This window comes from Mucilaginibacter sp., from assembly GCF_041663085.1.
Classification (GTDB): Bacteria; Bacteroidota; Bacteroidia; order Sphingobacteriales; family Sphingobacteriaceae; genus Mucilaginibacter.
Genome location: NZ_JBAZRC010000016.1, coordinates 1 through 43294 on the forward strand (window position 1 = coordinate 1; position 43294 = coordinate 43294).

52 protein-coding genes and 1 tRNA gene are annotated in these 43294 nt (G+C 42.0%); 36 read left to right on the forward strand and 17 right to left on the reverse strand.

Annotated elements, in window-relative coordinates:
* The first annotated feature begins 65 nt into the window (after window positions 1-65).
* The 13 genes from rplR to rplQ all read left to right on the forward strand — a co-directional run bounded on the left by rplR (window position 66) and on the right by rplQ (window position 7668).
* On the forward strand, window positions 66-419 hold the full coding sequence (gene rplR / locus WC615_RS05660) for a 50S ribosomal protein L18 (RefSeq protein ID WP_372977203.1): 354 nt from the start codon (window positions 66-68) through the stop codon (window positions 417-419).
* A gap of 12 nt (window positions 420-431) precedes the next feature.
* Window positions 432-950 (forward strand): 30S ribosomal protein S5, encoded by a 519-nt coding sequence (gene rpsE, locus WC615_RS05665; protein ID WP_067059737.1) that lies wholly within the window; start codon window positions 432-434, stop codon window positions 948-950.
* Between the two features lie 6 nt (window positions 951-956).
* The gene (rpmD, locus tag WC615_RS05670; protein WP_067059736.1) at window positions 957-1136 is read left to right on the forward strand and encodes a 50S ribosomal protein L30; all 180 of its coding nucleotides are present in this window, start codon (window positions 957-959) and stop codon (window positions 1134-1136) included.
* 4 nt (window positions 1137-1140) lie between these two features.
* A complete protein-coding gene (rplO, locus tag WC615_RS05675) occupies window positions 1141-1587 on the forward strand; it encodes a 50S ribosomal protein L15 (protein ID WP_067059735.1) in 447 nt (148 codons plus the stop codon).
* 5 nt (window positions 1588-1592) lie between these two features.
* Window positions 1593-2936: a preprotein translocase subunit SecY gene (gene secY, locus WC615_RS05680; protein ID WP_191175909.1), complete on the forward strand. Its 1344-nt coding sequence runs from the start codon at window positions 1593-1595 to the stop codon at window positions 2934-2936.
* Between the two features lie 7 nt (window positions 2937-2943).
* Window positions 2944-3735, forward strand: a complete 792-nt coding sequence (gene map / locus WC615_RS05685; protein ID WP_191175910.1) for a type I methionyl aminopeptidase — start codon at window positions 2944-2946, stop codon at window positions 3733-3735.
* 63 nt (window positions 3736-3798) lie between these two features.
* Complete coding sequence (infA, locus tag WC615_RS05690) at window positions 3799-4017, forward strand: translation initiation factor IF-1 (RefSeq protein ID WP_022833270.1); 219 nt, start codon at window positions 3799-3801, stop codon at window positions 4015-4017.
* A gap of 8 nt (window positions 4018-4025) precedes the next feature.
* On the forward strand, window positions 4026-4142 hold the full coding sequence (rpmJ, locus tag WC615_RS05695) for a 50S ribosomal protein L36 (protein WP_082855993.1): 117 nt from the start codon (window positions 4026-4028) through the stop codon (window positions 4140-4142).
* Between the two features lie 69 nt (window positions 4143-4211).
* Window positions 4212-4589 carry a 30S ribosomal protein S13 gene (gene rpsM, locus WC615_RS05700; protein ID WP_372977159.1) on the forward strand — a complete coding sequence of 126 codons (378 nt, stop codon included), beginning with the start codon at window positions 4212-4214 and terminating at the stop codon, window positions 4587-4589.
* A 130-nt stretch (window positions 4590-4719) separates the two neighbouring features.
* Window positions 4720-5109: a 30S ribosomal protein S11 gene (rpsK, locus tag WC615_RS05705; protein WP_372977160.1), complete on the forward strand. Its 390-nt coding sequence runs from the start codon at window positions 4720-4722 to the stop codon at window positions 5107-5109.
* Between the two features lie 67 nt (window positions 5110-5176).
* Complete coding sequence (gene rpsD, locus WC615_RS05710; RefSeq protein WP_121245928.1) at window positions 5177-5785, forward strand: 30S ribosomal protein S4; 609 nt, start codon at window positions 5177-5179, stop codon at window positions 5783-5785.
* 96 nt (window positions 5786-5881) lie between these two features.
* Entirely contained in the window at window positions 5882-6874 is a 993-nt protein-coding gene (locus WC615_RS05715) for a DNA-directed RNA polymerase subunit alpha (protein WP_067059729.1), read from the forward strand.
* 191 nt (window positions 6875-7065) lie between these two features.
* Window positions 7066-7668: a 50S ribosomal protein L17 gene (gene rplQ, locus WC615_RS05720; RefSeq protein WP_372977161.1), complete on the forward strand. Its 603-nt coding sequence runs from the start codon at window positions 7066-7068 to the stop codon at window positions 7666-7668.
* Between the two features lie 57 nt (window positions 7669-7725).
* Here the strand turns inward: rplQ and WC615_RS05725 are convergent, their stop codons facing one another.
* The gene (locus WC615_RS05725) at window positions 7726-8040 is read right to left on the reverse strand and encodes a hypothetical protein (RefSeq protein WP_372977162.1); all 315 of its coding nucleotides are present in this window, start codon (window positions 8038-8040) and stop codon (window positions 7726-7728) included.
* An 85-nt stretch (window positions 8041-8125) separates the two neighbouring features.
* On the opposite strand from WC615_RS05725, the gene WC615_RS05730 reads away from it, so the two are divergent.
* The 3 genes from WC615_RS05730 to WC615_RS05740 are packed head-to-tail and all read left to right on the forward strand — an operon-like array spanning window position 8126 to window position 11781.
* Complete coding sequence (locus tag WC615_RS05730; RefSeq protein ID WP_372977163.1) at window positions 8126-9862, forward strand: thiamine pyrophosphate-dependent enzyme; 1737 nt, start codon at window positions 8126-8128, stop codon at window positions 9860-9862.
* 5 nt (window positions 9863-9867) lie between these two features.
* Window positions 9868-10533: a phosphatase PAP2 family protein gene (locus WC615_RS05735; RefSeq protein ID WP_372977164.1), complete on the forward strand. Its 666-nt coding sequence runs from the start codon at window positions 9868-9870 to the stop codon at window positions 10531-10533.
* A 57-nt stretch (window positions 10534-10590) separates the two neighbouring features.
* On the forward strand, window positions 10591-11781 hold the full coding sequence (locus WC615_RS05740) for a DUF1624 domain-containing protein (protein WP_372977165.1): 1191 nt from the start codon (window positions 10591-10593) through the stop codon (window positions 11779-11781).
* 3 nt (window positions 11782-11784) lie between these two features.
* Here WC615_RS05740 and trxA read toward each other — a convergent pair whose 3' ends face one another.
* The 9 genes from trxA to WC615_RS05785 form a co-directional block, all read right to left on the reverse strand.
* Complete coding sequence (gene trxA / locus WC615_RS05745; protein WP_372977166.1) at window positions 11785-12087, reverse strand: thioredoxin; 303 nt, start codon at window positions 12085-12087, stop codon at window positions 11785-11787.
* Window positions 12088-12602: 515 nt separating this feature from the next.
* Window positions 12603-13478 carry an alpha/beta hydrolase gene (locus tag WC615_RS05750; protein WP_372977167.1) on the reverse strand — a complete coding sequence of 292 codons (876 nt, stop codon included), beginning with the start codon at window positions 13476-13478 and terminating at the stop codon, window positions 12603-12605.
* A 152-nt stretch (window positions 13479-13630) separates the two neighbouring features.
* Entirely contained in the window at window positions 13631-14644 is a 1014-nt protein-coding gene (locus tag WC615_RS05755) for an MBL fold metallo-hydrolase (RefSeq protein WP_372977168.1), read from the reverse strand.
* Between the two features lie 75 nt (window positions 14645-14719).
* On the reverse strand, window positions 14720-15550 hold the full coding sequence (locus WC615_RS05760) for an alpha/beta hydrolase (RefSeq protein WP_372977169.1): 831 nt from the start codon (window positions 15548-15550) through the stop codon (window positions 14720-14722).
* Window positions 15551-16025: 475 nt separating this feature from the next.
* Window positions 16026-17219, reverse strand: a complete 1194-nt coding sequence (locus tag WC615_RS05765) for an MFS transporter (RefSeq protein ID WP_372977170.1) — start codon at window positions 17217-17219, stop codon at window positions 16026-16028.
* A 75-nt stretch (window positions 17220-17294) separates the two neighbouring features.
* Window positions 17295-17570, reverse strand: a complete 276-nt coding sequence (locus WC615_RS05770) for an ArsR/SmtB family transcription factor (RefSeq protein ID WP_372977171.1) — start codon at window positions 17568-17570, stop codon at window positions 17295-17297.
* A gap of 118 nt (window positions 17571-17688) precedes the next feature.
* Entirely contained in the window at window positions 17689-18138 is a 450-nt protein-coding gene (locus WC615_RS05775; RefSeq protein WP_372977172.1) for an RDD family protein, read from the reverse strand.
* A gap of 35 nt (window positions 18139-18173) precedes the next feature.
* Complete coding sequence (locus WC615_RS05780; RefSeq protein WP_372977173.1) at window positions 18174-19700, reverse strand: GNAT family N-acetyltransferase; 1527 nt, start codon at window positions 19698-19700, stop codon at window positions 18174-18176.
* Window positions 19701-19814: 114 nt separating this feature from the next.
* A complete protein-coding gene (locus WC615_RS05785; RefSeq protein ID WP_372977174.1) occupies window positions 19815-20186 on the reverse strand; it encodes a MauE/DoxX family redox-associated membrane protein in 372 nt (123 codons plus the stop codon).
* Window positions 20187-20352: 166 nt separating this feature from the next.
* On the opposite strand from WC615_RS05785, the gene hemA reads away from it, so the two are divergent.
* Window positions 20353-21576: a glutamyl-tRNA reductase gene (gene hemA / locus WC615_RS05790; protein WP_372977175.1), complete on the forward strand. Its 1224-nt coding sequence runs from the start codon at window positions 20353-20355 to the stop codon at window positions 21574-21576.
* A gap of 78 nt (window positions 21577-21654) precedes the next feature.
* On the opposite strand, the gene WC615_RS05795 is transcribed toward hemA, so the two are convergent.
* A complete protein-coding gene (locus tag WC615_RS05795; protein WP_372977176.1) occupies window positions 21655-22203 on the reverse strand; it encodes a transposase in 549 nt (182 codons plus the stop codon).
* Between the two features lie 256 nt (window positions 22204-22459).
* Here WC615_RS05795 and hemC point away from each other — a divergent pair, with 256 nt between their 5' ends.
* The 14 genes from hemC (at window position 22460) to WC615_RS05865 (ending at window position 35814) form a co-directional block, all read left to right on the forward strand.
* Window positions 22460-24034: a hydroxymethylbilane synthase gene (gene hemC / locus WC615_RS05800; RefSeq protein ID WP_372977177.1), complete on the forward strand. Its 1575-nt coding sequence runs from the start codon at window positions 22460-22462 to the stop codon at window positions 24032-24034.
* Between the two features lie 82 nt (window positions 24035-24116).
* Window positions 24117-25088, forward strand: a complete 972-nt coding sequence (hemB, locus tag WC615_RS05805; RefSeq protein ID WP_372977178.1) for a porphobilinogen synthase — start codon at window positions 24117-24119, stop codon at window positions 25086-25088.
* A 119-nt stretch (window positions 25089-25207) separates the two neighbouring features.
* On the forward strand, window positions 25208-26518 hold the full coding sequence (gene hemL, locus WC615_RS05810) for a glutamate-1-semialdehyde 2,1-aminomutase (protein WP_372977179.1): 1311 nt from the start codon (window positions 25208-25210) through the stop codon (window positions 26516-26518).
* A gap of 49 nt (window positions 26519-26567) precedes the next feature.
* On the forward strand, window positions 26568-27443 hold the full coding sequence (locus tag WC615_RS05815) for a sensor histidine kinase (RefSeq protein WP_372977180.1): 876 nt from the start codon (window positions 26568-26570) through the stop codon (window positions 27441-27443).
* 13 nt (window positions 27444-27456) lie between these two features.
* On the forward strand, window positions 27457-28164 hold the full coding sequence (locus WC615_RS05820; RefSeq protein WP_067060523.1) for a response regulator transcription factor: 708 nt from the start codon (window positions 27457-27459) through the stop codon (window positions 28162-28164).
* 3 nt (window positions 28165-28167) lie between these two features.
* Window positions 28168-28695, forward strand: a complete 528-nt coding sequence (locus tag WC615_RS05825) for a tetratricopeptide repeat protein (RefSeq protein ID WP_372977181.1) — start codon at window positions 28168-28170, stop codon at window positions 28693-28695.
* A gap of 76 nt (window positions 28696-28771) precedes the next feature.
* The gene (hemE, locus tag WC615_RS05830; RefSeq protein ID WP_372977182.1) at window positions 28772-29797 is read left to right on the forward strand and encodes a uroporphyrinogen decarboxylase; all 1026 of its coding nucleotides are present in this window, start codon (window positions 28772-28774) and stop codon (window positions 29795-29797) included.
* 99 nt (window positions 29798-29896) lie between these two features.
* The gene (gene hemJ / locus WC615_RS05835; protein ID WP_372977183.1) at window positions 29897-30430 is read left to right on the forward strand and encodes a protoporphyrinogen oxidase HemJ; all 534 of its coding nucleotides are present in this window, start codon (window positions 29897-29899) and stop codon (window positions 30428-30430) included.
* Between the two features lie 321 nt (window positions 30431-30751).
* Entirely contained in the window at window positions 30752-31324 is a 573-nt protein-coding gene (locus WC615_RS05840; protein ID WP_372977184.1) for an RNA polymerase sigma factor, read from the forward strand.
* A complete protein-coding gene (locus WC615_RS05845) occupies window positions 31314-32069 on the forward strand; it encodes a hypothetical protein (protein WP_372977185.1) in 756 nt (251 codons plus the stop codon). Before WC615_RS05840 ends, WC615_RS05845 begins: the two co-directional genes overlap by 11 nt.
* A gap of 18 nt (window positions 32070-32087) precedes the next feature.
* Complete coding sequence (locus WC615_RS05850; RefSeq protein ID WP_372977186.1) at window positions 32088-32903, forward strand: outer membrane beta-barrel protein; 816 nt, start codon at window positions 32088-32090, stop codon at window positions 32901-32903.
* Between the two features lie 671 nt (window positions 32904-33574).
* On the forward strand, window positions 33575-34099 hold the full coding sequence (locus WC615_RS05855; protein ID WP_372977187.1) for a hypothetical protein: 525 nt from the start codon (window positions 33575-33577) through the stop codon (window positions 34097-34099).
* Window positions 34100-34326: 227 nt separating this feature from the next.
* Complete coding sequence (locus WC615_RS05860) at window positions 34327-34650, forward strand: hypothetical protein (RefSeq protein WP_372977188.1); 324 nt, start codon at window positions 34327-34329, stop codon at window positions 34648-34650.
* A gap of 165 nt (window positions 34651-34815) precedes the next feature.
* A complete protein-coding gene (locus WC615_RS05865; RefSeq protein WP_372977189.1) occupies window positions 34816-35814 on the forward strand; it encodes an ABC transporter ATP-binding protein in 999 nt (332 codons plus the stop codon).
* Window positions 35815-35849: 35 nt separating this feature from the next.
* Here WC615_RS05865 and WC615_RS05870 read toward each other — a convergent pair whose 3' ends face one another.
* Window positions 35850-36767 (reverse strand): PfkB family carbohydrate kinase, encoded by a 918-nt coding sequence (locus WC615_RS05870; protein WP_372977190.1) that lies wholly within the window; start codon window positions 36765-36767, stop codon window positions 35850-35852.
* An 87-nt stretch (window positions 36768-36854) separates the two neighbouring features.
* On the opposite strand from WC615_RS05870, the gene WC615_RS05875 reads away from it, so the two are divergent.
* Both WC615_RS05875 and WC615_RS05880 read left to right on the forward strand, forming a co-directional pair.
* Window positions 36855-36928, forward strand: a tRNA-Asn gene (locus tag WC615_RS05875).
* A 216-nt stretch (window positions 36929-37144) separates the two neighbouring features.
* The gene (locus WC615_RS05880; RefSeq protein WP_372977191.1) at window positions 37145-38461 is read left to right on the forward strand and encodes a phage integrase SAM-like domain-containing protein; all 1317 of its coding nucleotides are present in this window, start codon (window positions 37145-37147) and stop codon (window positions 38459-38461) included.
* Between the two features lie 231 nt (window positions 38462-38692).
* Here WC615_RS05880 and WC615_RS05885 read toward each other — a convergent pair whose 3' ends face one another.
* Both WC615_RS05885 and WC615_RS05890 read right to left on the reverse strand, forming a co-directional pair.
* Window positions 38693-39073, reverse strand: coding sequence for a molybdenum cofactor biosynthesis protein MoaE (locus WC615_RS05885; RefSeq protein WP_372977192.1), 381 nt, complete (start codon window positions 39071-39073; stop codon window positions 38693-38695).
* Window positions 39074-39120: 47 nt separating this feature from the next.
* Window positions 39121-39363: a MoaD/ThiS family protein gene (locus WC615_RS05890; protein ID WP_372977193.1), complete on the reverse strand. Its 243-nt coding sequence runs from the start codon at window positions 39361-39363 to the stop codon at window positions 39121-39123.
* A gap of 256 nt (window positions 39364-39619) precedes the next feature.
* Here WC615_RS05890 and WC615_RS05895 point away from each other — a divergent pair, with 256 nt between their 5' ends.
* From WC615_RS05895 to WC615_RS05905, 3 genes are all read left to right on the forward strand, one after another.
* Window positions 39620-40210 (forward strand): Crp/Fnr family transcriptional regulator, encoded by a 591-nt coding sequence (locus WC615_RS05895; RefSeq protein WP_372977194.1) that lies wholly within the window; start codon window positions 39620-39622, stop codon window positions 40208-40210.
* 209 nt (window positions 40211-40419) lie between these two features.
* Window positions 40420-40668, forward strand: coding sequence for a hypothetical protein (locus WC615_RS05900; protein ID WP_372977195.1), 249 nt, complete (start codon window positions 40420-40422; stop codon window positions 40666-40668).
* Window positions 40662-41087, forward strand: a complete 426-nt coding sequence (locus WC615_RS05905; RefSeq protein ID WP_372977196.1) for a carbonic anhydrase — start codon at window positions 40662-40664, stop codon at window positions 41085-41087. Before WC615_RS05900 ends, WC615_RS05905 begins: the two co-directional genes overlap by 7 nt.
* Window positions 41088-41181: 94 nt before the next feature.
* On the opposite strand, the gene WC615_RS05910 is transcribed toward WC615_RS05905, so the two are convergent.
* The 3 genes from WC615_RS05910 to WC615_RS05920 all read right to left on the reverse strand — a co-directional run bounded on the left by WC615_RS05910 (window position 41182) and on the right by WC615_RS05920 (window position 42962).
* Window positions 41182-41625: a carboxymuconolactone decarboxylase family protein gene (locus WC615_RS05910; protein ID WP_372977197.1), complete on the reverse strand. Its 444-nt coding sequence runs from the start codon at window positions 41623-41625 to the stop codon at window positions 41182-41184.
* Between the two features lie 232 nt (window positions 41626-41857).
* A complete protein-coding gene (locus WC615_RS05915) occupies window positions 41858-42274 on the reverse strand; it encodes a cupin domain-containing protein (RefSeq protein ID WP_372977198.1) in 417 nt (138 codons plus the stop codon).
* A 34-nt stretch (window positions 42275-42308) separates the two neighbouring features.
* On the reverse strand, window positions 42309-42962 hold the full coding sequence (locus tag WC615_RS05920; RefSeq protein ID WP_372977199.1) for an FMN-dependent NADH-azoreductase: 654 nt from the start codon (window positions 42960-42962) through the stop codon (window positions 42309-42311).
* Between the last annotated feature and the right edge of the window lie 332 nt (window positions 42963-43294).

Consider the following 43294-nt stretch of genomic DNA (forward strand, 5'->3'; position numbering starts at 1 on the left):
AAAGGTATCAAGTTTGTTGGCGAAGTATTGAGAAGAAAAGCAGGTAAATCAGCATCTAAAAAATAATCGTCATGAAATTATCAAGAAGAGACAGGATTAAAAAAGGCATCAGAAAACGCCTTTCAGGTTCAACAGCACGCCCTCGTCTATCTGTATTCAGAAGCAACAAAGGCATCTATGCACAAATCATTGACGATGTAACAGGAAAAACTATTGTATCTGCTTCATCATTATCAAAAGATTTCGTAGCAAGCGGTACAACAAAGTCAGATCAATCGGTAGCTGTAGGTAAATTAGTAGCTGAAAAAGCTATTGCCGCAGGTATTAAAGATGTTGTTTTTGACAGGAATGGTTACCTGTATCATGGCCGTGTTAAATCACTGGCTGAAGGTGCACGTGAAGGTGGTTTAAACTTTTAATCGAAAACGGAAATGTCAACAATCAACATAAAAAGAGTAAAAACCAGCGAGATCGAATTAAAAGATCGCCTGGTGAGCATACAACGTGTAGCCAAAGTAACCAAAGGTGGCCGTACATTCAGCTTTTCTGCCATTGTGGTAGTAGGTGATGAGAACGGTGTTGTAGGTTACGGTTTGGGTAAAGCAAAAGAGGTTACCGAAGCAATTGCAAAAGGTATTGATGATGCTAAAAAGAACTTGGTTAAAGTTCCGATTATCAACAACACTATCCCGCATGAGCAAATTGGTAAATTCTCTGGTGGTTTTGTATTCTTAAAACCAGCTGCAAACGGTACCGGTGTAATAGCTGGTGGTGCGATGCGTGCGGTATTAGAAAGTGCCGGTATACACAATGTATTGGCAAAATCAAAAGGATCATCAAACCCGCACAACGTGGTTAAAGCAACCGTATCTGCATTATCACAATTACGTGATGCGGTTACTGTAGCGCAACAACGCGGTATTAGTTTAGGTAAAGTATTTAACGGATAATCAGTCATGTCGAAAATTAAAATAACACAGATCAAAAGCGTTATCGACAGAAGCGAGCGCCAAAAGAAAACCGTTGAGGCCTTAGGCCTTAAGAAAATTAACCACAGCGTGGAAGTTGAAGCCACTGCGGCTATTATAGGTATGGTTAGAAAAGTTAACCACCTGGTAGCAGTAGAAAATATTTAATATCATGAATTTAAGTAATCTCAAACCTGCAGAAGGTTCTACTAAAAATAGAAAAAGAATTGGCCGTGGTACAGGTTCTGGCCGTGGCGGTACATCAACCCGTGGCCATAAAGGTGCCGGTTCACGTTCAGGTACATCTACCAAGGTAGGTTTTGAAGGTGGCCAGATGCCATTACAACGCCGTGTGCCTAAGGTTGGTTTTAAAAACCCTAACCGTGTTGAATATACAGGTGTAAACCTTGATGTGTTGCAACAACTGGTTGAGAAATATTCACTGGCAACAGTTGATTTCGATATCTTGAAAGAGCACGGTTTAGCGTCTCGTAACGATTTGGTAAAAATCCTTGGTCGTGGCGAATTAAAAGCTAAATTAGAGGTTAAAGCACACGCATTTACTGCTACTGCACAAAAAGCTATTGAAGCAGCTGGCGGAACTATTGTAAAGTTATAATTTCGATGAAGAAATTTTTCACCACATTATCCAATATCTGGAAAATTGAAGATCTAAGAGTGCGTATTACAAACACACTCTTATTTCTTTTGATATATCGTGTTGGTTCGTTTATTGTTTTGCCGGGTGTAAACGCGGCATCACTTAATAGTACCCAAAACAAAGAAGGCCTTGTAGGGCTGTTAAACATGTTTGCCGGAGGTTCGTTCTCACGTTCGTCTATTTTGGCATTAGGTGTTATGCCTTACATTTCTGCTTCAATTGTGGTGCAGCTGTTGGGTATTGCGGTACCTTACTTCATTAAACTGCAAAAAGAGGGCGAAAGCGGCCGTAACAAAATAAACCAGTGGACACGTTACCTAACTATAGGTATCACAGCGCTACAGGCTATTGGCTATTTAAAATCGCAGGTTACGGCTGATGCTATGCTTATTCCAAACCCATACTTTACAATACTAAATGTTTGCGTATTAACCGCGGGCACCTTATTTGTAATGTGGCTTGGCGAGAAGATCACTGATAAAGGTATCGGTAACGGTATCTCACTGATCATTATGGTGGGTATCATTGCTCAATTGCCACAGGCGTTTATTGTAGAGTTCCAGTCTCGTACAGGTGGTGCAGGTGGTTTAATTACCTTCATTGTTGAGATTGTTGCACTGCTTGGTGTGGTAATGTTTACCATATTGATAGTGCAGGGAACACGTAAAATTGCTGTACAATACGCAAAACGTATTGTGGGTAACAAACAATATGGTGGTGTGCGCCAGTATATACCTTTAAAGGTAAATGCTGCGGGTGTAATGCCAATTATATTTGCGCAGGCATTAATGTTTATACCGGCAACAGTTTCGCAGTTTTTCCCTAATGCAACCTCAAACGGTGTGTTAATAGCATTATCAAACCCTAACTCTTGGCAGCATAACTTAACGTTTGGTATATTAATTATACTATTCACTTACTTTTATACAGCTATTACAGTTAATCCTAACCAGATGGCTGATGATATGAAAAAGAACGGTGGCTTTATACCGGGTATTAAACCAGGTAAAAGCACAGCTGATTTTATTGACGGAGTAATCTCTAAAATAACTTTGCCGGGTTCTATTTTCTTAGCTATTGTTGCTATCATCCCGGCCCTGGCCAGTTTGGTAGGTGTAAGCAGCTTGTTTGCAAGATTTTTTGGTGGAACATCATTGATCATCCTAGTGGGTGTAGTTTTAGATACTTTACAGCAGATAGAGAGCCATTTGTTAATGCGTCATTACGACGGGTTGATGAAAACAGGCAGGATAAAAGGCCGTGCAAGTATCCCTACAGCATCGGGTGCTACCCCGCCAGTTATCTAATTAATACATGTCAAAGATCAATTATAAGTCTGTCGAGGAGATAGAACTCATAAGAGAAAGTTCTTTACTTGTTTCTAAAACACACGCGGAAGTAGCAAAAATTATTGCCCCGGGTGTTACTACAATGGAATTGAATAAACTTGCCGAAACCTTTATCCGTGACAACGGAGGGGTTCCGGCATTTTTAAACTATAATGGCTTCCCTTATTCATTGTGCATATCGCTTAATGACCAGGTGGTGCACGGTTTCCCAGGCAAACATGTTTTAGTTGAAGGCGACCTGGTATCGGTTGATTGCGGTGTGATCCTTAACAAATACTTTGGCGACTCGGCATTTACTTATGCTATTGGCGAAGTAGATGAAACCACCAAAACCCTAATGCGCGTTACCAGGGAATGTTTAGACCTTGGTGTTGCGAAAGCAGTAGTAGGTATGCGCATTGGCGATATCGGCTACGCAGTTCAGGAACATGCCGAGAAGCATGGCTTTGGTGTTGTTAAGGAACTGGTTGGCCACGGTGTGGGGATTCGCTTACATGAAAAACCAGAAGTACCAAACTACGGTAAACGTGGATCGGGCATTAAGTTAGAGGAAGGAATGGTAATTGCCATTGAACCTATGATAAATGCAGGCAGGGCAGGTGTTAAGTTTTGGGATGATGGATGGACAGTATCAACGGTTGATAAAAAACCATCAGCACATTATGAGCATACAGTAGCTGTTGGTAAGGGAAAACCAGACATTTTATCGACGTTTGAATACATTGATAAAGTTTTAGAAGAAAAGAATAATAATTAAATAATTTTTATTAATTTTGCATCCCGCTTTCAGGGCGGATAATTAAGTAATAATCAGTAAAATATGGCAAAACAATCCTCGATTGAGCAAGACGGTACAATTCGCGAAGCATTATCAAATGCTATGTTTAGAGTTGAACTTGAAAACGGCCACGAGATTATTGCACACATATCCGGCAAAATGCGTATGCACTATATCAAAATTTTACCTGGCGACAGAGTGAAACTGGAAATGAGCCCATACGATTTAACAAAAGGAAGAATAACCTACAGATATAAATAATAAACGAGATGAAAGTTAGAGCATCCATTAAAAAACGCAGTGTTGATTGCAAGATCATTCGCCGCAACGGGAAACTTTACGTGATAAACAAAAAGAACCCGAAGTTTAAACAACGTCAGGGATAATTAAAGAATTTGTAATAACCCGTACAACGGTGGCCCGCCGTTCGGTATTACGTAAAACAAAAAACAAATATGGCAAGGATTTCCGGTATTGATTTACCAAAAAATAAAAGAGGCGAGATAGGCTTAACCTACATTTACGGTATAGGCCGTACAACCGCTCAAAACATTTTAACTGAAGCAGGTATTGACTTTAATACTAAAGTTCAGGATTGGTCAGATGATCAGTTAACTGCTATTCGTACCATCATCAACGATAAAATTAAAGTTGAAGGTTCACTGCGTTCAGAAGTTCAGCTTAACATCAAACGTTTAATGGATATTGGTTGCTACCGTGGTACCCGTCACCGTAAAGGTTTACCTCTACGTGGCCAGCGCACCAAAAACAACTCACGTACCCGTAAAGGAAAACGTAAAACAGTTGCTAACAAAAAGAAAGCTACTAAATAGTAAGTGATTAGTGGTTAAGGGTAAAGACAAGTTCGATACCCTGTAACCATTAGGAATATATTTAAAAAGAACAGTGATACAAGTCCGGGTTATTCGGTAACCAAGTAATTTGTATACAATAAACAAGAAAATGGCTAAATCTAAAAAAGTTACCAAAAAGCGTATTGTAGTAGTTGAGTCAATCGGCGAAGCACACATCAACGCAACTTTTAACAACATCATTATCACCCTTACCAACAAAAACGGACAGGCTATATCATGGTCTTCTGCAGGTAAAATGGGTTTTAAAGGTTCTAAAAAGAACACCCCTTATGCTGCCGGTCAGGCTGCTGCCGATTGCGGTAAAGTTGCTTACGACTTAGGCTTACGTAAGGTAGAGGTGTTTGTTAAAGGCCCGGGTTCAGGCCGCGAGTCTGCTATCCGTACCCTGCAAACAACAGGTATCGAGGTAACTACTATAAAGGACATCACCCCGCTTCCGCACAACGGTTGCCGTCCATCAAAACGTAGAAGAGTTTAATTCACTAATTTTTTAAAGCTAAGATTCGGCAGCTGCGGGCTGTTTGATACTTTAAAACACACAAACAATGGCAAGATATACAGGCCCCAAATCAAAAATTGCGCGTAGGTTCCGCGAGCCGATCTTCGGTCCGGACAAAGCGTTAGAGAGAAAAAACTACGGACCAGGTATGCATGGTGCTTCTAAAAGAAGAGGAAAGCAATCTGAGTACGCAGTACAGTTAATGGAAAAACAAAAAGTTAAATACACTTACGGTGTGTTAGAGCGTCAGTTCGAAAACTTATTCCATACTGCTTCTGCTAAAGAAGGTATCACCGGTGAGAATTTGTTAAAATTCTTAGAAGCACGTTTAGATAATGCAGTTTACCGTTTAGGTATTGCTCCTACACGTTCTGGTGCACGCCAGTTAGTAGGCCACAAACACATTACTGTTAACGGTAGCGTTGTAAACATCGCTTCATACCAACTTAAAGCTGGTGACGTTATTGCAGTACGCGAAAAATCAAAATCACTTGAAAGCATCACTACATCAGTAGCTGGCCGTAAAGTAAATAAATATAGCTGGTTAGAATGGAACGCTGATGAATTATCAGGTAAGTTCTTAAACTATCCAAACCGCGACGAGATCCCTGAGAATATCAAAGAGAACTTAATCGTCGAGTTATACTCAAAATAATAACGATAATTATCCGCGGGATGGTTGGCATACTATGTCAATCATTTTCGTGGTTAAAATCTATTCAAATTAGTTAACAATAAATAAAAGATATAAATGGCAATTTTAGCATTTCAAAAACCAGACAAGGTTATCATGCAGAAATCAAATGATTTTGATGGCACGTTTGAGTTTCGTCCGTTAGAACCAGGCTTCGGTGTAACCATTGGTAATGCTCTGCGTCGTATCTTACTTTCTTCATTAGAAGGTTTTGCTATTACATCGGTTCGTTTTTCGGGTGTGATGCATGAGTTTTCGACCATCAAAGGTGTGGTTGAAGATGTAACCGAGATCATCCTTAACTTAAAACAAGTTCGTTTTAAAAAGATAGGTGAATCGGGCGATAATGAGAAAATATTTGTGATCATTAACGGCCAGGATGCTTTTAAAGCAGGCGATATTACCAAGTTTTCAAACAACTTTGAAGTATTAAACCCTGAGTTGGTTATCTGTAACATGGATTCATCAGTAACGCTTGAAGTTGAGCTTACTGTTGCTAAAGGCCGTGGTTACATCAGCAACGAGGAAAACAAAAATCCTGATGCTAACGTAGGTGTGATAGCTATCGATTCTATCTTTACGCCTATCAAAAATGTAAAATACACTTTAGAAAACTATCGTGTTGAGCAAAAAACAGATTACGAAAAACTGATCCTTGATATTTCTACAGATGGTTCAATTCATCCTGAGGATGCTTTGAAACAAGCTGCGAAAATTCTTATCCAGCACTTCATGCTGTTCTCTGACGAGAACATGATGCTTGAAGCACAGGCTAAAGAAGAAACTAAAGAAGTTGATGAGGAAATCTTACACATGCGTAAGATCCTTAAAACTGAATTGGTTGATCTTGACCTGTCAGTGCGCGCACTTAACTGCTTAAAAGCTGCAGATATCCGCAGCCTTGCAGACCTGGTTTCTTACGATGTTGCTGATATGTTAAAATTCAGGAACTTTGGTAAAAAATCATTAACTGAAATTCAGGACCTGGTTAAATCAAAAGGCTTATCTTTTGGTATGAACCTGTCTAAATTTAAGTTAGACGAAGAATAATTTTATGATTAGAGGTTAGCGATGTATAGCATCACTAACCTCTTTTTATTTAAATAGAACTTTGGTTGAAGATGATACATACGGTGACGAATCTTTGACCGCTAATTAATAAGTCACTAAATATCGCGTAATTCCGCGGGCTTGATTTATAAGTCGCCCAACGGTATGCACGTGCCACAACACAAAAACAAATGAGACACGGAAAAAAAGTTAACCACTTAGGTCGTACAGACAGCCACCGCAAAGCGATGTTGGCTAACATGGCTTCTTCGCTTATTCAACACAAGCGTATTACAACAACATTAGCAAAAGCAAAAGCTTTACGCGGTTATGTTGAGCCACTTTTAACTAAATCAAAAAACGATACTACGCACTCACGCCGTACCGTATTTAGCTATTTACAAGACAAAGACACTGTGAACATCCTGTTCCGTGAAGTTGCTGAGAAAATTGCTAACCGCCCGGGTGGTTACACTCGTATCGTTAAGTTAGAGAACCGTTTAGGCGATAACGCTGAAATGGCTATCATCGAGTTAGTTGATTACAACACTGTTTACGGTAAAGATGTTGCTGCTAAAGCTGAGAAAAAATCAACACGTCGCCGTGGTGGTTCTACAAAAGCAAAAGCTGAAACTGCTGCGCCTGTAGCAAAAGAAACTGCTGCACCTGTTGTAGCTGAAGAAACTGTAGCTGAGGCTCCGGTTGCTGAAGCAGCACCTGCTGTAGAAGAAACTCCTGCAACTGAAGCTCCTGCAGCTGATGATAAGGAAAAAAACGCTGAAAAAGGTGAGTAATTAATTGCTCCCTTAAGCATACTAAAGCCCTGGTTATTTAACCGGGGCTTTTTTGTTTTATATCGGCGTAAACTCCGCAAACATATTACCTGTTTCGCCCAGTGTATTTAGCGGCACATAGGTACAAACCGCATCAAACTCGGCCCACATTTGGTGCACCACCTTATTTTGATGCGCCTGTTGAATAGCCTCTGCCGATAGCCATTCAAATATTTCTATAACAGTGCCATTACTGGTTTCTAATAGCACCGGCTGCCTGTCGGTTACCAGGCCTTCCTGCTTTAAACGCGGTACATGTGTACGGGTCAGCGCTTTTAATTCTGCTGCTTTGCCGGGTTTGGGCTGATAAGCTACAATTACAATACGTCCCATAACTATCGTTTTTAATATTAATTATCAAATTATAAAACCCCCACTTACTTACAGGGTTAAGATAAGTATAATAACTAAACATAAAATGGCAAACGTAGCAGACCAAATGGTAGAGATGTTGGTGAACGCGGGCATCAAAAGGATATATGCCGTAACCGGCGACAGCTTAAACGAGGTAAATGATGCCGTACGGCGCGAAGGCAGCATACAATGGGTACACGTACGGCATGAAGAAGCGGGTGCCTATGCAGCAGGTGCAGAGGCCCAGATAACCGGTAACCTTGCCTGTTGCGCGGGCAGCAGCGGCCCGGGCCACGTGCACCTGATAAATGGTTTGTATGATGCTCACCGATCTGGTGCGCCTGTTATTGCCATAGCATCAACCATTGCCAGTTTTGAGTATGGTACCGAATACTTCCAGGAAACCAACACCATTAAATTATTTGATGATTGCAGTTATTACAACCAGGTGGCTACAACACCTAAACAATTCCCGAGGATGCTGCAGGCAGGCATACAGGCTGCGTTGCATCGTAAGGGTGTATCAGTAATTGGTGTGCCCGGCGACCTCACCAGTATGGATGCGGAGGATATCACTACATCTACCCAAAACTTTGACCCGGTTGCTGTAATAAGGCCATCTGATGACGATTTGGTTAAACTGGCAGCACTGCTTAATCAGCATAAAAAGATAACGCTGTTTTGCGGGATAGGTGCCGCTGATGCGCATGATGAAGTGGTTGCATTATCGCAGAAACTTAATGCGCCGGTTGCTTACTCATTCCGCTCTAAAATGGATATACAGTACGGTAACCCCAATGAAGTTGGCATGACGGGCTTGTTAGGCCTGCCATCGGCCTACCATAGCATGCATGAGAGCGACCTGCTGGTTTTACTGGGAACGGATTTTCCCTATACGCCTTTTATGCCTACCGATTGTAAAATTGTACAGATAGATATCAAGCCAGAGCGCATTGGCCGCCGCGCCAAAGTGGATGTGGGTTTAAGCGGATCTGTAAAAGATACCCTTACCGAATTACTGCCGCAGATTGAGCAGCACGATGACGACAGCTTTTTGCAGGCACAGCTAAAGTTTTATGCCCATGTTAAGGATAACATGAAAACGTATGTAAAAGATACCGGCAAAAAAGAGAATATCCACCCCGAGTATATTGCCAGCCTGATTGATGAACTGGCTACGGATGATGCTATTTTTACGGTAGATACGGGTATGTCGTGCGTTTGGGGCTCGCGCTATATTAATGCTACAGGTAAGCGTAAAATGATAGGCTCTTTTAACCACGGATCAATGGCTAATGCTATGCCGCAGGCTATTGGCGCTGCTTTGGCTTGCCCCGGCAGGCAGGTGGTGGCTTTATGTGGCGATGGCGGCCTGTCCATGCTATTGGGCGATCTGGCGACGATAACCCAATACAACCTGCCGATAAAGATCATCGTATTCAACAATCGCTCTTTAGGGATGGTGAAGCTGGAAATGGAAGTAGCCGGCCTGCCCAACTGGCAAACCGATATGCATAACCCCGATTTTGCCATGGTTGCCAAAGCAATGGGTATAAAAGGCATCACCATAAAAGATCCGGATGAAGCAAAACAAGGATTAATTGAAGGATTGATATATAAAGGCCCGGCATTAATAAATATATTTACAGACCCTAACGCTTTAGCCATGCCACCAAAAATTGAATTGGGGCAGATGAAGGGGATGGCTTTATCCATGACCAAACTTATGCTTAACAGGCGTATGGATGAGGTTGTAGATACTATAAAAGCCAACTATAAACATTTAAAAGACCTGATATAATATAAATGAATATACACAGACGGCATATTTTGCTGTTGGTACTGTCTGTAATTACACTGGGCTTTATAGTACTTTCCATCATCGTGGCTATATACCCAACGCTGGCTATCGACCTTAAATTTTCTGAAGACATACAGGAGCATCAGAACAAATTTATTGATACGGTAATGTATCTGGTAAGTACGCCGGGTTACATGCCCGAGTCGGTGATATTGATAACGGTAACCAGCCTGCTGTTTTTTCTGTTTAAATATAAAAAAGCCGCAGTTTTTGTATTGCTAACCGGCCTTTCGGGGTTGGTAAGTACTATAGTAAAAGCCCTTGTTAACCGGCCAAGGCCTTCAAAAGATTTGGTACGCATTGTTTTTGAAACTACGCAGCAAAGCTTCCCCAGCGGGCATGTGATGTTTTATGTGGTGTTTTTTGGTTTTTTGATACTGCTGATGGTTCAGTTAGAGAAAATCTCTAAAGCCTTTAAATATATCGTCATCGTAATTAGTTTCTTATTTATTTTCACCATACCATTCTCGCGCATATACCTGGGGGCGCATTGGTTTACCGATGTGCTGGGGGGCTTTTTATTAGGGTTGCTTTCGCTTTACCTGCTATCATGGTTATACCTTCGTAAGCGTGCTGGTAAAGAAGAAGCACCGGTTGCCGAAACAGAATAAGTTTTTTGAAAATAATTTTCTGTAATTTCAGGTCATAAAACCCTGAACATTACAATCATGACCACAAGCTTATCCACCAAACAGCGGGTGCAATCTATTGATATATTACGCGGCATCATTATGCTGATTATGGCGATTGACCATACACGCGAGTATTTCCATATAGGTGCCGTTACAAGCGACCCAACAAATCTTGCTACAACTACGCCGGTGCTGTTCTTTACCCGTTGGATAACCCACTTTTGCGCGCCTGCATTCGTTTTTTTAAGCGGCCTCTCGGCATACCTGGCCGGCACGCGCCGAACAAAAGGCGGGTTAAGCGGTTTTTTGATAAAACGAGGGTTATGGCTGGTGTTTGTAGAGGTTGCCCTTATTACATTAGCCTTATCCCTTAATCCGCTTTATAACGCCATAGCTTTGCAGGTAATATGGGCTATAGGTGTAAGTATGATATTGCTTGGCTTACTGGTGCGGTTACCAGCACGCGTAATAGGATTAATAGGAATATTAATAATTGTGGGCCATGATCTGCTTAATAACATAAAGCTACCGCCAAACGGCACCGAAGATGTGTTAATGAAACTGTTCTTCACCGCCAGGGGAACCCTTTTCTTTTTAGATAAAACCCATGTAGTATTTGCGCTTTACGCGGTTATACCATGGACGGGTGTAATGTTACTGGGTTATGCTTTTGGTGGTTTATACCAGGCTAAATACAAGCCTACAGACAGAAAGGTACTATTGATATATGCATCATTGTTGCTATTCCTGGTATTTATGGCATTGCGCCTGGTTAACGCTTATGGCGACCCTGCGCCATGGTCGGCACAAAAAAACGGGCTGTTTACTTTTATGTCGTTTTTGAATGTTAGCAAGTACCCGCCTTCACTAATGTATACGTGCCTTACTTTATCAGCGGCCTTATTAGTATTGGCATTAACAGAAAAATCGGCAGGGAAACTGGCGGAGTTTTTCAAGGTATATGGCAGCGTGCCTTTCTTTTATTACGTGTGCCATTTTTATTTGATCCGCATCTTAACCGTAATTGTTTTCTTTTTGCAGGCATTTAAGCCCTCGCAGATCATCACGCCAAACAGCCCTTTTTTGTTTGCGCCGCCGGGGTTTGGGTTTAGCATAGGCATAGTTTATTTAATATGGCTGGCTATTATCCTGTCACTTTATTACCCATGCAAGTGGTTCTCTAATTATAAGAAAACCCACAAACAATGGTGGCTTAGCTATTTGTAGCCATTAAGCTTTAATGTATTGCTGAATAATCTGCTGTAACTGGTTAGCTTGCATTACGCCGCTTTGTCGCCATTTGCTTTGCCCGTTTTGGAAAACCATTAGCGTGGGCACGCTTTGTACACGGTAAGCGCTGGCAGCCGCGGGGTTTTTGTCTATATCTATTTTGATGATGGTAACCTTATCACCAAGCGCGTCTTTCACTTGTTTTAAAATAGGGGGCATCATTTTACACGGCCCGCACCACTCTGCTGAAAAATCGACCAACACGGGTTTGTCTGATGCTATAATCTCCTGGAAGTTTGCCATTGGTTTATCTCCTTTTAGTTATAACGGTAAATGTGCAAATACGTTTTATGATATATAAAAAGATTCTTTTGCAAAGAGCAAGCGCTATTTGCATCCTGTAGGGATGCCTGGTTGGTAGCTATTGAATAATTTATTTTTTGTGCCGTAGGTACAATTGATATCAAGCGTACCTATGGCACGCAATCCACTTCTATGTATGTTCTCTCTCCACCAGTTGTCCCATCGGGACAACTGGTGGAGAGGCCTTGTATCCATTGCCGTAGACTTTTTCGCCGCTGTTGGTGTTGTCACCAACAGCATTTAGGACAGGTATCGAATAAGGTTTGGATGCATGGCGGCTTGTTGGTGACAACACCAACAAGGGCGGAAACTTTAATGTGTTGGCCGGCGCGATTCCCTCCCAACGGGAGGGTGCAGGGAGGGGTTTTTGCGACATGTGCTATGTATAACCCCTCCCTACCAATACACAGGCCACCGCACCCCTCTCCAAGGAGGGAATTTAAGCTGCTCAAACCTTAATGCAATATCTTCTTCCGCTCAGGCTGCAATATATTGCTGTCCTGCAGCCAATCGGCAAGGCGTTGCGGCCAGTTATTGATAGATATGAGCTTACGGTTGGCGCCCATATTAAAAGCATGGTCGCCTTTGGCATATAGATGCATCTCTACCGGTACCTTTGCTTCGCGATAGCGCTGTAAAAGCTGGATGATAGGCAACGAGCAGCAAGCATCATCGTTAGCGGCCACTAAAAAAGCAGGCGGCGCATCTGCCGGGATAGTTTCGGGCACAAAACCCGGTCCCGGATAAACCTGCACAATAAAGTTGGGTTTAGCGCTGGCGCGGTCTACCGGGTCGGCGGCTTTTGGGTCACCTTTCCAGCCGCTAAAAGCAACCATATCCACCACTTCGCCACCGGCCGAAAACCCCATCATGCCAATGCGGTTGGTATCTAAACTAAATTCGGCAGCGCGGCTGCGCACCAAACGCATGGCGCGGTAAGCATCCTGTTTGGGATGTATATCCACCTTATACGGCGATAACATATCCCTGCCTAACCGGTATTTTAGTATAAAAACGGTTACGCCTAAACTGTTATAAAATTTAGCGGGTGCCACACCTTCGGCATTATAAACCAGTAAACGGTGCCCACCACCGGGGCAAATTACCACAGCCGCGCCATTTGCCTTATCGGCAGGGGGCAGGTAAACCGTTAAAGATGGGTTATGGATGTTTTTTACCCAATAATCTTTAGCCTGTTCAGGCTCGTTTCGGCGGTTCTCAAAACCCGGTGCGCCCTTTGCCCATAGCGGTATAACTGTTTGGGCCTGCGCTGCACAGTTGCACAGCATCAGCATACATAAAATATTGTAAAACGATACCGGCTTTTTCATGTAAGTAAATTTACATATTTATGCGAATAAAGAGTCAAGAGTAAAGAATCAAGAAAAAGCTAACAATTGAATAAATTCCGGCAGCATAGCAATGTTTAAGCAAACCAAGGATAATCAAGTAGTTTTCTTCTCTTTTTTCTTGATTCCTGACTCTAAATGTCCTGACTCTCCGTTCTCATAAAACGTTTCCACCATTCCGAATTATAAGGACCGTTCACTTCGGTAGGTTTACCGGGCTCGGGCATAAATAGTTTGATGTTTTTTTCCTTTGCAAAGTTAACCAACCTTTCGCCGGGCTCATACCAGGCGTGCGGGGCAAGGCTGAATGTGGCCCAATGTAGCGGCATCATCACATCTCCTTTAAGTGCCAGGTGCGCGTTTGTGGCATGATCAGGACCCATGTGTATATCCGGCCAGTATTTGCCATAGGCGCCGATCTCCAGCATAGTCAGGTCGAAAGGCCCAAAGGCTTCACCTATCTCTGCAAAACCCGGGAACCAGCCCGAATCGGCACCAAAAAAGATATTATGCTGCGGGCCTTTTATCACAAAAGACGCCCAGAGTGTTTCGTTACGATTGATAATGCCCCTGCCCGAGAAATGTCTGGAAGGTGTAGCAGTGATATTGCAATTGCCTATCATTACACTATCGCCCCAGTCAACCTCATTGGTATAGTTTTTTAGTATGCCCCAATCCTCCAGGTATTTGCAAACCCCCATAGGAGTGATAAAAGGAATGGGCTTACCCGCGAAAAACTTAATTGTGGCCTTATCCAGGTGGTCATAATGATCGTGCGATACGATAACCGCATCCAGTGGGGGCAGGTCTTCCAATGCTATAGGCGGCTGGAAAAACCTTTTAGGGCCAAACGCCTGCGAAAATGAAACCCTTTGGCTCCAAACCGGATCTGTTAAAATACGGATACCATCAATCTCTATCAGCAGGCTGCTATGCCCAACCCAGGTAATGCGTAAACCGCTTGCAGGCGGCGTTTTGTAAATGGATGTGTCTGTTTTAAACGGGCCTAAAGGTATTTTAGGGACATTCTCAGCTTTGTTATCCATGTATTCCCTCAGGATAGGGATCATTTTGCCAAAACCGGCATCTTCAGTAGGTATAGGGTTTAAAAATTTGCGTCCTTTTTTTTGTGCTCCGGCTAAACTCATGAACAATTATAAAACTTTGTATCTAAATATATTATAATAACGGCAAAGCTTGCTTAAATATGATCAAAACAGGCTTTATTTATTAAAAAAGCTGATAGCAGCATTGCAAAAGGCTAAAAGCTGTGCAGGCAGTTCCGGTAGTTCATATGGTTGAGTTGCGTTAAATGTATGGTCGGCACCGGGGATAACTAAAAACTCAGCTCCGGGTTGCGCGGCATGCAACTGTTCGGCATGGCTTAGCGGTACACTGGTATCGGCATCGCCATGGATAATTAGCCATGGTTGTTTTATTGCAGCCGCTTTAAGCGGGATGTCTAAACGGGCAACGTTATCATCCAGATCTTTTAACAACGATGATTTATAGGGCATATTTTGGCCTGTGCGCGAGTTTTTCATGTACATTACCCCTTGTAAGCGCCATTGCTGCTCGGCCTGTTTTGGCCAAAGGTTATGAAAGCTTGATATGGCCGCCATAGTAACCAGTTTGGTAATGCGCTTATCTTCGGCAGTTTTGATGATGCCGATGCCGCCGCCCATGCTATGCCCAATAAGGTAAACGCTGTTTACCCGGGGGATGGCCGACCCGCCGCAGGCAAAATCAATAACCGATTTAAGGTCTTCCAGTTCGATGGTGAAAGTGTTATCGCTAAATGCTATCAGGTCGGCAAATTCTGTAGGGTTATCTGCCGTAGTACCGTTATGCGAAAAGTTGAATTTAAGGAAGCGGAAACCATTTTCTGCAAAATATCTGGCAACCAGGTTATGTGCGCCCCAATCTTTAAACCCCCTGATGCCATGGGCGAATATCACCAGCGGCGCATAAGGATGTAAAGTATCGTAGGTGATATCGGCTGTCATGCCCCGGCCTTTTGCCCCGGGGATGGTATAATGCTGCTTAACTATCATAGGCCGAAAATTACGGCTTTTGATGCGAAAAGCAGTAAGTATTTTCCGTCTTCTAAATCAGTCTCGGTTGTGGGCTATAATCAGACCAGAATAAATATAAAAGCGTGGGCCAGTGCGATTCCCTCCCCACGGGAGGGTGTAGGGAGGGGTTTATACGCTTGTCTCACGCAAAACCCTTCCCTGCCACTACACAGACTCTGCTACCGCAAGCGTCCCGCTTGTGGCCGCATGCCTGGTAAACGCATTGCATCATGTTATGCAAAGCGTAGCTTTGTTCATTACCGTTCTAAATCCACAAGCGGGACGCTTGCGGTAGCGAAAGGGATTCCCTCCCCACGGGAGGGTGTAGGGAGGGGTTTATACGCTTGTCTCACGAAAAACCCCTCCCTGCCACTACACAGACCATCGCACCCCTCCCAAGGGAGGGAATTAATAGTAATAATCTATCATGTACCTTTAACCAACGTAGCAGCTATTACTCGCAAACAACTGCCGGTACCGCCTCTTGTTCTATGCGTTCATTAGCTTCTTCTTTACTTGCCTTTTGTGTTTTGGTAACGATAAAGCTTAGTCCGTATGCTAATAACAATAAGGGTGTTGACATCCAGATTATTTCATGAATGCCATACCTTGCTATAACAAAGCCACCCAGGAAGGCCCCCAGTGAGATGCCGATATTATAACATGAGGTTAGCAGGCTATTTACAAATTCTAAGGCATTATGTGGTACACTTTGGGTGGTGCGTATGTTAGGTACTAAAAACCCGCCGGTATGTATCATCCCCCAAAAAGAAACAATGAGGATCATGGGTATAAAAATGCCTCCAAAATAATACGCCAATAATTGAACTCCTATCAAGAGCATAAAAAACACCCGACTGGCCAGCATTACATTTTTACCCAGGGCAATACCCATTAGCCAATTACCGGCTATGCCCATGCCGCCAAACAAAAGCAGCATAATGCTGATCTGAGCACCATTCATGTGCGATATTTTTTCGAGGTAAGCAGCCAGGTAGCTATAGCTTGAAAACATAGCGGCGAGTGTAAGAACTGTTGAAACCAGATTAAGCCATAGCTTCGGGTCCTTTAATACATAAAGCTGGCTTTCTGCAGTTTTCTCTTTATTACCCGGCATAGATGGCACGAAAAGTAGTAAACCCAAAAAGGCAACCGAGCTTATTAGACTTGTAAGGAAAAAGGATGCCTGCCAGTTGTGGAAAAAATCGGCAGCGTATGTGGTTAGCGGTACACCCAATACCGTGGCGATGCTAAGCCCCGTCATTACCACAGAAACGGCTTTGGCACCACCCTGTTTAAATGCTACGGCCAAAGAGATATTCCAGAATAAAGGGTGGAAGAATGCCGGTAATATCCTGGCTATCATCAGCACCGTAAAGTTTGGCGAAAAAGCCGATAGCAGGTTTGATAGTATAAATACACCCAATACCAGGCACAGCAAAAACTTGCGGTTTATTTTGGTGGTAAGGGCGGTTATAAACGGAGAGGATATGGCAACGGTGAGTGCAAAAGCGCTTAACAGCCAACCCGCTGTATCAATAGATACCCGGAATTCGCGGCTAATGGTGGGTAAAATACCAATTACGCCAAACTCGGTAGTGATGATGCCGAAAGCGCCGAGGGCAAGTATGTAAATTGATCTTTTCATGTGATTGTAATATTCAAATATTTAAATGTTTCGATGTGTTTAAGCAGAGATTTGTGTGATTGTTAAAAAGAGATCCTAATCTTTTAGGTCGTTCAAACAGGCGATATACTCGTTGAGTATCTGTTGATTCAGTACGTATTTAAGGTTGCGGCCTTCTTTTTTGGGTAAAAGCAGTTCGGCATCAACCAGTTGTTTTAGGTGATGCGAAACTGAAGGCTGGGTAAGATCAAGCAGATCATTCACCTCGGCACAGTAAAGGCAGTCCTTCTTTTTTTTAAACTCCTGTAAAATAGCTATCCGGCTGGTATCGCTCAGTGCACGGGATATTTTCTCTATTTTTTTGTTGTCCATTATTTAGGGCCGATCAATTTTAGTGTCTGATCAACCAACGATACAAAGGTAAAAGTTATTATTGATATATAGAAATGTATCTATATATCTTATTAAAAATAATATCGTAGCTGACGGATTAAAAAATTACTTCTTTTTCAGTGATATCACTTGCTTTCACAACTAAGGTATTTGCCCAAAGGTCGCCCAATCTTTGATGTTTGGCTGTTTTTGAAACACAAATTAATGCCGGAATGCCATACATGAAAATGTCTATAGGGTCTAATAACCGCCTTTTAAAAATGGCTGAGAATGATGGTTTGGCTGCCTCGTCTGTTACAACTTTTAGCTTAACTATATCATGCCCGGGCGTGGCGTGTGCCGATTCTAATACCACAAAATATAGGAACCAAATAATTACGATAGGTAACACCATCAAACCTGTTACAGTTGCCTCACCCGGCTCGGGGTTTTCGTCAAAAATATATAGGTAAACTCCGTAAAAAAGAAAATAGATACCGTAATCTATCAGTGTAGCTATGATCCGTAATTTAAGATGTGGTTTAGGGGAAATTGTATAAAACTTCATCAATAACAATTATACATGCAATGTATGAATTGTTATTAAATTTTCTTCCCGTTAAAAGTAATACCGTATAAATCGGTACGCCTGTCTTTTAAATTTTGAACGCTGCCGTATTCATGCAATTCGCCCAGGGTTGATAGGTCAACATCTGCGATTACGATCATCTCGCTGTTTGGCGTAGCTTCGGACTGGATGCCGTTTGTAGGGAACCCAAAATCAGAGGGCGTAAATACCGCCGATTGCGCGTAAGAGATATCCATGTTATTTACGTTTGGCAGGTTACCTACGCAACCGGCAATAGCTACGTAGCACTCGTTTTCAACCGCGCGGGCCTGGGCGCAAAACTTAACCCGGTTGTAGCCATTCTGCGTATCGGTAAGGAAAGGTACAAACAAGATCTGCATATCCTGACCTGCCAATATGCGCCCCAGTTCCGGAAACTCTACATCATAACATATCAGGATGCCTATGCGGCCGGCATCGGTCTCAAAAACCTTCAGGTCGTTGCCGCCGCGCATCCCCCATGAGTTGATCTCGGATGGGGTAGGGTGCAATTTTACGCTTTCTTCCATACTGCCGTTACGCCTGAACAGGTAGGACACATTGTAAAGTGAATCATCCTTTATCACAGGCATACTGCCCGATATAATATTTACATTGTATGATACGGCCAGTTTGGTAAACGCTTCGGTGATGGGTTCGGTAAATTTGGCCAGTTCGCGCATGGCTTTGGCGGCATCCATGTGGTTATATTCGGCCATCAGCGGGGTGTTAAACAGCTCGGGGAACAATATAAAATCCGACTGGTAATCGCTCACGGCATCCACAAAGTATTCGGCATGCTTCATTAACTCGCTGATGTTGTTGTATGGCCGCATTTGCCATTGTACCAACCCGATCCGCACTACTGTTTTTTGGTTTATTACGGTGCTTATTTCTTCGTAATAAACGTTGTTCCATTCTATCAGCGTAGCAAAACCTTTTGAGCGGGCGTCCTCAGGCAGGTAATTACGTAGTATTTTACGTACGTGGAAATCATTTGAGAGTTGAAACGAAAGCGTAGGGTCAAAGATCTCTTTATACTTTACCTTATCAATGTACTGCCTGGGCGTAAGGTCGTTTTGGAATTTTTGATAGTTGGGGATGCGGCCGCCGGCTATAATGCTTTTCAGGTTCAGTTTTTCGCAAAGGGCTTTACGGGCGTCGTATAAACGGCGGGCCAGGCGCAACCCCCTGTACTTTGGATGTATAAATACCTCAATGCCGTATAAAACATCACCTTTATCGGTATGTGTTTTAAAGCTACCATCGCCGGTAATTTGTTTGTAGGTATGGTTATCGCCATACTTGCTATAATCAACAATAATGGATAGTGCGCACCCAACAACTTCGCCATTTACGGTAACGCAAACCTGCCCATCGGGGAAAAGTTTAATCAGCTTCCTGATAGATGCGGCGTCCCAATGGTCGTCATCCATATCCAGGTAGGCCGATTTCATTGATTTTTTTAGTTCCTGGTAATCCTGTACTTCCAGGGTACGTAGTTCGATACTTTGCAGATCCATTTTTCTGTAACCCTGTTTTAAGCGGAATGTTTGCTTAGTACATAGTAGTTAGTATCAAGTATCAAGATTTATTAGGATAACAACGTCTAACTACTATATACTTGCTGCTAAAAGCTATTTCCTATGCCACCACGCCCAAAGTATCAACACCGGCTGTAACATTAACCTTATCCATGCAATAGTGGGGGTAACCAACAAGTCGCCCAGCTTTAAAGGCGCATCCATAAGCATGGTGATATGCACAGGTAAGAAAGCAATAAGCATTAATATAATGCCGTATGAAGCAACCTTGCGTGTTTTTGGCCGTATCAACAATAGCGCTAATAAGATCTCGAATAAACCGGCCAGTATATTTAGTAAAACCGGGTAAGGTAGGTAGGAGGGGATAATGCGATAATAGCCTTGTGGATGGATAAAATGATTGGCCCCGGCAAGCAGGTACCCGATCACCAAAATAGCGAGGCTGATGTTTTTTAAAATTCGCATTTTTAATTGTTCAATCGATTGATTAATAAAGAATATTGTAAAAATATGGCTTTTTATTGAAGAAAACGCATTATTTATAATCATTCTAAATCCGTCTGTTTGACATATCCTTGACATTGCATCCTTATTGGTATGTTACTTTTGTTGGGTCAAAATAGAAACTGCTTTGAAGTATTTAAAAGTTATTGCTTTTACACATAAACAGATCGAACTGAAGGAATTGGGTAAACTGGTATTATGCCAGGAAAACATTACCGAAAAACTTCATGCAGCTAAAGGGCATTTCGGTATTGACGAAATTTTTTATCTGTCAACCTGTAACCGGGTTGAATTTGTACTATCTACCCAGCATAAGGTTGACAGGGAATTTGCAGAAGCTTTTTTAACCGAGATGCAAATGGGCCTTTGCACCCATTCTACACAAACTTTTTTGGATGCCGCTTCTATTTATGAAGGGCAGGAAGCACTTAACCATTTGCTGCGTACATCATGCTCGTTAGAAAGCCTGATAGTTGGCGAGAAAGAAATTTTAGCGCAACTGCGTAAAGCTTACGACGATTGCCGCGAGGCGGGCCTTACCGCCGATAAATTGCGCCTGGTTATGGAGTGTGTTGTAAAAGGGGCCAAAGAAGTTTACACCCATACCAATATTTCAAAAAATCCAATTTCGGTAGTGTCATTGGCATACCGTAAATTAAAGGACCTGAAACTTTGCTCAAACGCCCGTGTGCTTATTATTGGCGCCGGCGAAACTAACCGCAATATTTCAAAATACCTGCAAAAGCATAAGTTCTCAAACTTCTCGGTATTTAACCGTACGCTTTCAAAAGCACAACAATTGGCCGATGATCTGGGTGGCGAAGCTTTTGAGCTGCATGAACTAAAGAACTTTAAAGGCGGTTTTGATGCCATTATCACCTGTACATCAGCAGTTGAGCCGATCATTACTACTGAAATTTATAGCTCGCTGTTAAACGGGGAGACTGGTAAGAAAACAATTGTTGATCTTGCTATCCCTAACGATACCGCCCCAGAGGTATTAGAGCAGTTTGATGTTAATTTTATTGAGGTACACAGCCTTAACGAGATCGCAAAAAAGAACCTGCAGGAACGCTACCAGGAGCTTGTACATGCTGAAGCCATTATAGAGCAAAATATTGCCGAGTTTTTAGTGATGCTGAAACAACGCAGAATTGAACTGGCTATGCGCCAGGTACCTGAAAAGATCAAAGAGATCCGCAATAACGCGGTAAATACCGTTTTTGCCGATGAGGTACAAAGCCTTGATAAAGAATCGCGAGAGATACTGGAGAAGGTGATCAACTACATGGAAAAAAAATATATCAGTGTTCCCATGATCATGGCGAAGGATATATTGATCAATAATTAAGCTTCTTTCTATCGCTGTCGCGAGTTTAGCGCAGCGTAACTCGTGATACAGCATTAGGTAAGCTTTCAGCTTACCACACTAAATTACCAACAAAATATCAATTAAGCCTTTCCCACCTGCATAATCGCGTGCGCTACTATACAGGTAATGTTCCGGTTCATCAACCCATCCTGCGGTTACAGGATTATTATGAATGTAATCCAATTTCTGGTCGATAACACTATTACTCCATAATTCACTAGGATGATTCCCTTGTTGCCAAAATTGATAGGTTTCGTTGTTTGAGTTCTGCTTGCCTTCGCGTTCAAAGAACCACAATAGCCAATCGCGCCTGCTTTCTTGCGCATTCTCGCTGATTGCTTTTAGCAGCATTTTAGAAGTGTGCCTTTTTATATCTCTCAAAATATCCTGCATGGGTTGGCCGTTAGTGCCAATTATCAAATGAACATGGTTGCTCATGATCACCCATGCATATAAATCAAGGCCTTTGTTTTGAATACAATATTTAAGGCTATCCACCACTATGTCCTTATATTCCCTTCGTGTAAAAACGTCAATCCATCTAACTACAGAAAACGTTACAAAGTACGGTCGCTCTTGATCACGAAATTTATAACCTCTGCTCATGCCGTTAAATTAATAATTTGGCGGTAAAGCTGAAAGCTTTAGCCATGCCGTGTCACGAGTTACGCTGCGCTAAACTCGCGACAGCACCCTTTGAAAACTCACTGCTACCGCGAGTTTAGCGCAGCGTAACTCGTGGTAAGCATAAGGTAAGCTTTCAGCTTACCAAACAATAATAGTCAGCCTACTTTCATATCCTTAATTAATACTATATTACTGTGCATAAAAATTTAAATTTGTGCTGTAAAAATTTATCCCCTTGGACAGAACAGTAATAATAGGAACGCGTGGCAGCGAATTAGCTTTATGGCAGGCAAACTTTGTAAAGGATAGCCTTGCCGCAATTAACATTACCGCCGAACTTAAAATTATAAAAACACAGGGCGACCGTATCCTGAACCTCAGTTTTGATAAACTGGAAGGTAAGGGCTTTTTTACCAAAGAATTGGAAGAAGAATTATTGGCAGGTACTATAGATCTGGCTGTGCATTCGCACAAGGACCTGCCAACAGAAAACCCTCCGGGACTCATCATCGCAGCAGTTTCAGAACGGGAAGATCCGGCTGAACTGTTGCTGATCTTGAAAGACTGTGTTGATGTACGCCAAAAGCTATCTGTAAAATATGGTGGCATGGTGGGTACATCATCAAACAGGCGCAAGGCACAACTGCTTGCCGTGCGCCCCGACCTGGAAATAGATGAACTGCGCGGCAACGTACCAACCCGCATAGGCAAACTGCGCGACGAAAAGTATGATGCCATTATGCTGGCCAAAGCCGGTGTTACCCGTTTAGGTATCGACCTGAGCGAATTTCATGTAGAGGAATTAACCGCTACCGAATTTATCCCTGCTCCGGCACAAGGCGCACTGGCTATTCAGATCCGCGAGAGTAATACTGAATTATTTGAGATATTACAGGCTTTGCACCACCCTCATGTAGCCGAAGAGCTTTCGTTAGAGCGCGGTGTGCTAAAAATGTTTGGCGGTGGCTGCAACCTGCCCCTTGGTGTTTATTGCCGCAGGGATGATGGTAAATTCCAGGTGTTTACCTCAAAGGCCGAAGATGGCGAAGGTTTCCCGGACAGGTATTTTATTGAAAGTGATACCCTTGATGGTGTTGCCGATAAAATAGTGGCCCGTTTTGCAAAAGACAGGAAGTTCCCAAACAAGGTGTTTATCTCCCGCGATATTTCGGAGACCAGTTATTTCCGCAAAGCGTTAGAGAAACATAAGATAGAGATAGAGGCCCGTTCGCTTATCCGTACGGTGCCTGTTATTACCAAGTTCGATTCTTACATTTTAAGGAATATTGATTGGATATTCTTCACCAGCAAAAATGCTGTAGAGTACTTTTTTAAATTATTACCCCAGTTCCCTAAAAAAGTAAAATTTGGGGTAATGGGTGCAGGCAGCGAAGATATGCTGCGCCGCAACGGTCACTTTGCCGATTTTGTTGGCGAGAGCAACGATACGGCCGATGTAGCTGCCGATTTTGCCGCACTGGCAAACGGCAGTGCAATATTATTCCCGGGTGCAGATAACCCAATGAGGAGCATACAACAAGGCTTATCTGCCGAAACAAAAATAATTGACCTGCCCGTTTACGAAACTGTGCTGGAAGAAGAAGTAGAGCCAACAGGTGCCGATGTGGTAGTATTTACCAGTCCAAGCAATGTAGAGGCTTACTTTGCCGATAACCTGCTTGAACCCGGACAAAAGGTAATAGCCATCGGTAAATCGACCGGTAAAAAGTTTGATGAAATGGGTGTAAAATACACCCTGCCTTTCTCTCCCGACGAAGTTGGGCTGGCAGAGGCAGTGTTTGGGATATAGATGTTCATTTGCTCATTGGTTTATTATATTAAACTATACCACCAATGAACTAATGAACCGGTGAACTAATGAACTAAAAGAAATGTTACAACGACCAAGAAGAAATCGTAAAAGTGAAGTTATCCGCCAGATGGTGCAGGAAACACATGTTAGCGCGGCTAACCTTATATTCCCGCTGTTTATTGTGGATGGCGAAAACCAGAAAACCGAAGTGGCATCAATGCCGGGCATTTTCAGGTATTCGATAGATAACCTGCTGCGCGAGGTAGAAAGCTGCATGAAACTGGGCCTAAACTCGTTCGACCTGTTCCCTAATATCGACGAAGCATTAAAAGATAAATTCGCTACCGAAAGTCACCGCGATGAGAGCCTTTACCTGCGTGCCATCCGTGCCGTAAAAAAAGAGTTTCCGGAGGCTTGCGTGATAACCGATGTAGCGATGGATCCCTACAGCAGCGATGCGCATGATGGAATTGTTGAGAATGGACAGATCCTGAACGACGAAACTTTAGAGGTATTAGGAAAAATGGCCTTAGCCCACGCCCGTAGCGGTGCCGATATCATTGCCCCGTCAGATATGATGGATGGGCGTGTAGGTTACATCCGCGAAGTATTGGATGATAACGGCTTTACCGGCGTTTCCATTATGTCGTACTCGGCAAAATATGCCAGCGCATTTTATGGTCCGTTTAGGGATGCGTTAAACTCCGCACCAAAATTCGGCGACAAAAAAACTTACCAAATGAACCCGGCCAACCAGCGCGAAGCTTTAATAGAAGCACGTTTGGATGAAGCTGAGGGTGCTGATTTCCTGATGGTGAAACCGGCTTTATCATACCTTGACGTTATTAAACTGATAAAAGATGATACCGAACTGCCGGTTGCAGCCTACAACGTAAGCGGCGAATACGCCATGATAAAAGCCGCCGTACAAAAAGGCTGGTTAAATGAGCAGCGCGCCACTACGGAAGTGCTTACCAGCATCCGCCGTGCTGGTGCCACCGCGATATTGACTTACCATGCTAAAGAAGTGTTGCTGAATAAGTGGTTGTAGGATAGTGACCAGAGATTAGTTATAAAGAGCGTTGTCATCCTGAGCTTGTCGAAGGATCGCGCGTAAAGGCCATGCCCGCTATGCTTCGACAGGCTCAGCATGACCCAAAAGAAAAACAAATGAGCAAACCTGATATAAGCAGAGCAAAATCTGCAGAACTTTACGAGAAAGCGAAAACCTATTTCCCGGGCGGGGTAAACTCACCGGTAAGGGCGTTTAAATCTGTTTACGGCACACCGCTTTTTATTGAAAAAGGCGATGGCAGCCATATATGGGATGCCGACGGTAACGAGTTTATAGATTTTTGCTGCTCATGGGGGCCGCTCATCCTGGGGCATAACCATGCATCGGTGCGTAATAAAGTAACCGAAGTAATGCAAAAAGGCATGTCGTTCGGCGCGCCAACCGCGTTAGAGAATGAACTGGCAGAGCTTATCCTCGGTAACAATAAATTCATCGAAAAAATACGCTTTGTAAGCTCGGGTACCGAAGCGGTGATGTCGGCCATCAGGTTGGCGAGGGGTTACACCAAACGCGATAAGATATTAAAGTTTGAAGGCTGTTATCATGGCCACTCAGATAGCTTACTGGTAAAGGCAGGCTCGGGCCTGGTAACCTTTGGTGAAACCTCATCAGCAGGCGTACCAAAGGCTTTTGCTGATGAAACGATAGTTGTGTCGCTAGATGATAAAAAAGCCCTGCAAGAGGCCTTTGAAGAGTTTAAGGGGCAAATTGCCGCAGTTATCATTGAGCCCGTTCCGGCAAACAACGGGTTGCTTTTGCAAACACAGGATTATTTGAATTTTCTGCGCCAGATCTGTACCGATAACGGCACCATGCTGATCTTTGATGAAGTGATCTCGGGTTTCCGTGTAGGTTTTGAAGGTGCTGCCGCATATTACGGCATCCAGCCGGATATTATTACTTATGGTAAAATTATAGGCGGTGGTTTGCCGGTTGGTGCTTATGGCGCATCGGCAGCGGTAATGGATCATATCTCGCCGGTTGGTTCGGTTTATCAGGCGGGTACATTATCGGGCAATCCGGTAGCTATGGCGGCTGGTATCGCGCAATTAAGCGAATTATTAAAACCCGGCTTTTATGAAGAATTACATGCCAAAACGGCGGGCTTTGTGAAAGATATACAAGACTTTGTTGCAGAGCATGGCTACCAGGTAAAAATATTTACTATTGGCTCTATTTTTTGGTTTGCCTTTACCGACCAGGAAAGTATCACCACCGCCGAACAGATTGACCCGGCAAGCATGCTGAAATTTAAGGAGATGCACCGCGAACTGATCAACAGGGGGGTTTATTTAAGCCCATCTGGCTACGAAGTAGGCTTTATATCGGCTGCTCATACAACAGCTGACTTGGAAACAACAAAAACAGCTATATTTGATAGTCTGGATATTGTATTTGGTAAATAAGTTTGCAGCAAAAGGCATGCAGTTTGCAGACAATAAAATACTATAAGAAATGAGAAAAACACTCGTAATATTCTATGCCATAATTATTTATGCGGTTGCAGAACTGGTATGGTGGGGTTATATGCTGGTGCATCTTAACCCAAGCCGTAAAGGCATGATCATGGGCGAGGGGATGATGTTTGTGATGGTATTTTTAGTGGGCGCATACTTTTTGCACCAATCGCTGAACAAAGAAGCCAAGCTGCAGGAGCAGAAAAAAAACTTCCTGCTTTCGGTAACACACGAACTGAAATCGCCCCTGGCATCTATCAAAATATTGCTTCAAACCATCCAGAAGCGCGATCTTACAAAAGCACAGATCCTGAACTTTATTGATAAATCGCTGCTGGATGTGGAGCGTTTGGATGATATGGTTGAGAATATGCTACTGGCATCAAAAATTGATAACCGCTCATATACCTTCCCTAAGGCTAAATTTAATATGTCGGTATTGGTTGATAGCATTGTTAACCGCCTGCAAATAAGCAAGTGCGATTGCAACCAGCAGATCATCAACGCCGAGATTGAACCTAAAATTGAAATAACGGGCGATAAGTTCGCGTTAACATCGGTAGTTACCAATTTGGTGGAGAATGCTGTGAAATATTCAAGCCCCTGCGAAACCGTTAACGTGAAGCTGTTTGAGAAGGACGGGAAAGTTTACTTTCAGGTGGCAGACCATGGCATAGGTATTGCAGATAGTGAGAAGCCCCGTATTTTTGACAAATTTTACCGTGTAGGCAGTGAAGATACACGTAATACAAAAGGGACCGGCTTAGGCTTATACATTGTAAAAGAAGTATTAGATAAACACCAGGCCAGCATAAAAGTTAAAGATAACCGCCCTGCCGGTAGCGTATTTGAAGTAGTATTTGCATTAACCTAAACAATTAGAGACCATGCCTAACAAAAAAAGAATTTTATTAGCCGAAGACGAAGACCATTTGTTAGAGGCCATCAAGTTAAACCTGGAGCTGGAAGGCTATAAGGTATCAACAGCAAACAACGGTAAAAAAGCCCTTCAGATCTTTAAAGAAGAGCGTTTTAACCTGGTGATATTAGACGTAATGATGCCCGAGATTGACGGCTTTGTAGTTGCAGAAACCATCAGGTTGGAAAACTCCGAGGTGCCTATCATGTTCCTGACAGCTAAAAACACAAACGAAGATAAAATATCGGGCCTTAAAAAAGGTGCTGACGATTACCTGACTAAACCTTTTAACCTGGAAGAACTAATACTGCGTGTTAACAACCTGGTAAAACGCAGCCTTAAAGGTGAAGATCTTAAAGAGTTTAACAGCTATAAAATCGGCGATAAAACCATCCATTTCAACTCGTTTGAGTTAGTGAACGGCGATGAAAGCATTACCCCGCTTACCAAAAAAGAGACCATGCTGCTGAAATTGCTGATAGAGCGCCGCAACGAGGCCGTATCACGCGAGCAGATCCTGGAAACTGTTTGGAATTACGATGTGTACCCATCAACCCGTACTATCGATAACTTTATATTAACCTTCCGTAAGTATTTTGAACCTGATCCCAAAAACCCGGTTTATTTTCACTCTATCCGCGGCGTAGGCTATAAATTTACAGACAACCAGCACTAATACATGTTTACAAACAGGGCACGAATATTAGTAGCCGGGCTTTTTGTAATTATGCTGGCCGTTAGCCTTCAAATGAAGGTTTATGAGCTGGCAGGTTTGGCTGTAATGTTTATTGCCCTGCTTATATGGGGGTATTTTAAGCAAAATACCATTGTATTGGCAGCTAAGGCGTTTCATTTAAAAGATTATGATAAAGCCGAAAGCCTTTTAAAACAGGTGCCAAACCCCGAATGGCTAAGTAAAAAACGACGCGGGTTTTACGAGTTTATATACGGCGGCGTATGCCTGCAAAAGCGAGACTATGCCGAAGCCGAACAGCATTACGAATTAGCTGCATTATACCCGCTGCGTACCGCTAACGACCATGTAGCGGCATTGGTACATGTAGCCAACATAAGTATCCGCAATGGTAACTTTGATAAAGCTTCGGCCTACCTGCAGCTAACCGATAAACATAAAGACAACATAACTGCCAAAATGAAGGATGTGATCCAAAAGGTTGAGCAGGAATTAAAAAAACACAAAAAATAGAATTAAGATGTGAGAATCAAGAATCAAGAAAAACCGATCGGCTCTTGATTCTTATCTCTTGACTCTCAAAGAAAGCATGAAAGATTCGTTATTTATAAACGCCGCATTTTCAGAGAAAACAGAACGTCCACCCGTATGGATGATGCGCCAGGCAGGCCGTTTTATGCCCGAGTATTGGGAGATCAAAAACAAATACTCGTTCCTGGAGATGTGCAAAACACCCGAACTGGCTGCCGATGTTACCATGCTACCGGTTGATCTTTTGGGTATTGACGCCGCAATTTTATTCTCAGACATTTTAGTTACCGGTGAAGCCATGGGTGGCGATTTAAGCTTTACCCAGGGTGTGGGCCCTAAGTTTGCCAACCCGGTACGCACACAGGCTGATATTGATAACCTGCAAACTAACGTAGGCGACAGGCTGCAGTACGTTGCTGATGCTGTAAAAGTTATTCAGCAGCGCCTTAACGGCAGCATCCCCTTGATAGGTTTTGCAGGCGCACCGTTCACGGTAATGAGTTATCTGGTTGAAGGCGGATCGTCAAAAGATTTTAAGCTGACCAAACTGATGCTGCACAACCATCCGGAAATGGCGCATCAGTTATTATCAAAAATTGCAACGGTTACGGCCGATTACCTGAACCTGCAAATTGCTGCCGGTGTTAACGCCGTACAGATCTTTGATAGCTGGGCGCAGGCGCTGTCATGGGATGATTATACCGAATTTTCGCATCGTTATATTGTTGAGATCATTAGCAAACTCAACAGGAAGGATATCCCGGTGATATCTTTCTGCAAAGGCAGCTCGGTGTTTGCACCGCTCATGGCCGAAGCCAAACCGGATGTAATATCTATCGACTGGAATGTTGACCTGTTGGATATCAAGAACCGTTTACCAAAAGGTATTGCCGTACAGGGTAACCTCGATCCGCATATTTTATATGCAGATAAAGCTGTTATTAAAGACCGCATCCACCGCTTGTTCGAGCGTATGCGCGGCGAGAACGGTTTCATCTTCAACCTGGGCCACGGCATTATGCCCGATATCCCGTTTGATAACGTGAAATACGCGGTTGAAGTAATAAAAGAGTTTAAGTACTAAAGAAGGGTGTCACCCTGAGCCTGTCGAAGGGCGAGCGGAGGCCTTTGCCCGCGTGCTTCGACAGGCTCAGCATGACACACGCACATACAGGAAATTCAAATGTACCAATACGTTTTAGCCATACATATCATATTTGTAGTCTGTTGGATGGCGGGGCTATTTTATATTGTGCGCCTGTTTATTTACCACCGCGAGGCACAGGATAAACCCGAGCCTGCACGCACCATCCTTTCCGATCAATTTGAGATCATTGAGAAGAAGCTGTGGTGGATAATAGCCACCCCAAGCATGTATTTTGTGATTGCGGCGGGGGCAACCATGCTCCACCTTAACCCCGCCTTGTGGAAAATGCCCTGGCTGCATGTAAAGCTCACTTTTGTAATAGGGCTTATCATTTACCATTTCATCTGCCAAAAAATAATGAAACAGATGGCTAAAGGGGTATTTAAATGGACTTCCATCCAACTCCGTTTGTGGAACGAACTGGCTACCATTATCCTCTTCGCTATCGTATTCCTGGTGGTGCTTAAAAGCGCTCTTAACTGGATCTTCGGGGTAATTGGGATCATCCTTTTCAGCCTCATCATCATGTCGGCGGTGAAGATCTATAAATACTTTAGGGAAAAGAAATAGAGTGAAAATTCAGCGATTTGTAACGTCTTTTTCGACCTTTACTCGCCTTTTTTCGACTTTCATTCGCCCTGTTTAGGCCTTTGAAGTTCCGCTATAAGCCAAATTATGCAACAGTCTTATTTATTTGTGCATGCCATATTGTCATAGCCTTTAATTTTCTTTACCAGGAAATCTTCCCACATTTCATCAATAATCATAAGTAAACATTTTACTTTTTAAAGGCAGTTCATTGATGAACTTTTTTTGACCGCGTACCGGGCGAACAAAATTTATTTTATAACCCATGCAACCAAATGGTACTCCTTTACATCTAACTGTTAAATGATGTTTTTGGAACCTAAAACTACTATCGATCATCTGGTGCAGTGCTGCAAGGCCGGGCAACGTAAGGCGCAGGAGTTGCTGTATAAGCAGTTCGCCTCAAAAATGCTGGGGGTTTGTATGCGCTACGCTACCGATAAGATGGAAGCGGAGGATATGTTGCAGAACGGATTTATAAAAGTGTTTCAAAAAATAGCCGATTACAGGGGCGATGGTTCTTTTGAAGGTTGGGTAAGGCGTATTATGGTGCATAGCTCTATTGAGTATTACCGCCGCCACCACAAAATGATGCAGGTAGTTGATATTGATACCGCCGGGCACGAGCCGTCGGTTAACGCAGCTGCCAGCAGCAGCTTAGAAGCAAAAGACCTGCTTATAATGATCAAGGCCTTGTCGCCGGGATACCGGATGGTGTTTAACCTGTACGCCATTGATGGCTACTCGCACAAGGAGATTGCCGAAATAATGGGTATCAGCGAGGGCGCTTCAAAGTCGCAGTTATCGAGGGCTCGGGCTATTTTAAAGGAACAGGTAATGAAAATGGATAATAAAAGATATGGATATGCAGGATAAAGAAATTGACCAACTATTCAGGTCTGAGTTTGATGATTTTGAGGTGGAACCCTCCGCTGCGGTTTGGGTTGGTGTAGCATCGCAACTGGATAAGAAAAAGCGATCGTTAAAAACTAACCTGTCTGTAGCTGCAAGTTTACTGGTTTTATTATCTGCCGGTTTGTACTTTGTATCGCAAACAAAAGATAATACAAACGCACCCGTACAAGTGGCCGTGGTTAAAACAGAAAAACCCGCAAAAGCCGCTACGCCGGATATAGCATCGCCAAAAATAGTACGGCCGCAAATAGAGAAAGTTACAGCGTTGAATGCAAGCACAACATACCGTAAGCAAAAAACAAGAAGGGTTAAACAACAACATGTTTTACCTGTTACCCCCCTATTGAAAGTGGAAGAGCCTGAACAACAATTGGCACAGGCAAGTCACAAATCAACAGAGAGTATAAAATTTACTGTGCCCGATAAAAATACGCCGATAATCGAAAAAATAGATGCACCCGAGGATATGCCTTTTAAAACAAATACCTTAGCAGCGCAGTCGGTAACGGTGCCTAAAACAATGGCTGTGGTGGCTGCAAAAAAGCACCGTATCCGCAGCCTTGGCGACCTGATAAACGTTGTGGTAAGCAAGGTTGATAAGCGCAAGGATAAGCTGATAGAGTTTTCGAGCACGAAAGATGAGGACGAATCAATAGTATCGGGCCTTAACCTTGGGTTCATCAAAATAAAAAAAGAAGATAAATAGTATAAATTTGCCCTATATATGAAACGCCTGATCTTTACAACTATAATATGCCTTGCAGCAACAGTTGTGTTTGCGCAAACAGATAGTGTTAAAACCACTACCACTACTGATAGTACTAAAACCCGCCATACAAGAATTCGCCTCGGTTTTGGTGATGATGTGTCGCAGGTGAGGATTAACGATACAACTGATTATCCTGCCACAAAAGCTCCCGGGTTTTCATTTGGGATAACCTTAACCCGGTTTGATATCGGGTTGACAACCTTAAATGATAATGGCAGCTTTAACCTGTCGCCGGCCAACCAGTTTTTAAGCTACCGCTCATGGAGAAGCAGCAACATTGGTTTTGACGTAATTCAACTTGGGTACCGTTTCAACAGCTCATTCAGGATCTACACCTCTGGTGGGTTCGATTGGACAAACCTTCGCCTGCGCCAAAGCATCACCATCCTGCGCGACCAGACCCCGTTAAGTTACAGGCAGGATGATATTAAATATGATAAAAACCGCCTTTCGGCAACCTATGTGCGTGTGCCCGTAGCGTTTGATTTCCGCACCCGCGATGACGAAGATGGCCGCAGGTTCCACTTTGTGGCCGCTGCCGAAATGGGGGTGCTGATAAGCAGCAGCATAAAACAGGAAAGCAAAGAAAACGGCGACTTTAAACTGGGCGGTAATTACAACTTTGCCAAATTCAGGTACGGCGCATCATTGCGTGTAGGTTATGGTGCAATAGGCGTGTTTGGTAAATACTATTTCAATAATATGTTTGAGAATAGCCCCGCCCAGGATGGCCTGCGCAACTTCTCGTTCGGGATGAGCGTTGGGTGGTAAACCGGGATTAAGGGATTAAACGGATTGGTATGATTACGCGGCGCGGTTCTATGATCCGGTGATATCATCATTGATAAAGCTATTAAATCAATGTTATAATAATTTGTATTAATGAGTAAGAACGTCAAAATTTTAATATTTTTTATACTTTTTTTAATATGTTCTGTAATATTAAAAATTGGCTATGACAATAAGGAAAATAATGCTTTAAAGAAATCTGTTATTGTTGTAGCTAATGTTAGTAGTATAGAACCGACGAGGAACTATACTGTAGTAAATATTAAATATTTATACAACAGTAAAGTTTTAAATGGTTTTTTTACTACAAGTAATAACGATCTATTAGATAGTTTAAAGAAATGCCCTCCTATATTGATACGAGTTTCAAAGCTAGATCCAGTAAACTATTTACAGTTTATTAAAATTAATCAGTAACTTCTTAACTAATGGCGGTTTCTAAAGCATCCTAAAACAGCGAAATCTTATAGCTTGCTATTCAAAATCCTAAAAATCCGCTAAATCTGCGTAATCCGGTTATCTTTAGCCGTTGTTGGTGTTGTCACCAACAACCTTTAGGCAGGTATTAAACAAGCATGGCGGCTTGTTGGTGACAACACCAACAAGGGCGCAATTAAATATTCCTAATGAAACACATAAGGTAGGGAATTGATATGGCACAAATGGAATTTTACTTTAATGATGATGATAGGAAAGAGTTATTTAATTTCATTCAACTTAAAGGTGGAAAGTTTATTCCAGATGTTGGATATGAAACGGATAATTATATTATAATAGCAGATTGCGAGGAGTTTATGCATTATCAAAGGAGTGAGACTACTCATTTCTTTTTAATAGATGCCAAATATTCTTTAGAACCTTTACAGATAAATAGAAATAAATATATTGACAAACCGGCATATTTCATAGATCAGCGTATAGGTGGTCCCTATATTGATTTTTCTTTTTATCGTGGTTATTCCGATGATGCGGTTATTCCATTTATGAAATCCTTGATCGAAATGTACCCTAAATTCATTCATTTTGATAGTAGTCAGGAGTTTAAAGCAACCATTGAATTAAAAGGATACTATAATGAGATCATGCTTTACATTAAAAATAAATGTAACCTTATACTAATTGGAAAGAAAAAATATTGGATTAGTATTAATGTACAGAAAGAAATTGGCCAGGATTAAATCAGTTTTTTCAACATTAAAAGCTTTCCCCCTTCCGGTCTAAGTTTAGCATAGCGTAACTTAGACCTAAAATGAGTTAAGCTTCAGCTTACGCAAGCAGAATACTTGCTTTGCTTTAGGATGAAGTTGAAACCTTGGACCAGGCGGGGGGAGCTCGGCCAGTAAAGATAGAATATCTCAAAACCACATTTGCGCCTGACGGTAGCATAGTACGTGACACCAAAACTATGAGAACACGAACAGACATTTTAAACGACTTAATAAGGTTTCAAACACAACTTGACAGAGTTCAAAACGAACTATCCCAATATACATGGGATGTCGAGGCCCCGTTAGTTATAATGCGCAAATCGGATTTTGTCAGTATCGTGCAACGTTTTTTGGATGGGGTACTCTCTACTGATGACTTAGAAAATTGGGCAAATGCTATCGAAAGCCGTGACGATATAGGGTTTGAAAATAACGAACTAAGTGAATTCATTTTCGACTTAGCTAACCCTGTAATAAATGGAGAAATCACCAAAGAACTTGTAATAAAAATGATTGACTGAAAGGATGATCGGTTCGTGAAGATAAATATGTTTTAATCCCGTTATATTTTCAAATTAGAGAGTTGCTATTCAAAATCTTAAAAATCTGTTAAATCTGCTTATGGCGAAGCCTTCTTGAACACCAAAATATAACAATTGTGAAAAATCCCGGTTATCTTTGCAGCAATGGCAGGTGTACCTTTTTTACAGGCAAATTCAGTAAGCAGATCATACGGCGGGGCAGAAGCTTCGGGGGTTAAGCAAATTTCTCTTGATATTGTTCCCGGGAAAATAACCGCCATAATAGGCGAAAGCGGCAGTGGTAAAAGTACTTTGCTGCGTTTATTATATGGGCTTTTATCGCCTGATACCGGCACTGTAAGTTTTAAAGGCAAACGTATTTGGGGGCCCGAAGAAAAGCTGATACCCGGCCACGATGCCATGAAAATAGTAACCCAGCATACCGACGACCTTAACCTTTTTGCACGTGTGTGGGATAATGTATCGGGCATGCTACCCAGTACCAACGTAAAGCTTAAGGAAGAAAAAACCGAGCAGGTACTTACCCAGCTTAATATGATGCAACTGGCCTATAAGCGCGTTGCCGACCTGAGCGGTGGCGAGAAACAGCGTGTTGCCATAGCCCGCGCCATTATTACCCGCCCCGAAGTGCTTTTGCTCGACGAACCCTTTAACCAGGTTGATACATCATTCAGAGAGGGCCTGCAGCACGATATCAGGCAGATTGTAAAGGAAACCGGCCTTACAGTGGTAATGGTATCGCACGACCCGGCAGAGGTGCTCTCTATGGCCGATGAACTGATTGTGTTAAAACATGGCGAAATAGTAGAAACAGGTAGCCCCAAATCATTATATCGAACCCCGCTTAACTTATACACTGCCGAATTGCTGACCAACTGCAACGTGCTGAATGCCGAAGAGGCCAAAGCATGTGGTATTACTGCCGAAAAAGAATATGTGGTGATTTATCCGGAGTGGATCCGCCTGAACAATATCCTTAAAACCAGTAAATGGACGGTAAAAGAAGTATTGTTTAAAGGTTTTTATGAAGACCTGATACTGGAAAATAACGGGGCTATACTGCGTGTGGTAAACGATGAAAGCGGAAAGTATGCCGAAGGTGATATAGCAGGCCTTAAAATAAAAAAATGGCTGGAGTATTAACCCCGGCCATTTCTGTATATAAATTCCTGTAATTTTTAGCTTATCTGGAAAGACGACAGTTGCACAAACTGTTGTACACGTGCCGCAATCTCTTCTTGTGACAGGTTTTTGATCTTTTCTGTACCAAACTTCTCTACACAGAATGATGCCAGTGCCGAACCAAATATGATAGCGTTTTTCATGTTGTTGAAATTAACGGTACCAACCTTAGCCATATAGCCAATAAAGCCACCTGCAAAAGTATCTCCTGCGCCGGTTGGGTCAAATACCTCGGCAAGGGGAAGGGCAGGGGCAGAGAAGATATGGTCTTCATGGAATAACAACGCACCGTGCTCACCTTTTTTAATGATCAGGTATTTTGGGCCCATGGTCAGGATTTTCTTGGCGGCCTTAACCAGCGAGTACTCGCCTGATAGCTGGCGTGCCTCGGCATCGTTAATGGTTAAAACGTCAATCAATTTAATGGTATCCAGTAAATCGTCCATAGCAATGTCCATCCAGAAGTTCATGGTGTCCATTACAATCAGCTTAGGACGGTTTTTAAGGCGTTTAATCACCGTTTGCTGTACCTGTGGGGTAAGATTACCCAGCATAAGGTATTGGCAGTCCTGGTAAGCCTCAGGGATAATAGGGTCAAAGTCGGCCAGTACATTAAGTTCGGTAACCAAAGTATCGCGGCTGTTCATATCATTATGATACTTGCCACTCCAAAAGAATGATTTTTCGCCCTGTTTTATCTGCAGGCCTTCAGTATCGATATTGTGGTTGTTAAAGTCCTTAATATCCTCCTGCGGAAAATCGTCGCCCACTACAGCCACTATTTTTATCTTGTCATAAAAGTACGAAGCAGCCAAACTTGCGTAGGTTGCGGCCCCTCCAACAATTTTATCTGTCTTCCCAAAGGGGGTTTCAATTGCGTCAAACGCCACAGTACCAATAACTAACAAACTCATGTAAAATATTTTTTAATTTTTTTTGTGCAAATATTGTGAAATTACCTCAGAAATCATACTTTTGCACCACTCCAAACCGGAAAACACTCCTGAGTAGCTCAGCTGGTTAGAGCATCTGACTGTTAATCAGAGGGTCCCTGGTTCGAGTCCAGGCTCAGGAGCAAAGCCCCCACACGTCCGTGGGGGCTTTTATTTCTAAAAAATGGCCTCTTTGATGCAACAGACGCATATTTTCATTTTATAAGATGAAAATTCTCTCCTTCTAAACAATCATCGGCTATTGCTTCAATATTTCAATTTCGCATCAATTTTTGTTGAATTTCACGAATGACTGCCACAAATGTGCGACAGAATTTTCGTGGTTAAATTATTGAGTTATGGCCACTTTAAGCGCTAAAGTTTTTAAGCACCACAAAAAAGCAGATGGTACTTACAATGTTAAAATTTACATCTATCACAATTCCGTTCGATCCTATATGGATACGGAGCACTACGTCACTGACAAACAACTAAAGAAAGATTTGCAGATTAAAGACACGTTTTTGCTTTCAATACTTAACAGGACATTGGACGATTACAGAAAGACAATTAGTGATCTTGGGCCACGCCTTGATCTATTAGATGCACATTCGTTAAAAGATTATCTTCAAAAAAAAGAAGACGGAATTAACTTCCTTGGATTTTGCCAAATTCATATTGACCAATTAAAAGCAAACGGCCAGGTAAAGAGTGCTGCGAATTATAATACGCTCCGAAATCACTTGGTAGATTTTTTTGAAAGTGACCGATTTCAGATATCTGACATATCTGTTCCTGTCATAAAAGCATTTGTTCGTTTTCTAAGCTCCAAAAGAAAGGTAATTCGAACAAACCAATTCGGCAGACCATATGAATTTGAGGCCAAAGGCGCTGCCGCTAGTAGCATATCTAATTATTTAAGAGATTTTAGCGGGTTCTTTACCGCAGCGATCCATTATTATAACAAGCCTGCATTAGGCTATACCCCAATTTCATACAATCCTTTTTTGGAACTCAGGTCAGTAGACAGGCCTGAAACCAAAAAAAGGAATATAGATGTTGAACAAATTATCAAAATCAGAGATTGTCGACCGGAGGAAAGCAGCCGTGCAGAACTCGCGCGAGACATGTTTATGCTATCATTCTATCTTTGTGGAATTAATGCGGTAGATATTTATCAAGGAAGCTACACCATTAACGATGGTAGGCTGGAATACAACAGGTCTAAAACTAAGGGGAAGAGAAAAGATCATGCGTTCATAAGTATCAACATCCCTGCTGAGGCAATGCCTTTGATTTTGAAATATAATGGTAAACTCTCTAAACGTTATGCTACGATAACGAACTTTAATAAAGCACTAAGCAAAGGCATGAAAGTTATTTGTGGTTTAACCGGCTTATCGGAAGTCACCTTTTATTGGGCTCGGCATTCTTTTGGCAACTTAGCCCGTAATAAATGCCGTAAATCCAAAGATGACGTGGCGCTGGCGCTTAATCACGTAGATCAAGGTCGAAAAACGACCGACATCTATTTGGAAAAGGACTGGAGTATAGTGGACGAAGTACAAGCCGCGGTTATTAACCTGCTTAGGATACAAGCATTTCCAGTAAAAGATGAACGGATCGGTATAAGAATCACTATTTTCAAAGACATTAGATTACCTCAATTGGTATGATAGCTGCTGATTCGACTGTAATTAAATTTTAAAGGGACAAGTGATCCAAATTTGACTCGCAAATCGAATAGGTCTCATTGACAAGGAAACTCATTCTTACTAAATGGTAAGAATGAGTTTTAGTACCGATGAACCGTCTTACAGAACCAAGCGACTTTGTTATAGTCCTGAAATTAATTTCACTAGCAGCCGCAGCACCACTTATTCACCGCTTCAATAATTCAATGGTTGTTAGGCGTGTGCCGCTACCCATACTTCACCATCTTCAAAAGTCTCTTTTTTCCAGATCGGTACGGTTTGTTTGAGCGTGTCTATAATATAGCGGCAGGCCTGAAAAGCGGCATCCCGGTGTGCAGCCGCTACGGCGATAATTACAGCTATCTCGCCAACATGTAATCTCCCGGTACGGTGATCGATCAATATTTTTTGAAGCGGCCATTTTTCAAAAGCCTGTTCGGCTATTTTTTTCATTTCTTTTAAAGCCATGACTTCATAAGTCTCAAACTCCAAGGCTAGTACCCGTTTACCTTGAAGCATCGCGAACGGTGCCGATAAAAACATCAATTCCGCCAGACTGCGGCGACATAACCCAATCAATACAATCAGATACATTTAAGCTTGAAAAAGAAATCTCTATTGGTGTAGTCAAAATAAATTGGTTATCCACCGCTGACGGGGGGAATTATTGCTATTTCATCTTGTTGATGCACCGTGTCGCCATCAAGTGCGTATTCGTTGTTTATAGCCACCATGTAGGATGCCAGTTGTTTAAGGCGAGGGTACTCCCTTTCTAACAGATATTTTAAGTTGTAGACAGTTGCATCATTAGTTAATTGCAAACTTATGGTAGAGGATCCGAAAATTTCTTTAGCGATACCAAAAGCCAGCAAATTGATTTCCATAATCAAAATTAAAGCAATTAGATCATAATCGAGTTAATTATTAAAATAAACAAGAAAACGCAGGCCGGGTTGCCTATGCTTAAAAGCTGGTTGGTTGAAATATGAAACTTTTGTAGCCCATGAGATTCAATTCATGTATTTTTGTAGTAGTGTCGTTACGCCATTTTGAATTTCAATCGAACGAAGCTGGAAGTGATAGCTTTTAATAGTGCGCACTACTTTCACTTGATGAATACTTTCACGAATAATTTTTCTTATGTATGAGGTTCTTTTAAATCATCTTTCTCGTTATATCCGTCTAGACGATTTGGAACGTGAAATCTTAGTTTCCAAACTTAGGTACAAAAAAGTATCGAAAAAAAGTTACTTATTGAGGCAGGGGCAAACATGCACGGGTAATTTTTTTGTCCTTTCGGGTTGCTTTCGGTTGTTTACAATCACAGCAAACGGTACTGAACAGATTTTGCAATTTGGCATTTCAGGCTGGTGGATATGCGATAATCACAGTTTTGAAAATAACTTACCGTCTGAGTACTATATTCAGGCCGTTGAGGATTCAGAAATTGCGATCATCAGTAAATCTGTCTATGAGGATTTATTTGAGAAGATTCCACTTTTAAACAAGTACTTCAGACTTATGATGCAGCGAGCCTATGCCGCGTCCCTCAAAAAGATTGAATTGCTATTATGCACATCTGCAGAAGAACGGTTTAACCAATTTACTAACGATTTTCCTGACTTTGTTCAGCGTATTCCTCAATATATGCTGGCTTCATTTTTGGGATTTACACCTGAATTTTTGAGTATGCTTCGAGCGAAAATAAAGCATACGGCCGATACAAATTAGGCTAAAATGATTAAAAGCTGTTCCATAACGCTTAAAGTCAGCAAAATAAGACCGAAATAGTGATGCGGATAAATCTGTGAACAAAATTTTATTGCTCAATTTATCCCGGTGATGGTTTGTCATTTTGTATTATGGTCTTTCACGCATAGCTTTGCACCATTTTCGTGTTAGTTACACGTAAATATTAATTATAATTAGTAATAACATCTATGTGCGCAAAAAAACAAGACCTGATACATGACACCAGCCATATTACCTACGAATCATTATTAGCAGGTAATAAAAAGTTTATTGAAAAGGCAATTGACGGAGATCCTGACTTTTTCAGTAAACTCGCCAACGGACAAAAGCCACCAATTTTATGGATAGGCTGTGCTGATAGCCGTGTACCTGCCAATCAAAAACCAACACCCAACCGGGTGAAATATTTGTTCATCGCAACATTGCCAATATGGTGATACATTCGGATATGAGCATGTTATCGGTATTAGATTACTCAGTAAATGTCTTAAATGTGAAACACGTTATTGTTACCGGGCACTATGGATGCGGAGGTATTATAGCAGCTATGAGTAACCAACAGTTTGGATTAATAGACAACTGGCTATGCCATATCAAGGATGTTTATCGTTTATATGCCGACCAGCTTGACGCGATTAAGAACGAAAAAGAGCGTGCTAATAAGCTGGTGGAATACAATGTAATTGAAAATGTTTACAACCTGTGCAAGACATCCATTGTACAAAACGCCTGGCAAAACGGCCAGGAGTTAGGAGTACACGGTTGGGTTTACAGTCTTGAAACCGGCATTATTACCGATATGAACGTTAGCGCTTATGATAATACTAATATGGGAAAGGTGTTTAAATTCAAGTAGGTCAAAGAATTAAGATAGCTGAGGCTAGCAAAACAATATTACAAAAGAGCCGATAATTATGAATTCTCGGCTCTTGATTTTTGTATATCTATTATTAATCTAAAGTTGGCATTTGGTGAGTACTTACGGCGATTCTATTCCACGCATTAATCACAACAATTGACACTATGGTTTGAGCGAGCCGTTCTTCTCCTAATAATTTAAAAGCAAGGTTGTAGGTCTCATCTGAAACACCCTTAACTGAGATATGGGTGATTTCCTCTGCTAAAGCCAAAACAGCGCGTTCTGTCTCATTGAAAAATGGCGTTTCTCTCCAGGCGCTTAATGCATAAATTCTTTGTTCAGTTTCGCCCATCTTCCTTGCATCTTTAGTGTGTAGATTTATGCAAAAGCCACAGCCGTTTATCTGGGATACTCTAATCTTTATAAGTTCCTTTAAAGACGGCTCAATTTGGGTCTGACTTAAATACTTTTCAAGACCAAACATGGCGTCGTACGCTTTTGGTTCAACTTGCTTGATGATTATTCTTTTATTCATGTTTTTTAAATTTGTTCAAATTTATCCTCGATACTATGTAGAATAATTAAACTACTTTAAGAAATGCTACCGGTATGGCTCCGGTAAATAGCACTTGATTATTTGCATGAATTTTTGAAGAAAATATTATCAACAACGTTGCAAAAAGAAGCCGCGGTTAAAAACCGCGGCACGTTCCCGAAACATCATATCATAGCACCACATGAGTGCCTTTGTTAAGATAAAAATATTGCTACTTCTTCTCAGGAATGATAAAAGGCTTTCCTTTATCCCCAATAAAAATTGCAAGTAATTTAGCTGGTTTGTCCTTGCTCAAATTACGTGTTAATGCATGTAACTTATTAGGTTCTTCATAGAAGGCGTCACCGGCTTTATAAATATGAGTTTTACCGTTGAAGGTAGATTCAAATTCACCTTCGATAACATAAGCAAATGTAGGTATCGGATGGCGGTGCCCTGGCGAGGTCTCGCCCGGTTGGATGGTTACCACAATCATTTTAACCTCCTGATTTTTCAAGGAGGCCGTATTTAACAGTTTAGTAAGAATTATTTTAGGCGGCGTTTTTGTAACACCGTCTTTACCCTGAGCCTTTGCCGAAGTAATAAAAAGTCCGGTGATAATGAGAATGATTAATGCTGTTTTTTTCATGATTTTATTTTTATTGGAATTGAGCGATGATGGATTAGAAATTTTGGGTTGATTGAATTTTGTTTATAGTCGATTTGATATGATCATTTGCTTCAGCTATTGATTTTTGCAGGTTTTCGTCGCCAAATAGTTCACCATTGATGGTTATTTCCTCCACCTCGAAGATTCCCATCATTTTAAGGACGGCTCGCAAATAAGTTGTTTGAAAATTTACCTTTTCATTATAGCCATTAGGCTCATACCCTTGCGCACCTCTCGAAATAAGCAGAAACAGCTTTTTATTTTTTAACTGACCTATGTAGGGGTCCAGCAGGTTATCATGGTTTAACACCCAAGTTTCGTTTACTCTTAATACCTGGTCAAAGTAAGCTTTCAAAGAGCTCGTAATCGAGTAATTATACATTGGAGCACCGATTATTATTATATCAGAATCCTTTAGTTCCTGTATGTACTCATCACTTTTACGCAGCGCTTCTTTTTCTTCAGAGGATCGCTGTTCAGCGGGTTTAAACGCTCCCGCAATCCAGTGTTCGCAAACATGAGGCACTGGCTGCAGACCGATGTCGCGATAAATTATTTTACAATCAGGGAATTTAGTTTTCCATTGTTCTGCAAAGGTGTCCGTAAGTCTACGGGTATGTGATCTTATTGTTCTTGGACTGGAATTAATAACTAATAAATTTTTCATTGCCTATTTTTCATACAAAACTAACCAGGCAGAGAACCTTAAAAATTAAAGTAGTTTAAGAAATTATTTCACGAATTTTCAGAGCCTTAGCATGTAATTTTTGCAAATATGCGCTGAGTCAAAAACAGACAGCCCCTTTTAAGCGAAGTCTTAGATATATGCAAATCAGATAAAATTAGCCCCTAATTCAGCATCATATCATACCTTCTTTCCACCAACATTTTATCAAATGCACTTGAGTGCTTTTCTTCCGTTAATATGAAACCATATTGGGTATACAATGCTATTGCAGAATGTTGTTCATTAGTAGTCCATAAGTAGGCTTTTTTATA

Bases quoted from the DNA above. Each gene is read 5' to 3' on its own strand.
- rpsE (WP_067059737.1), top strand. From the start codon at position 432: ATGTCAACAATCAACATAAAAAGAGTAAAAACCAGCGAGATCGAATTA.
- rpmD (WP_067059736.1), top strand. From the start codon at position 957: ATGTCGAAAATTAAAATAACACAGATCAAAAGCGTTATCGACAGAAGC.
- rplO (WP_067059735.1), top strand. From the start codon at position 1,141: ATGAATTTAAGTAATCTCAAACCTGCAGAAGGTTCTACTAAAAATAGA.
- secY (WP_191175909.1), top strand. From the start codon at position 1,593: ATGAAGAAATTTTTCACCACATTATCCAATATCTGGAAAATTGAAGAT.
- map (WP_191175910.1), top strand. From the start codon at position 2,944: ATGTCAAAGATCAATTATAAGTCTGTCGAGGAGATAGAACTCATAAGA.
- infA (WP_022833270.1), top strand. From the start codon at position 3,799: ATGGCAAAACAATCCTCGATTGAGCAAGACGGTACAATTCGCGAAGCA.
- rpmJ (WP_082855993.1), top strand. From the start codon at position 4,026: ATGAAAGTTAGAGCATCCATTAAAAAACGCAGTGTTGATTGCAAGATC.
- rpsM (WP_372977159.1), top strand. From the start codon at position 4,212: ATGGCAAGGATTTCCGGTATTGATTTACCAAAAAATAAAAGAGGCGAG.
- rpsK (WP_372977160.1), top strand. From the start codon at position 4,720: ATGGCTAAATCTAAAAAAGTTACCAAAAAGCGTATTGTAGTAGTTGAG.
- rpsD (WP_121245928.1), top strand. From the start codon at position 5,177: ATGGCAAGATATACAGGCCCCAAATCAAAAATTGCGCGTAGGTTCCGC.
- WC615_RS05715 (WP_067059729.1), top strand. From the start codon at position 5,882: ATGGCAATTTTAGCATTTCAAAAACCAGACAAGGTTATCATGCAGAAA.
- rplQ (WP_372977161.1), top strand. From the start codon at position 7,066: ATGAGACACGGAAAAAAAGTTAACCACTTAGGTCGTACAGACAGCCAC.
- WC615_RS05725 (WP_372977162.1), bottom strand. From the start codon at position 8,040: ATGGGACGTATTGTAATTGTAGCTTATCAGCCCAAACCCGGCAAAGCA.
- WC615_RS05730 (WP_372977163.1), top strand. From the start codon at position 8,126: ATGGCAAACGTAGCAGACCAAATGGTAGAGATGTTGGTGAACGCGGGC.
- WC615_RS05735 (WP_372977164.1), top strand. From the start codon at position 9,868: ATGAATATACACAGACGGCATATTTTGCTGTTGGTACTGTCTGTAATT.
- WC615_RS05740 (WP_372977165.1), top strand. From the start codon at position 10,591: ATGACCACAAGCTTATCCACCAAACAGCGGGTGCAATCTATTGATATA.
- trxA (WP_372977166.1), bottom strand. From the start codon at position 12,087: ATGGCAAACTTCCAGGAGATTATAGCATCAGACAAACCCGTGTTGGTC.
- WC615_RS05750 (WP_372977167.1), bottom strand. From the start codon at position 13,478: ATGAAAAAGCCGGTATCGTTTTACAATATTTTATGTATGCTGATGCTG.
- WC615_RS05755 (WP_372977168.1), bottom strand. From the start codon at position 14,644: ATGAGTTTAGCCGGAGCACAAAAAAAAGGACGCAAATTTTTAAACCCT.
- WC615_RS05760 (WP_372977169.1), bottom strand. From the start codon at position 15,550: ATGATAGTTAAGCAGCATTATACCATCCCCGGGGCAAAAGGCCGGGGC.
- WC615_RS05765 (WP_372977170.1), bottom strand. From the start codon at position 17,219: ATGAAAAGATCAATTTACATACTTGCCCTCGGCGCTTTCGGCATCATC.
- WC615_RS05770 (WP_372977171.1), bottom strand. From the start codon at position 17,570: ATGGACAACAAAAAAATAGAGAAAATATCCCGTGCACTGAGCGATACC.
- WC615_RS05775 (WP_372977172.1), bottom strand. From the start codon at position 18,138: ATGAAGTTTTATACAATTTCCCCTAAACCACATCTTAAATTACGGATC.
- WC615_RS05780 (WP_372977173.1), bottom strand. From the start codon at position 19,700: ATGGATCTGCAAAGTATCGAACTACGTACCCTGGAAGTACAGGATTAC.
- WC615_RS05785 (WP_372977174.1), bottom strand. From the start codon at position 20,186: ATGCGAATTTTAAAAAACATCAGCCTCGCTATTTTGGTGATCGGGTAC.
- WC615_RS05795 (WP_372977176.1), bottom strand. From the start codon at position 22,203: ATGAGCAGAGGTTATAAATTTCGTGATCAAGAGCGACCGTACTTTGTA.
- hemB (WP_372977178.1), top strand. From the start codon at position 24,117: ATGTTACAACGACCAAGAAGAAATCGTAAAAGTGAAGTTATCCGCCAG.
- hemL (WP_372977179.1), top strand. From the start codon at position 25,208: ATGAGCAAACCTGATATAAGCAGAGCAAAATCTGCAGAACTTTACGAG.
- WC615_RS05815 (WP_372977180.1), top strand. From the start codon at position 26,568: ATGAGAAAAACACTCGTAATATTCTATGCCATAATTATTTATGCGGTT.
- WC615_RS05820 (WP_067060523.1), top strand. From the start codon at position 27,457: ATGCCTAACAAAAAAAGAATTTTATTAGCCGAAGACGAAGACCATTTG.
- WC615_RS05825 (WP_372977181.1), top strand. From the start codon at position 28,168: ATGTTTACAAACAGGGCACGAATATTAGTAGCCGGGCTTTTTGTAATT.
- hemE (WP_372977182.1), top strand. From the start codon at position 28,772: ATGAAAGATTCGTTATTTATAAACGCCGCATTTTCAGAGAAAACAGAA.
- hemJ (WP_372977183.1), top strand. From the start codon at position 29,897: ATGTACCAATACGTTTTAGCCATACATATCATATTTGTAGTCTGTTGG.
- WC615_RS05840 (WP_372977184.1), top strand. From the start codon at position 30,752: ATGATGTTTTTGGAACCTAAAACTACTATCGATCATCTGGTGCAGTGC.
- WC615_RS05845 (WP_372977185.1), top strand. From the start codon at position 31,314: ATGCAGGATAAAGAAATTGACCAACTATTCAGGTCTGAGTTTGATGAT.
- WC615_RS05850 (WP_372977186.1), top strand. From the start codon at position 32,088: ATGAAACGCCTGATCTTTACAACTATAATATGCCTTGCAGCAACAGTT.
- WC615_RS05855 (WP_372977187.1), top strand. From the start codon at position 33,575: ATGGCACAAATGGAATTTTACTTTAATGATGATGATAGGAAAGAGTTA.
- WC615_RS05860 (WP_372977188.1), top strand. From the start codon at position 34,327: ATGAGAACACGAACAGACATTTTAAACGACTTAATAAGGTTTCAAACA.
- WC615_RS05865 (WP_372977189.1), top strand. From the start codon at position 34,816: ATGGCAGGTGTACCTTTTTTACAGGCAAATTCAGTAAGCAGATCATAC.
- WC615_RS05870 (WP_372977190.1), bottom strand. From the start codon at position 36,767: ATGAGTTTGTTAGTTATTGGTACTGTGGCGTTTGACGCAATTGAAACC.
- WC615_RS05880 (WP_372977191.1), top strand. From the start codon at position 37,145: ATGGCCACTTTAAGCGCTAAAGTTTTTAAGCACCACAAAAAAGCAGAT.
- WC615_RS05885 (WP_372977192.1), bottom strand. From the start codon at position 39,073: ATGTATCTGATTGTATTGATTGGGTTATGTCGCCGCAGTCTGGCGGAA.
- WC615_RS05890 (WP_372977193.1), bottom strand. From the start codon at position 39,363: ATGGAAATCAATTTGCTGGCTTTTGGTATCGCTAAAGAAATTTTCGGA.
- WC615_RS05895 (WP_372977194.1), top strand. From the start codon at position 39,620: ATGTATGAGGTTCTTTTAAATCATCTTTCTCGTTATATCCGTCTAGAC.
- WC615_RS05900 (WP_372977195.1), top strand. From the start codon at position 40,420: ATGTGCGCAAAAAAACAAGACCTGATACATGACACCAGCCATATTACC.
- WC615_RS05905 (WP_372977196.1), top strand. From the start codon at position 40,662: ATGGTGATACATTCGGATATGAGCATGTTATCGGTATTAGATTACTCA.
- WC615_RS05910 (WP_372977197.1), bottom strand. From the start codon at position 41,625: ATGAATAAAAGAATAATCATCAAGCAAGTTGAACCAAAAGCGTACGAC.
- WC615_RS05915 (WP_372977198.1), bottom strand. From the start codon at position 42,274: ATGAAAAAAACAGCATTAATCATTCTCATTATCACCGGACTTTTTATT.
- WC615_RS05920 (WP_372977199.1), bottom strand. From the start codon at position 42,962: ATGAAAAATTTATTAGTTATTAATTCCAGTCCAAGAACAATAAGATCA.